Annotated in this window: 41 protein-coding genes and 1 tRNA gene (2 of these 42 only partly in view); 10 read left to right on the top strand and 32 right to left on the bottom strand. The window is 42.9% G+C overall.

Going from position 1 to position 57,671, the window contains the following annotated elements; translation table 11 throughout:
• A protein-coding gene (locus R2Q66_RS04695; RefSeq protein WP_316746839.1) for a dehydrogenase E1 component subunit alpha/beta crosses the window boundary here: on the top strand, nt 1-1,118 show its 3' portion. Its footprint begins 862 nt before the window's first position; 1,118 of the gene's 1,980 nt are visible here — the last part of the coding sequence; the start codon falls outside the window, past its left edge; the stop codon is at nt 1,116-1,118.
• Between the two features lie 30 nt (nt 1,119-1,148).
• Here the strand turns inward: R2Q66_RS04695 and R2Q66_RS04700 are convergent, their stop codons facing one another.
• The gene (locus R2Q66_RS04700) at nt 1,149-1,928 is read right to left on the bottom strand and encodes a type IV toxin-antitoxin system AbiEi family antitoxin (RefSeq protein ID WP_316746840.1); all 780 of its coding nucleotides are present in this window, start codon (nt 1,926-1,928) and stop codon (nt 1,149-1,151) included.
• A 167-nt stretch (nt 1,929-2,095) separates the two neighbouring features.
• Here R2Q66_RS04700 and R2Q66_RS04705 point away from each other — a divergent pair, with 167 nt between their 5' ends.
• Nucleotides 2,096-2,905, top strand: a complete 810-nt coding sequence (locus tag R2Q66_RS04705; RefSeq protein ID WP_316746842.1) for a hypothetical protein — start codon at nt 2,096-2,098, stop codon at nt 2,903-2,905.
• On the opposite strand, the gene R2Q66_RS04710 is transcribed toward R2Q66_RS04705, so the two are convergent.
• The 21 genes from R2Q66_RS04710 to R2Q66_RS04810 all read right to left on the bottom strand — a co-directional run bounded on the left by R2Q66_RS04710 (nt 2,854) and on the right by R2Q66_RS04810 (nt 29,067).
• Nucleotides 2,854-3,468: a sprT domain-containing protein gene (locus tag R2Q66_RS04710; RefSeq protein ID WP_316746843.1), complete on the bottom strand. Its 615-nt coding sequence runs from the start codon at nt 3,466-3,468 to the stop codon at nt 2,854-2,856. The two genes, R2Q66_RS04705 and R2Q66_RS04710, sit on opposite strands and share 52 nt — an antisense overlap.
• An 18-nt stretch (nt 3,469-3,486) precedes the next feature.
• Nucleotides 3,487-5,592, bottom strand: coding sequence for a ferrous iron transport protein B (gene feoB / locus R2Q66_RS04715; protein WP_316746844.1), 2,106 nt, complete (start codon nt 5,590-5,592; stop codon nt 3,487-3,489).
• A 17-nt stretch (nt 5,593-5,609) separates the two neighbouring features.
• On the bottom strand, nt 5,610-5,825 hold the full coding sequence (locus R2Q66_RS04720) for a ferrous iron transport protein A (RefSeq protein ID WP_062546709.1): 216 nt from the start codon (nt 5,823-5,825) through the stop codon (nt 5,610-5,612).
• Between the two features lie 178 nt (nt 5,826-6,003).
• Nucleotides 6,004-6,144: a hypothetical protein gene (locus R2Q66_RS04725; protein WP_316746846.1), complete on the bottom strand. Its 141-nt coding sequence runs from the start codon at nt 6,142-6,144 to the stop codon at nt 6,004-6,006.
• A complete protein-coding gene (locus tag R2Q66_RS04730) occupies nt 6,125-6,601 on the bottom strand; it encodes a VanZ family protein (RefSeq protein WP_316746847.1) in 477 nt (158 codons plus the stop codon). Before R2Q66_RS04730 ends, R2Q66_RS04725 begins: the two co-directional genes overlap by 20 nt.
• Nucleotides 6,602-6,604: 3 nt before the next feature.
• A complete protein-coding gene (gene gcvH, locus R2Q66_RS04735; RefSeq protein ID WP_316746848.1) occupies nt 6,605-6,985 on the bottom strand; it encodes a glycine cleavage system protein GcvH in 381 nt (126 codons plus the stop codon).
• 93 nt (nt 6,986-7,078) lie between these two features.
• Nucleotides 7,079-14,254 (bottom strand): cell surface protein SprA, encoded by a 7,176-nt coding sequence (sprA, locus tag R2Q66_RS04740; protein WP_316746849.1) that lies wholly within the window; start codon nt 14,252-14,254, stop codon nt 7,079-7,081.
• Nucleotides 14,255-14,261: 7 nt separating this feature from the next.
• A complete protein-coding gene (gene ruvA, locus R2Q66_RS04745) occupies nt 14,262-14,846 on the bottom strand; it encodes a Holliday junction branch migration protein RuvA (RefSeq protein ID WP_316746850.1) in 585 nt (194 codons plus the stop codon).
• Between the two features lie 3 nt (nt 14,847-14,849).
• Nucleotides 14,850-17,165: an NADP-dependent malic enzyme gene (locus R2Q66_RS04750; RefSeq protein ID WP_316746851.1), complete on the bottom strand. Its 2,316-nt coding sequence runs from the start codon at nt 17,163-17,165 to the stop codon at nt 14,850-14,852.
• A gap of 84 nt (nt 17,166-17,249) precedes the next feature.
• On the bottom strand, nt 17,250-18,485 hold the full coding sequence (locus tag R2Q66_RS04755; protein ID WP_316746852.1) for a lytic transglycosylase domain-containing protein: 1,236 nt from the start codon (nt 18,483-18,485) through the stop codon (nt 17,250-17,252).
• A gap of 23 nt (nt 18,486-18,508) precedes the next feature.
• Nucleotides 18,509-19,927: an Asp-tRNA(Asn)/Glu-tRNA(Gln) amidotransferase subunit GatA gene (gene gatA / locus R2Q66_RS04760; RefSeq protein ID WP_316746853.1), complete on the bottom strand. Its 1,419-nt coding sequence runs from the start codon at nt 19,925-19,927 to the stop codon at nt 18,509-18,511.
• A gap of 39 nt (nt 19,928-19,966) precedes the next feature.
• A complete protein-coding gene (locus R2Q66_RS04765) occupies nt 19,967-20,173 on the bottom strand; it encodes a twin-arginine translocase TatA/TatE family subunit (RefSeq protein WP_316746854.1) in 207 nt (68 codons plus the stop codon).
• Nucleotides 20,174-20,183: 10 nt separating this feature from the next.
• Nucleotides 20,184-20,606, bottom strand: a complete 423-nt coding sequence (locus R2Q66_RS04770) for a twin-arginine translocase TatA/TatE family subunit (protein WP_316746855.1) — start codon at nt 20,604-20,606, stop codon at nt 20,184-20,186.
• Nucleotides 20,607-20,661: 55 nt separating this feature from the next.
• The gene (locus tag R2Q66_RS04775; RefSeq protein WP_316746856.1) at nt 20,662-22,020 is read right to left on the bottom strand and encodes a murein hydrolase activator EnvC family protein; all 1,359 of its coding nucleotides are present in this window, start codon (nt 22,018-22,020) and stop codon (nt 20,662-20,664) included.
• A gap of 22 nt (nt 22,021-22,042) precedes the next feature.
• Nucleotides 22,043-22,831, bottom strand: coding sequence for a DUF4292 domain-containing protein (locus R2Q66_RS04780; RefSeq protein WP_316746857.1), 789 nt, complete (start codon nt 22,829-22,831; stop codon nt 22,043-22,045).
• A complete protein-coding gene (locus R2Q66_RS04785; protein WP_316746858.1) occupies nt 22,809-24,503 on the bottom strand; it encodes a tetratricopeptide repeat protein in 1,695 nt (564 codons plus the stop codon). The genes R2Q66_RS04780 and R2Q66_RS04785 overlap by 23 nt, the downstream gene beginning before the upstream one ends.
• 93 nt (nt 24,504-24,596) lie before the next feature.
• Nucleotides 24,597-25,028: a dUTP diphosphatase gene (dut, locus tag R2Q66_RS04790; RefSeq protein WP_316746859.1), complete on the bottom strand. Its 432-nt coding sequence runs from the start codon at nt 25,026-25,028 to the stop codon at nt 24,597-24,599.
• A gap of 45 nt (nt 25,029-25,073) precedes the next feature.
• Nucleotides 25,074-26,558, bottom strand: a complete 1,485-nt coding sequence (locus R2Q66_RS04795; protein ID WP_316746860.1) for an oligosaccharide flippase family protein — start codon at nt 26,556-26,558, stop codon at nt 25,074-25,076.
• A gap of 3 nt (nt 26,559-26,561) precedes the next feature.
• Complete coding sequence (locus R2Q66_RS04800; protein WP_316746862.1) at nt 26,562-26,834, bottom strand: acylphosphatase; 273 nt, start codon at nt 26,832-26,834, stop codon at nt 26,562-26,564.
• 103 nt (nt 26,835-26,937) lie between these two features.
• Nucleotides 26,938-27,888: a nitronate monooxygenase gene (locus tag R2Q66_RS04805; RefSeq protein ID WP_316746863.1), complete on the bottom strand. Its 951-nt coding sequence runs from the start codon at nt 27,886-27,888 to the stop codon at nt 26,938-26,940.
• Entirely contained in the window at nt 27,889-29,067 is a 1,179-nt protein-coding gene (locus R2Q66_RS04810) for an amidohydrolase family protein (RefSeq protein ID WP_316746864.1), read from the bottom strand.
• 266 nt (nt 29,068-29,333) lie between these two features.
• Between R2Q66_RS04810 and R2Q66_RS04815 the strand changes: the two genes are divergently transcribed.
• The 5 genes from R2Q66_RS04815 to R2Q66_RS04835 all read left to right on the top strand — a co-directional run bounded on the left by R2Q66_RS04815 (nt 29,334) and on the right by R2Q66_RS04835 (nt 33,883).
• Complete coding sequence (locus R2Q66_RS04815) at nt 29,334-30,173, top strand: DUF6266 family protein (RefSeq protein ID WP_316746865.1); 840 nt, start codon at nt 29,334-29,336, stop codon at nt 30,171-30,173.
• 166 nt (nt 30,174-30,339) lie between these two features.
• The gene (locus tag R2Q66_RS04820) at nt 30,340-30,837 is read left to right on the top strand and encodes a DinB family protein (RefSeq protein WP_316746866.1); all 498 of its coding nucleotides are present in this window, start codon (nt 30,340-30,342) and stop codon (nt 30,835-30,837) included.
• A gap of 85 nt (nt 30,838-30,922) precedes the next feature.
• Nucleotides 30,923-31,987: a 23S rRNA pseudouridine(2604) synthase RluF gene (gene rluF, locus R2Q66_RS04825; RefSeq protein ID WP_316746867.1), complete on the top strand. Its 1,065-nt coding sequence runs from the start codon at nt 30,923-30,925 to the stop codon at nt 31,985-31,987.
• A 101-nt stretch (nt 31,988-32,088) separates the two neighbouring features.
• The gene (gene rlmN / locus R2Q66_RS04830; RefSeq protein ID WP_265843334.1) at nt 32,089-33,138 is read left to right on the top strand and encodes a 23S rRNA (adenine(2503)-C(2))-methyltransferase RlmN; all 1,050 of its coding nucleotides are present in this window, start codon (nt 32,089-32,091) and stop codon (nt 33,136-33,138) included.
• A 46-nt stretch (nt 33,139-33,184) separates the two neighbouring features.
• A complete protein-coding gene (locus R2Q66_RS04835; protein ID WP_316746868.1) occupies nt 33,185-33,883 on the top strand; it encodes a ComF family protein in 699 nt (232 codons plus the stop codon).
• A gap of 377 nt (nt 33,884-34,260) precedes the next feature.
• On the opposite strand, the gene R2Q66_RS04840 is transcribed toward R2Q66_RS04835, so the two are convergent.
• Both R2Q66_RS04840 and glyA read right to left on the bottom strand, forming a co-directional pair.
• Nucleotides 34,261-37,023 (bottom strand): PAS domain S-box protein, encoded by a 2,763-nt coding sequence (locus tag R2Q66_RS04840; RefSeq protein WP_316746869.1) that lies wholly within the window; start codon nt 37,021-37,023, stop codon nt 34,261-34,263.
• An 18-nt stretch (nt 37,024-37,041) separates the two neighbouring features.
• The gene (glyA, locus tag R2Q66_RS04845) at nt 37,042-38,313 is read right to left on the bottom strand and encodes a serine hydroxymethyltransferase (RefSeq protein WP_316746870.1); all 1,272 of its coding nucleotides are present in this window, start codon (nt 38,311-38,313) and stop codon (nt 37,042-37,044) included.
• Between the two features lie 93 nt (nt 38,314-38,406).
• Here glyA and dxs point away from each other — a divergent pair, with 93 nt between their 5' ends.
• A complete protein-coding gene (gene dxs / locus R2Q66_RS04850) occupies nt 38,407-40,335 on the top strand; it encodes a 1-deoxy-D-xylulose-5-phosphate synthase (protein WP_316746871.1) in 1,929 nt (642 codons plus the stop codon).
• Nucleotides 40,336-40,447: 112 nt separating this feature from the next.
• On the opposite strand, the gene rocD is transcribed toward dxs, so the two are convergent.
• The 6 genes from rocD to R2Q66_RS04880 all read right to left on the bottom strand — a co-directional run bounded on the left by rocD (nt 40,448) and on the right by R2Q66_RS04880 (nt 54,670).
• Nucleotides 40,448-41,719 (bottom strand): ornithine--oxo-acid transaminase, encoded by a 1,272-nt coding sequence (gene rocD / locus R2Q66_RS04855; RefSeq protein WP_316746872.1) that lies wholly within the window; start codon nt 41,717-41,719, stop codon nt 40,448-40,450.
• Between the two features lie 126 nt (nt 41,720-41,845).
• Nucleotides 41,846-43,516: a RagB/SusD family nutrient uptake outer membrane protein gene (locus R2Q66_RS04860; RefSeq protein ID WP_316746873.1), complete on the bottom strand. Its 1,671-nt coding sequence runs from the start codon at nt 43,514-43,516 to the stop codon at nt 41,846-41,848.
• Nucleotides 43,517-43,539: 23 nt separating this feature from the next.
• Complete coding sequence (locus R2Q66_RS04865) at nt 43,540-46,713, bottom strand: TonB-dependent receptor (RefSeq protein ID WP_316746874.1); 3,174 nt, start codon at nt 46,711-46,713, stop codon at nt 43,540-43,542.
• Between the two features lie 595 nt (nt 46,714-47,308).
• Nucleotides 47,309-50,500, bottom strand: coding sequence for a PAS domain S-box protein (locus tag R2Q66_RS04870; protein WP_316746875.1), 3,192 nt, complete (start codon nt 50,498-50,500; stop codon nt 47,309-47,311).
• Between the two features lie 210 nt (nt 50,501-50,710).
• Nucleotides 50,711-52,150, bottom strand: coding sequence for a glycoside hydrolase family 125 protein (locus R2Q66_RS04875; RefSeq protein WP_316746876.1), 1,440 nt, complete (start codon nt 52,148-52,150; stop codon nt 50,711-50,713).
• Between the two features lie 159 nt (nt 52,151-52,309).
• Complete coding sequence (locus tag R2Q66_RS04880; RefSeq protein ID WP_316746877.1) at nt 52,310-54,670, bottom strand: patatin-like phospholipase family protein; 2,361 nt, start codon at nt 54,668-54,670, stop codon at nt 52,310-52,312.
• A 224-nt stretch (nt 54,671-54,894) separates the two neighbouring features.
• On the opposite strand from R2Q66_RS04880, the gene R2Q66_RS04885 reads away from it, so the two are divergent.
• On the top strand, nt 54,895-55,704 hold the full coding sequence (locus tag R2Q66_RS04885; protein ID WP_316746878.1) for an endonuclease/exonuclease/phosphatase family protein: 810 nt from the start codon (nt 54,895-54,897) through the stop codon (nt 55,702-55,704).
• A 230-nt stretch (nt 55,705-55,934) separates the two neighbouring features.
• Nucleotides 55,935-56,007, top strand: a tRNA-Thr gene (locus R2Q66_RS04890).
• Nucleotides 56,008-56,085: 78 nt separating this feature from the next.
• Here the strand turns inward: R2Q66_RS04890 and R2Q66_RS04895 are convergent.
• Complete coding sequence (locus tag R2Q66_RS04895; RefSeq protein WP_316746879.1) at nt 56,086-56,988, bottom strand: Abi family protein; 903 nt, start codon at nt 56,986-56,988, stop codon at nt 56,086-56,088.
• 209 nt (nt 56,989-57,197) lie between these two features.
• Nucleotides 57,198-57,671: the 3' portion of a serine acetyltransferase gene (locus tag R2Q66_RS04900; protein ID WP_316746880.1), read on the bottom strand. 108 nt of this gene lie beyond the right edge of the window; only the last 474 of its 582 coding nucleotides appear in the window; its start codon lies beyond the right edge, outside the window; the stop codon is at nt 57,198-57,200.

Consider the following 57,671-nt stretch of genomic DNA (forward strand, 5'->3'; position numbering starts at 1 on the left):
TCGAGGAGATTAAAGCGGATTTTAAAGCGGGGATCGAGCAGGAGATTGAAGCTGCTTTTCAGGAAGAGGAACCGGTAGCGGATGCTGCCCTGGAACTGGAAGATATGTATGCGCCTTTTAACTTTAATCCGCCTTTAGCAAAGGAGTCTGACCTCACAGAAATGCGTTACCTGGATGCCATTACCGATGCCTTAAAAATCGGGATGTACAAACACGATAATCTCGTCTTAATGGGTCAGGATATTGCAGAATATGGTGGCGCTTTTAAGATTACCGAAGGTTTTACCAAACTATTTGGTAAGGCAAGGGTAAGGAATACCCCCATCTGCGAATCTGCCATTGTAGGCGCCGCATTGGGTCTTTCTATTAACGGTTTTAAAGCTGTAGTAGAGATGCAGTTTGCGGATTTCGTGACTTGCGCTTTCAATCAGATCGTGAACAATCTGGCGAAAACGCATTACCGCTGGGGAGAAAAAGCGGATGTCGTGATCAGGATGCCTACAGGTGCCGGAACTGGCGCCGGCCCTTTTCATTCCCAAAGTAATGAGGCCTGGTTTACGAAAACTCCGGGACTAAAAATCGTGTATCCGGCATTCCCTGAGGATGCCAAAGGACTGTTACTCGCGGCCATCGAGGACCCGAATCCCGTCTTGTTTTTTGAACATAAATTCCTGTACCGTAGTTTAACCGGTCTGGTTCCCCAAGGCGATTATCAGCTGGAAATCGGCAAAGCAAATGTTTTAAAAGAAGGTTCTCAATTGAGTATCATTACTTACGGATTAGGCGTGCATTGGGCTCTGGATTATATCAAAGCACATCCGGAATTGAGCATCACCCTGGTAGATTTACGTAGCTTACAACCCTGGGATAAAACCGCAGTAAGCGCTGCCGTAAAACAGACCGGTAGGGTATTAATCCTGCATGAAGATACTTTAAGTAGCGGCTTTGGCGCAGAACTGGCCGCATGGATTGGCGAACATTGCTTTAGCGATCTGGATGCTCCGGTAATGCGTTGCGCAAGTGCAGACACGGCAATTCCGATGAGTAAGATTCTGGAAGAAGACTTTTTGGCGAAAAGCCGGTTAGCAGCAATGATTGATAAGCTGATAGCTTATTAAGCTCAATTCAACAATAAACTGACTTGATTTTTATAGCCCTGCTGCATTAGATATTAGTTCTTTAGGCACTGTGATTCCGTATTTCGGGACATACACCCCATTTGTAACCAAACTTCTCTTCCCAGACCCCAAATCAATCTTGTCTTTCACGATGTGTTTTACCCAGGCATGTCCGGTCTTTTCAGCCATAAATAAAAACGCCCTTTTTACCTTAACGGATCCGCAGGATTCCAATAGCTCTTGCACCGTATTGGGTCGTAAGTTGCTCATCCCTTCCAGTAGTTCATAGCACTCCATCAAACTAACCTCAACTGGAGCAAGGTAAAGGCATTCCAATATTGCCCGGACAGGACCTGAATACTTCAGCGTCATGTTTCCGGTTTTTATTTCAGTCATACCAAGATCCGGGGGTAAAAAACCAGTAGTATGGTAGTTGATCTTAACGCCCCATTGGTAGTCCTTAAACCACTTTGGCAGGCTTTCAGTAAGGGAGCCAAAAAAATATAACTGCTTACTGTCCAATTCAAGGTATTGCGCACGACCTAGCCTGGCAAGCGCAGAAACACCTCCTATATGTACCGATAAATTCAATTGGTTTTGTAAGGCATACAATCCCCCTTCTATCCCAACTTCTTCTCCGGTTCTCTTTACTGCCCCAGTCCCGATTGAAGTTAGCCACTGGCTTCTTTTATACCGTTGCTGCAGGTCCAGGCTGTATCCATTTTTAACCAGCCATGAACTCGTAAAGACAGTTCCAGAAGGCTGAGAATTCAGTAAATAGTTTATTTTAGTTGGATTATTGGTACTCATAGTACTAATATACGAACTAAAATAAACTAATCACCATAAACTGCTGTTGAAAATAAGGAGTAAGCTGATACCTTGAGTCGAATATATATATTAATTCCCGATAACAATAATCTGTTTCATGGCACGATAATCGTATGCTATGCCCTGATTACACTTAAGATCAGGCCATGAAACACGCTCCCTTATTATTCGCGCTACCCTTGTTATTATCGCTGTTTGCTTGTACACAACAACCCAAACACCCACAGGCAGACCTGATCAACCAGCGTACCGCTACGGCAATGACCGATGATGAGATCCTCAAATATGCAGACTCCATCAACGCCAATCTCGCTACATTAGACAAGCAAAGCAGCCTCATCTTCCTCGAAGGCGAGCAATCGATGTACGTAGAAAAGTACAGTTCTAATGCCAAACCCCTGTTGTATCAGCAGAACCTGGACAATAAGCTCATCAGTAACCAGAGCAAAAAATACTACCTCAAAAACGACAGCCTGCTCCTGTTACAGGAAAACATAAAGACCAATACCGGCCTTACAGAAAGCCGTACTTTTTTCAGAAACAACATCGTTTTCAAAAAGGAACAGCGTACAGCAGCTAATGAGGCGGCGCTAAAAAAACAACCTTTCCTATCGGTAAGATCGGCAACTACGGCTTCTCAAACTACAGACAACGAAGAAAAACAATTGAAAACACTGGAAGATGCCCTTGCGCAAAGCGGAGCCTTTGTGATGCATTTTGAGCAATTTATAGACATCCCTGAGGAAAGTATTATACAGCTAAAAGGCGGAAGCAGAAATGGTTATACCGCAAACGTCATCGTAAGAACACCAGATGCCCTGATTGATAGTCTACAGAAAAACCCTGCACTATTCAAGCATGAAAAGTTAAATTTTAAATGGGAAATCGACGATAAAGAGGCTGTTTACGTACCTGTAGGCGCTAATATAACTTCGGCCAAAGGATTAAACAAATAGATATTCCCGTTGTCGAGACACAGGCAGCGGTACCGTTTTCTCAGCTTCTCCCCTTTCTTAAACTGGCGACCGTCTTTGATGGTAAACACAGCGTTTAAAGGCAGTTCTTCCAAACGGGAAGCATCCTTTAACACATCGTGCTTTTTTAACGCACGGGAGAGTTTTAAATCCGTACAACTGGCGGCAGAAGGATTGGCAAGGTAGCTCACAATAGCCAGTTCCACATCCTGCGGGAAAATACTTTGCTCAATAAAAGGCGCCATCATGCGCTTAAAATTGTGCTTCCATTCTCCGCCATGCGGCTTCACCTTGTTCTTATGGTCGTTCCAGGTGAGCAAATGCGCAAATTCATGCACGGTAGTCACCAGAAAAGCATAAGGATTCAGGTCGTTATTAACCGATATCTTGTGCCCCAACCCTTGATAGGGATGGCGGTAATCACCCAGTTTCGTCACTCTGTTTTTAGATATTTTAAACTCACATTGAAAATAATCTATCCACTTCGCAATGATTGGTGCCGCCGCCGGGGGCATGTATTGCGCTAAGATATCCTTCTTTTCCACCTCCCCAAGATAAGTAAATTACTTCAAAAACTGATAGGCGATCAGACTGGCTACATAGGCCATTGCGGTCATGTAAGTCAGCTGAATCATAGGCCATTTCCATGATTTTGTCTCCCTGAAAACCACAGCAACCGTACTCATACATTGCATGGCGAAAGCATAAAAGAGCATCAATGAAAATGCGGTCGCAAAAGTAAAGACTGGTAAACCTGTATTCGGATTCACAGCAGCGCGCATTTTGTCACGAATTGTACCTACTTCTTCATCACCACCATCCACACTATAAATCGTGGCCATAGTACCCACAAAGGCTTCCCTTGCGGCGAATGAAGTGATCAATGCAATCCCGATTTTCCAGTCGAAGCCTAAAGGCTTAATCGCTGGCTCTATGGCCTGACCTAATATCCCGGCATAAGAGCTTTCCAGCTTCTCAGCGGCCTTATCTCTTTCTAACGTAGAAATCTGCACACTATCCTTTTGAGCCTCTATAATGTCGTATTTCTTGTCAATCATTTGAAACCTATCCGAAGGACCATAAGAAGACATCACCCATAAAATAATAGAAATCGCGATAATCACCTTACCCGCTTCGAACACGAAAGTCTTTGATTTCTCATACATCGTGTACAGCACATTGCCCCAACGTGGCATTCTATACACGGGTAATTCCATGATGAAGTAAGATTTCTCTTTCGCTTTGATGATAAATTTCATCACGAAAGCAACCAGAACAGCAGCAACAATACTAATCAGATACATCCCCATTAAGGTTAAACCTTGTAGGTTGATGAAACCCCATAGCATCTTTTCAGGCACTACAAGCCCGATTAATAAGGTATATACCGGCAATCTTGCCGAACAGCTCACCAAAGGAGCCACCATAATGGTAATGATTCTATCTTTCCAGCTTTCGATATTTCTGGCACTCATGATGGAAGGTACAGCACAAGCCAGACTACCAATCATCGGCACCACAGACTTACCACTTAAACCGAATTTCCTCATGATTTTATCCATCATAAAGGTCACCCTGGACATATAACCGGTATCCTCCAGAATGGAGATAAACGCAAACAGAATGGCAATTTGTGGAATAAAGACCACCACACCACCCAGACCTGCCAGCACCCCATCGAGGAACAGATTAGTCAATATACCTTCCGGTAGATACTGGTGACCCAGTTCTGTCAGCTTCATAAAACCTGCCTCAATCATCTCCATCGGGTACGTAGACCAGGAGAAAATAGAGTTAAAAATGAAGAACAGGATACCAATAAAGATCAGTAAACCCCAGAATTTATTGGTCAGTACCGAATCGATTTTATCAGAGAAGGCGAACTTTTTAGCCGCACCCGTATCCTCGATTACCCCGGTAAGCACAGTTCCTAAATGACGGTAACGGGCAATCGTTTCTGCGGCCTGTAATTTTGAAGTTTCAAAATCATGAGCTTTTTTAATGTTTTCAAAAGCCGCATGATCTTCCGGAGCAAAGAAATCTAAATGCTCATGCTGGTGTAAAACCTGCAAGGCATAATAATCATTATCCGTTTTTAAACGCGCTTTAGCTTCTTGAATTGCTTCCGGTGCTAAAGCCAATATATCTGCACCTTTCGCCTGAGTGGCGATTTTGGTGGTATTTTCCAGTGCTTGTTTTAATTCTTTTAATCCGGTGTTGCTTCTTGCCGAAATCGCCACCACCTGAATCCCCAACCTTTCGGCCAGCATATTCACATTGATGTCAATCCCTTCTTTCTGCGCCATATCGGTCATGTTTAGCGCCAATATCATCGGCACTTCCAGATCCGCTACCTGCGAATAAAGCAATAAATTCCTTCTTAGATTGGTCGCATCAGCCACCAAAACGATCACATCCGGATAACTCGCATTCGATTTATCGGCCAAAACCTGGAACACGATACTTTCATCCTTACTCTTAGGATATAAACTATAGGTTCCCGGAAGGTCAATAATCTCCGCAACCTTGCCATCAGCAAGCTTACAAAAACCAACTTTCTTGTCGACCGTGATACCCGGAAAATTACCGATCTTTTGATTTAAACCTGTCAGCAGGTTAAATAGAGTAGACTTGCCTGTATTGGGATTCCCAACCAGCGCTATTTTCAAATCCTTAGCCAATATGATTACTGAATTATGATGACAGATGCTTCGTTCTTACGCAAACAAAGTTGATAGCCGGCCACACGGATCGCAATTGGATCACCAAGTGGAGCAAATCTTTCTACCTCTACAACCTCACCAGGCAAACAGCCCATTTCCATTAGTTTTACGGACATTTCAAGATCTGTAAACTCAACTATAGTACCTCTTTCCCCTGGATTCAATTGTGATAGCTTCATCTTTCTATAGGTTATTTATGTTCGGAACGGACAAGATTTCCTTTCCTGAACCAGGCGCAATTTAGCCTTAATTTATAATAATTCCAAATACTGGAACACGAACCTGGCCCCTTAGCACCCAGTTTAACAGCAGCATACACCCTATTAAATAATCCTAAGGTCATGGTAGGGTAACTATTTAGATACTGGCCAGTTTTACCTCTTTTGGCGTAGGGTGATAACTCACATGCGGACATTGACATCCCGGCCTGAAAATACTGCATCCACTCACCGAAATGACCACAAATAACAGCAATAATTTAAACCCTGTTTTTTTCATTTGAAAGTATATTAGAATCATTTGAAGGAGCTGCCTCCGGAGCAACCGATTTACGGTCATGAGCATGATGATAATCCGATTTATGTAACAAGACAAAACTGAACACCCCCATAAACACACCGATCATATCGCAACCAAAATCCCACCACTCTGCCGACCGGTAGGTAAACACCTTCCATTGCAGAAACTCGATTCCAGCCCCTAAAAACGCCGTAATCAGAATCACTTTAAAGATCGTTAAAGAGCGGAAGCTATAACTATGCTGGTAATTGATCCTTCCATAGAACAGCAAAATGGTCAATACAAAGAAAAACCCAAGGTGTACCAGCTTATCAAATCCTTCAAAAAAAATGCCTGACCCCGTAGTAGAGGCAGGCATTTTCATATTACAAAGGATTAAAATGACCACGGTCCACAGTATGGACCAGATCTGATATTTTAATGCTTTAGAATTCATTGATTAAGCTCCTACAAGAGCTTTATAAGCGTCAGCATCTAATAGACCTGCAACTTCAGCAGCATCAGAAAGCGTTACTTTAACCATCCATCCTGCTCCGTAAGGATCAGAATTTACTAATTCAGGGTTGTCATTCAATTCAGGATTAGTTTCAGTTACCGTACCAGTAACCGGCATAAATAAATCAGAAACAGTCTTTACAGCTTCTACTGAACCGAAAACCTCATCTTTAGCTACTTCTTCACCAACGGTAGTAATGTCGATATATACAATATCACCTAACTCACGTTGTGCAAAATCAGTGATACCGATAACCGCTTCGTTACCTTCAATTTTAACCCATTCGTGGTCTTTAGTGTACTTTAATTCTGATGGAAAATTCATGTGTATAATTTTTTATTGTCGTTGCTTAAACCAGGCTTCAGATTGCTCTTCTGCCGATTCAAAGGTAATTAATATAAGCATTTATCACAATGCCTAATTCAGGGTAACTCGCAAACTAAATCCGAAATTACTAAATGACGTATTAAAGGTTTGAGAAGTATAAGGTTTAGTCACATTGGAATCGTAAAACAAGCGTACATTAAACCTTTGATTCAGGATATAATCGACACTCGGTCTCAGCGTAATGTTCTTCGCACCGGAAGAAACTTCTGCCTCCAGAATGTCTGCACGATAGATTACCGTCTTATTATCCCGAACCGCAACATCCAGTTTAAAGTCCATATTGTTGTCCATTTTTAAACCTTTAAACAAGCCAAACGGGAACCTGAACTTCGTGGTCCGATAGCCTAAACCAAAGACCAGATTGTTCTCCGTTAACTGTGCCAGCTGACTATTCGCCATACTTAAGCCCAGTAAACGCGACCTGCCAATCTCGAAATTAGCCGTCAGGTTGTTTTTCAAACGCGTATCAATACCGATCAATGGTGCAAACTGTTCTGCAATCGTCACCTGCGCATATTGGAAAACCGGAAGGAAGTTGTCATTTAAATCCCTGCTCACTACCGCACCATCATTCTCCTGGTACTTCAACAACGAATTAAAGCTGCTGATGCTGTACACAGAGCGATAAGAATGTCTCAGGTCGATCGAGTTAAAGCGATCTGCCAGGAATGGAATTCCGATCAGACCACGGTAATTTAAGCGCCAGTTAGGCAATGGAATTTTAGGCATAGAACTCAGACTGGAGGACTTCGCATCCTTACCCGAATAGGCAGCAAGGAAAGCAGCAGTCAATACATCCTGCGATTCTCCGCCATAACCATCCGCATAAACCCCATTTCTTACCCCTGCCGAATTCGGATTCATCGCCCCTAAACGTTGCGAAATAATCACCCTGTTCGACATAAATTCATTGAACAATTTTGACACCGTACTTCCCGATTTCTCCGAGAAAGCCGTTCCTAAACTGATGTAAGAAATACTGTAATCACCTGTGGTAAAAGGACTGAAATTTTCAAAACCTCTCAACTCCTCATCATACCTGAAATTGGTAGAATAATTCATCGTTTTATTCCGGTTGGCGGTTAACGTAATTGATAAATCTTTGATCGGTTCTACCAAACTCGTAAAGCTTAAATCTTCGCGCATCGTATTAATATACAACTGCGACTGCAAGGTATCACGCGTGATCCAGCCTCTCATTAAGGCCTCTTCCCGGATGTCGCGCTGACTACCCAATACGAAACCTAAGCCCGGCGCACCAGTCGCCTCATCGATACCAAAGTAATTTGTTCTCGGCAGATAACCCGGTAAAAAGATACCCTTGGTCTGCGTATACGCACCCACCACATTCTTCACACTCGTTAACAGACCGATCCAGACATTCTGTTTCCCGTCCTTATTTCCTTTGCGGATAAAGCCGAACTTATTGTAAAGCGAAGCCAGGTTTAAATTAGGATTCACCTGAACCGTTCTCGAGTTTTGAACCGTATTTCCAAGGTTGATATTCGGATCTCTTAAGGTAGAAAGCGGCTCTGTTTGCCAGTTAAAGTTGGTTCCGTAACGGGTGGCCACATTTACCCAGTCCAGCCCCGGAATCTTATTAATCGGCAGATTATACGTAAAATTCAGGTTGTGACTATAATCCGTAGTACGACCTAAGCGCATCATATTTTGCCATAACGTATCTCTTTTTAAACCTTGAATCCTGCCATAAGGCTCATCAATGATCGAATAATTGGTCGCATCAATGTCCATGGTCAGCGATTTACTCAGGTTCCAGGAAATACCATAAACCCTTGAAACCAGGAAGTTTTTATTGAAAGTCGTATTGATCGGAATGTAATTATTAGGATCATTATTTCTCAAAGTGTTTTCCGCATAGAAACGATCCACATCAATTCTGAAGTTAATCGAAGAAGGCATCAGGCTAAAATTGAAATCCTTTAACAAGGCCAGTGTATTCGCTTTGATGATCTTTTTGAAAGGCTCATAGGTCTTCGGCAATCCGGCATAATTATAGCCAAGCGAAGCGCGGTAAGTCTTCTGGAAATTACTTTCTATAATGAAATCGCGGTGCGAATACTTGGTATACGCATAGCTGACATTAAAGTTTTCAATGTCCCAAACCTTTGGTTTAGCTTCCGGATCTGTTCTTTCTTTTCTCACATTCGTGAAATTGATACTGCTCCTTGTGGTATAATCCTGCGCAAAGTTTAAGATAGAATCTTTTTGCTTTTTCGAAGAGGCATCCAATGCGTTTTTCAATTCAATATCCGGCATGCTCGGGTTGTACTGAGGAGTAGCCACCTGGCTCGAATAACTCACAAATACCGGCACCTTGATCCCTGTTTTCTTAGGGAAAAACTTGCCTAATTCCATGCTCGAAGAGATGTCAAAAAACACATTATCCGCCCGGTTTCTTTCGCTCACTCTAGCTTCTAAAGCACCGAAACCAATGGTCGATTTACTACCCGAGACATTTACATCCGCAAAATCGGCCAGCTTCGCATTCATTCTAGCCGTAGCCGCCCAACCGCCACGCTCATCAAACTCCGTTAAACGAAGCTCATTGAACCAGACAATCCCGCTCTTATCCATCATATCATCGCCGTTGCTATGGTAAGGGTTTTTAACCCCCAGCATATAGACCCGCACCTTACTCATATCCGGTTGTCCTTTGATGGTAATCGTCTTGCCATCTACCGTATAATTGAAGGGGATATTGATTGGCCATGGTGCACCAGTACTTGTTTTGGCGTTATTTCTGGCAAGTTTCGCTTTCTGGAAAAACTCCAGTGTGATGTCCATTTTATTCTGTTCCGGCCAGATCGCATAAGGATCGCTGGTACCCGGGAACGTCACCTTTAAAGGTTGGTTATACTCGTAATAATTGTCCTGATTGTCGGTACCAATTCTAATAAAGGCACTCAGGTCGTTGTCTTTCAGATTGCTTGAACCTAAAGCCTCTGCATGGACATACATTTCCAGGCGTTTATAAGACCTGAAATCGTTGAAACCAGTCTTAAATGCGGCCCTTCCATAACCCTCTTTCAGGTTTTTAAAAGTGATCGATAAAGCCTGCTCATTCTGACGCGTATCTCCACGGTAATTGCTAAAATCACGCTCCCTTTCAATACCTGGAGGAATCACATAAGGAATCGGTGTCCGTTTACCATTCTCTTCAATGTTCACTGTAGCCACCTCAATGGTAGAACCATCCGGTGCATTTGTGCCTAAAGCAGGATCCACAATCGTCTGTGAAGCCTCATCATTGGCATTATATTGTCTCCATTCACTTCTTACCAACTGGATTTTTCCGAACCTCAATACCGTAGTATCGGCAAAATTGGTCATGAACATCCGGATGAAACGGATCGATTTGAAATCCTGAATCCCACCCACACGGTCCTGCCATTGTGCCAAAGGAATACGAATCTGATACCAGGTTACCGGTTGCGTACTACCGTTTGCCAGCTTCACCTGAGAAGTCACCTTATCCGTTACAAAGTTTTGGCCCACCATTAAATCGGCTGGACGCATAGAAACTTTGTACTGGAAGTACTCATCAGATTGTGTCATATTGTTATCTCTGTTGATGTCTTCCCCGTCTGGTAAAGAAGTCGAAGCCGAGTTTTCTACACCCAGTTCCGCACGCGATTGCTCTGCGGTTTTAGAGTTTCCTTCTGTACCATTATAGTGCTGGTAACGTTTTAGAATCCCTGCGTTTTCACGGTCTAACTGCGAACCTCTGAAATACACATAATCATCCGAAGAAGGGTCATTTACGATCGCATTAGCGGCATCTGGATTCAGCTGACCTTTAATCTGATTCACTACAGCAGCAAATTTCGTCTGCTCATCTCTATTCACCAAACCGTCTAATCCCACATCCTGTGCTTTTCTGGCGTTCGGATCATTGTCGAAAGCCTGAACAACCGGTTGCAATTTCGGCACCCGACCCCAGTTCGTTTCATCAAATTTTGAAGGATCACCATCCGCAGGAAGACCGTTCTCCAGCGACTTTCTACCGTCTTTCAAAATGTCTTCAGAAATGTTACCGATGTTGAAATACAAATCACCACCTAAACCATTCGGTTTATAAATATTCGGGTCCATTACCCAAAGCTCGATGAACTCAATATTCAAAGCTTCAAAATCATTGGTTTCAATTCTTCTGAACAAACCACCCCAACGACTACGTGGATTATTTAGCAAACCATCAGGCGTAAATCCTGTAGGCGTATAATTGTAAGGACCACGAACAGTCGGATAAAAAGCAACGTCTAAAGTTGGCAAAGCGAAAGGCTGTCCGGAACCGGTTTCTTTAAATGGAAACACCTCCTGTTCGATAATCTGACGTACAAAATGGTTAGAAAGCTCCTGCTTGTTATTCCTTAAACCAGAAGGTAGCGTGGCATCATTCTTATTGTAGAAAATCGGGTCGATGTTATAAAACGCGATTAAAGCACGGTTGAACCCATAACTCAAATCATCAATCCTGCTGGATTCAGAAAACAGCTGTGGCGTACCCGACAACTGCCAGGCCATGGCACTCTTCAAATCAATCACCGAACGGGAAGCTTCAAAATCATCCAGGTAACTCACGCCACCTTTCTGACCGCCAACATTCAGCGCTTTCGGATGCCCTGGAATCAACTGCGCAAACTCCCCGGAGAAAGTCAGGCTCGAAGGAACTTTGGTAGAGATAAAAGGCAGCTTATCGATCAGTTTCGTTAAGAACCTGGAAGGCGTGCTGTAGTTTAAATCTACGCCCCACATCGTGTTCGAAATCGGCTCCTCGCCCACATTCACCTTTGGGGTCAGCGGCTTCTCCGTCAGGTTCATCAGGGTAGCCCCTAAATTCAATTTATTGTTAACCTTATAATCAAATCTGGTTCCGAACAACGAACGTTGCTGTAAACCAAAAAGCTCATTATTTTCTGTCGATATTCTGATCGGCTGACCGGAAATCAGGATCGCAGTATTCAGGATTCTCACCCTTCCACCCTGGTAATCCACCGTATAATCTACCCCTTCCTGCAAAGGAATCGTACCGGCAAACACCTTTACGGAACCTTCCGGAACATTGATCGAATTTAAACTGAACTCCGAAGCTACCTGACTCTGGTACGCGCCCTTAATGAAATAGCGGTTCTGGTTGCTAAACAACTGTTGCGCCACCACTTTTGTGGAGTCGTATAATGCCGGATAGGTGTACTGATTGATCAAAGGAAGCTCCGAGGGATCAAACTGATCGGCCAAATCCTTACCAAAAGGCTCAATCAAAGGGAAAATGATCTTCCCGTTCAAAGGGTCGATCGTGATATAACCGCTAATGGTATTGGTAGAGAAATTGGTCAGGTTGGTATTCGAGGCATTGGTATTCCCCGGATTGTTATTAGGGTTGATCGGCGTATTGAACGCGATATCCTGGTTGGTACCAAAAGGTTTGTTTTCTGCTTCAAAATCGAAAACCCCATCCGGACGACGTTCCTGCTGCTGATTTAAACGGTCTAAACCCGTCACCTGAATCCACTGTTTATTCTTCAATGGCTTCCGGTCTGCATCCAGCTTTTCGCCCACCTCGATATACGGTTTCTCCACCCCGGTCTTATCATCAATGCGGAAAATGTCCAGCTTAAAGTTCATCGGGCTGATCTGATAACCACCAATAGAATAGATGTTTTTCATCATCAGGTCCCAGATTGGCAGCCTGGTTTTCAAAGTTTCATTTTTCAGCATCTTCGCGAACAACACCTTTGGCGTAGCCGAATCAAAAGAAATATCTGTAGAGAACTCCCCTACCTGATACTCCACCCCGCGGTAAGTATATCGGTAAGAAACCGCTAAAACCTCGTCCGTATTGAGGGCATTGATCAGGGAAATATAACCCAGTTGCGGGTGGAAAGTAAATTCTCTGTCGGCCAGTTTCCTTGCATACGTTAGCTTGGCATAGTTGTCTGTGCCACCGCTACCCGCGAAAAATGGAATGATTGCATTGGAATTGGTAAACCTGGCATCTGCCGGCAATTGCGACAATAAATTATTGGATTGTCTTGGGAACTGCGGACTATCAAATCCGGAAGGAAGGCCCGAAGCACCACCGGTTAAGGTTGGGTTATAAGGCGCATTTTCTGCCAGATCCATAAAAGCCATCACATCTCTGGAACCCTGGGTATTACCTGTTTTATTGGTAATCCAGACTTCTACCCTGGTAATTAACACCCCTGAAGTAATCGTAGGAGGTGTTGCTAAGGTTTTATTGTAGTTCTGTCTAAAATACTGCGCTAAGAAATAGTGTTTGTTGGCTTCATAATTATCTGCACTCAATCTAAATTCATTCTGTTGCGCTCCGTTATTGATGCGGATTTCCCGCGATTGCGATTTCTGCTGAGAAAACACTGTACTCACATTCAGCTTCCCGAATTGCAATTGTGTTTTTATCCCGAAAAGGGCCTGTGTACCATTAATCAGGGAAGTGCTTAAAGGCAGACTCACGTTACCGGCTTCAATTTTCTGGATGATATCATCCTTACCACCCACATAATCCAGTTTCACCTGATTTTCAAAATCAAACTGTGCTTCGGTATTGTAGTTCATATTGACCTTCATCCGGGTACCAATACTACCGATCACATCCATCTGAATGCGCTGGTTAAAATCAAAATTCCCCTGTACGCGCTGGCGCTCGTTAAACAGCGGATTTTCATTCTTATTGATCCTTCCGAGGAAAGTCAGTTCAGCCTCACCACGAGGCTGTATATCTATGGTTGTACCGCCAAAAATCTTTTCAAAAGCTTTGCTATTGATCTTTAAACTGGGGATAACCCCGTTTTTTCTGACGTCATTAATTTCTTCGTTGGAATACATCCGCCAATTGTCGCGTTTCATCTCCGAGTTTACCAGGCGCTGATATTCTTCAATCGTCAGGTATTGTGGGGCAGCGAACAACTGGTTGCCAATGAGCTGGCGGATGATGTATCGTTTATTTTTCGCATCATACTCGACCTCCCGTTTCACATTATCGGGAAGTGGTTTGAAGGAATTGTTAAGATTTCTAAGGCCTAATCGTTGTTTTTCCTTCAAACTGAAGGAATTTCGGGTCGTATCGGAATATCTTACCTGCGGTCTCACAGTTTGTGAAAAACCAACTTGTCCGCCAAGGCAGAACAAACAGGTAAAGAGGAGCGTTAATAGGGTTTTCAAGGTAATTTTATAAGTTCTTCAAAGCGATTTTTATCATTTGTTCTACGGTTAAATCTGTACCTCCATTTTTCACTGCACTATCAATTGATTTCTCGGCTGGTTGTTTTGCAAACCCGAGCATCATCAAGGCTGATAAGGCTTCTTCTCTAGCCGTATTATTTAATGGTGCAGCAATCAATGATCCTGTACCTTCTTTTTTCAACTTGTCTTGCAACTCCAATACCAGGCGTTGCGCGGTTTTTGCACCAATTCCTTTAATCCGTTGAATCAAAGGTAAATCACCATTTACAATAGCCGTTTGGATTTCCACAGGGGTGATCGAAGAGAGCATCATCCTTCCCGTATTCGGGCCGATTCCGGAAACGGAAACCAGATGAAGGAAGAGCCTGCGCTCTCCCTCCTCTGCAAATCCGTATAAAGTATGTGCATCTTCTTTGATATGTGTCCAGAGGTAAACCTTACATCTTTCCACATCTGCCAGACTGCTATAAGTATTTAGTGAAATATTGATATGATAACCAATCCCTCCGGCCTCCACAACAATATAAGCGGGGCACTTAAAGGTCAGTTTACCATCAATATATTCATACATAGCTTATTTCTTAATTAACTTTTTTAATAGACCACCTTTTTTAGCCAGGGCTTCCTGTTCTTTAGATTGTACATCTAACACGGCTAAAGTTACCATGTTCACAATCTCACGAACTGAACTACCCAACTGTACAATGTGAACAGGTTTGTTCAATCCCAATAAAATAGGACCAACAGCTTCTGCGCCACCAAGCTCCTGCAACAGTTTATAAGCGATATTTCCAGACTCTAAATTAGGGAATACCAGCGTGTTAGCAGGTGCATCCACTAAGCTACTAAAAGGAAAGTTATCTTTCAATAAAGCATTGTTAATCGCAAAGTTTCCTTGCATTTCGCCGTCTACAACGATTTCAGGGTGGTTTTGGTGAAGAATCTTCACTGCTTTTCTCACTTTTTCAGGAACAACACCTTCGTTTGACCCAAAATTAGAGTAAGAAAGTAGGGCAATACGTGGCTGAATGTTGAATTTACGTACCGCAGAGTCTAATAGTAGCGTAATATCTACCAGTTCTTCTACCGTAGGATCTACATTTACAGTCGTATCTCCGAAGAAAACAGGACCTTTTTTGGTCATCATCATGTACATTCCGGCCACACGGTTTACACCTGGTTCGGTACCGATTACCTGTAATGCAGGCTTAATGGTAGACACATAATTTTTAGTCAGACCAGAGATCATGGCATCTGCCTCACCGAATTCTACCATAGAAGCACCGAAGTAATTTCTATCGCGTAAGAACTTATTGGCTTCGAACAAGGTTACCCCTCTTCTTTGTCTCTTTTGGTACAAAGATTCCGCATATTTTTTCATGCGTGCCGGCTCCAACAATGGATCAATGATTTCTACACCTTCTAATTCCAGTGCATTTTCTTCAATGATTTGCTCGATAATTTCTCTGTTTCCTAATAAAATCGGAATCGCAATATTTTCATCCTTCACGATCTGAGCCGCTTTCAGGATTTTATAATTATCCGCCTCGGTGAATACCACACGTTTCGGATCAGATTTCGCTTTATTGGTGATGGCGCGCATAATCGCATCATCCATACCCAGACGGGTTTTCAATTCTTCCGTATAAGCATCCCAGTCGGTGATGATTTTACGGGCAACGCCAGAATCAATCGCTGCTTTGGCAACTGCCGAAGAAACATTGGTCATCAATCGCAAATCTACCGGCTTAGGAATGATATAATCCTTACCAAATTTGATGTTTTTCTCGTTGTAGGCCATGTTTACAGCCTCAGGAACAGATTTCTTAGCCAGTTCAGCAATTGCTTTCACGGCTGCAATTTTCATTTCCTCATTGATGCTGGTAGCCCTAACATCCAATGCACCTCTAAAAATGTATGGGAAGCCCAGTACGTTGTTCACCTGATTAGGATAATCAGAACGTCCTGTAGCCATAATAATATCTTTACGGGAATTGATAGCCAGTTCATAAGCAATCTCCGGATTAGGATTCGCCATTGCAAAAACAATAGGATTCTTAGCCATAGATTTCAACATATCTACTGTTACGCAATCTGCAGAAGAAAGACCGATGAACACATCAGAATCTTTCATGGCTTCTTCCAAAGTATTCAAATCTCTGGTGGTTGCAAATTCCGCTTTGATCGCATCAAGAACAGCTCTGTCAGCTCTGATGACGCCAGTACGGTCGCACATCACGATGTTTTCTTTTTTAGCACCTAAAGAAACATAAAGACGGGTACAGGAAATCGCGGCAGCACCGGCACCATTCACCACAATCTTAATCTTATCCATTTTCTTTTTCTGCAACTCACAAGCATTGATTAATGCCGCGGCAGAGATAATGGCAGTACCATGCTGATCGTCGTGCATCACAGGGATATTCATCTCCTCTTTCAAACGACGCTCAATTTCAAAGCACTCCGGTGCTTTAATATCTTCTAAGTTGACCCCACCAAAAGTTGGCTCCAGGGCTTTTACGATTTTCACAAAATCGTCAACATTTGTAGTATCCAGTTCTAAATCGAAAACATCGATATCAGCAAAGATCTTAAAAAGAAGACCCTTACCTTCCATCACCGGTTTACCCGCTTCCGGACCAATATTGCCAAGACCTAAAACTGCTGTACCATTACTGATTACAGCTACAAGGTTACCTTTGGCGGTGTATTTATATACATCTTCAACGTTTTCTGCTATTTTTAAACAAGGTTCAGCTACCCCTGGAGAATACGCCAGCGCCAGATCTCTTTGAGAGTTCGTTGGTTTCGTGGGTATAACTTGTATTTTTCCCGGTCGCCCTTGCGAGTGGTAATCCAAAGCATCTTGCTTCCTGTTAATTTTACTCATAAATCAGTCATTTATAAAGGGCCAAAGTTACAATCTTTTAATTAGCCCTGAAATAAAAAAGGAATCAGTATTGGGAAGCGGAGATTAGCCTTTAACAGCGGATAGTTTACGTTTTTCTGAATCCGGATTGTGGATTTTCAACTTTTGCCCCGGTACAATGGAAGAGCTTTTAAGACTATTCCACACTTTTATGTCCTGAACTTCTACATGATACTTATTGGCAATCGCGCCAAGTGTTTGTCCGGGCGTTACCTTATGGTAGCTGATTGCAGTCGCAGGTTTCGCGACAACTTTCTTCTTCGCACGTCTACGGTCGTCATTAGAAGCCAGATATACGTTCTGGTTCACTTCCAGTTCGGCATTGTTCAACACTTCATAGATCTCCGCAAACTGCGCCATGTTCACTTTAGGAATCACGATGCGCTTGGGCTCCGCTTCGGTGCCATTCACAATGCGCTTTTTATAACCCGGATTGAGGCCACATAAGGCATCTTCTTCGATGTTTAACGCCCCTGCCAATTGAGACAGTGACACAAAACGGTTCACATGGATCGTATCAGTAAATTTAACGAATGGGGATTGTTGTGCAACGATGTGGTGTTGACCGGAGCATTTCATCACGTAAAGGGCTGCAATAAATGCAGGCACATAATTACGGGTTTCTAAAGGCAGGAAAGGTCTGATCTCCCAGAAATCGTGGGAATCTGCTTTAATGATGGCTCTTTTCACATTACCCATTCCGCAGTTGTAAGCGGCAATGGCAAGGAGCCAGTCGCCAAGTTCCAGGTAAGCATCTCTAAAATAAGCTGCCGCAGCGTAACTGGCCTGAACCGGGTCTTTTCTTTCGTCCACAAAGTTATCCATGTTCAGTCCGTAATCTTTTGCCGTAGCAAACATGAACTGCCATAAACCGGTGGCACCTACCCTGGAAACCGCATGGGCGTTCATCGAAGACTCGATGATGGGCAGGTATTTAATTTCTTCGGGAATGTTATAGTTTTTCAGTGCTTTTTCAAAAACAGGGAAATAATACTCGGACAGTCCGAGCATTTTTCCCATCATATCTTTGCGGCCGCTATAAATGTCGATGTACTTTTGTACATGTTCATTATAACTGAGTGGAACCATTTTCTGAATAGAATCCAATCGGGCCTTAAACACGTAATTATGGTTGTAAAAGGTGGGTGTTTCCGGTAAAACCGGAACAGCTATCGTATCAATAGTTTGTAAGGCTATTGGGATTTGCCGTAGTTGCTGAGCTGCTGCTGAAAAGCTGGTTAATGCTACAAAACAGGATGCAAAAAGTACATTTATTTTCATAGGCAATGTTTGGTGACATGGGTCTAGGTTAAAAATGTATGGGACAGGGATAATAGCTCCTGTTCCTTAAAGTGCTTTGCCATAAGCTGTAAGCTTAACGGTAATCCATCTTTATTATTGCCCAAAGGTATTGCAATTGCCGGAATTCCTGTCAAAGATGCCAATACTGTAAAAATATCTGCCATGTACATCACCAATGGATCGTCCATGTTTTCTCCGATTTTGAACGCAGGAGTTGGTGCAACCGGACTCAGGATCACATCAAAATCTACCAGCATTTCTTCCATTTTCTCGCGGATCAGTCTTCTCACCTGTTGTGCTTTCTGATAGTACGCGTCGTAGTATCCGGCACTCAAAACAAAGGTACCAATCAGGATGCGTTTCTTCACTTCTTCTCCAAAACCTTCCGCTCTGGAAGTCTTGTATAAGTCGTTCAAAGTAACCGCGTCCATATTGCGATGCCCATAATGAACCCCGTCATAACGGGATAAATTAGAAGAAGCTTCGGCAGTTGTTAAGACATAATAAGCAGGAACCAGGTAATCCAGCAAGTCAAATGATACATACTCTACGGTATGTCCCTGACTTTTAAAACGCTCGATTGCGCTGAGAATACCCGCTTTAATTTCAGGGTCTAAGGCTTCACTTTCCAGTGTTTCTTTTAATACGGCAATCTTTTTCGGGCCTCCTGCTGATAAACCAGCGGTATAATCCGGGACTTCCTGTTTAGAAACGGTACTATCGTAATCGTCTGCACCGGCCAGAATTTCCAGCAATAGCGCAGCATCAGAGATAGAAGAAGTGATGGTACCCACCTGATCAAAAGAAGAAGCGTAAGCGATTACGCCATATCTGGAAATGCGGCCATAAGTAGGCTTCATCCCGATACAACCGCAAAAAGCCGCAGGCTGTCTTACTGAACCACCGGTATCGGTTCCCAATGCTGATAAGCATAGGTCTGCCTGTACCGCTACTGCCGAGCCTCCTGAAGAGCCTCCGGCAACACGTTCCGTATCTGCCGCGTTTTTTACCACGCCATAATAAGAAGTTTCATTGGAACCACCCATGGCAAACTCGTCACAATTGAGTCTTCCGATGATGATGGCATCTTCGGCCAATAGACGCTCTACTACGGTAGCAGAATAAGGGGAAACAAAACCTTCCAGCATTTTGGAAGATGCGGTAACGATGTGGTCTTTATAACAAATATTGTCTTTAATACCGATCACCATACCTGCCAGTTTGCCGGCAGTTCCGTTGTCAATTTTCTCTTGTACTACTTTAGCCTGAGCGGCCGCAGAATAAAAAAACACCTCATTAAAAGCATTGAGGTGTTTCTGAGTTTCTATTTGCTTAAAATAGTGATCCAATAGCTCAGTTAAACTAAGTTTTTTTTGAGCAATAAGGGTTTGTATCTCTGATAAGGAGTTATACTTCTTCAAATTTCAAGAATAGGTTAAATTTAAAAATCGGATTAAAACCTATAGTGGTTTGTTCGTACGGTTTTGTTCTACTTTGTCGGTAGCATCATCCATCCCGTCTTTTCCGTCTTTAAATTCTTTAATGCCTTTACCTAAGCCGCGCATCAGTTCCGGAATTTTTTTACCACCAAAAAGTAATAAAACAATTACCAAGATAATGGCGATTTCTGAGGCACCTAAGCCAGCTATTAAGAATGTGTTTAACATGATATTTTAGTTAAAGTTGTGTTTTATCTGTTTCAATTTTTGGATTTTCATGGCTTGTTGCAGCTACTACATCCTTTTTTTCTAAGTCAATTCCTTCGGTAGAAGTAGTGGCAGGAGTTTCAGTAGCAGTGGTTGTATTGTTGGTACTACCAGGGTACATTTGCTCTTCCAGACTAGTTTCTTTTGGATGGTGGCGACTATTGTCGTTGATCACATCGTTAAGATCGTCTACGATACCTACGGAATTAATATTGCGATGGATTTCTCTTTTCACACCGTCTGAAGCATCTTTAAAATCGCGGATTCCTTTTCCTAATCCTCTTGCCAGTTCCGGAAGTTTTTTACCTCCAAATAACAAAAGAACAACGGCCAGGATCAGCATAATCTCACCTCCGCCCATATTTAAGAATTCCAATACTGTTCCTGAATACATTTAAGCTCTATTTTTTAAGTCAATATACAAATATAAACATTTCTCCCGCAATCCTCTATTTTGCAGACAACCAACCCGTAGGATTTTGCGCTACGTTACCTCTATAGATCTGGAATTGAAGCTCCGGCATATCGCCTGAGGAAGCGACAGTTCCGATGGTTTGCTTGGTACTTACCTCGTCTCCCTTCCCTACACTAACGGATTTCAGGTTCTGATACACGGTAAAGAACTGTCCGTGTTTGATCAGCACATAATACTTGCCGAGTGCGTTTCCTATGGTGGTAACTTTTCCGTTAAACACGGCCCTTACCGCAGCGCCTTCATTGGTTTGTATGGTAATACCGGCATTATTATAGCTGGCTTGTCCTTCTTTGTGCTTACCGAAAGTCTCCGTGGTGGTTCCGGTAGCTACCGGCCATGGTAAAGAACCCCTGTTTCTTTCAAAATCAGCAGATAGTTTTGCCGCTTCCGGAGTTGCCGTCAGGTAGTTGTTACTACTGTTTGCCGTAGCCACTTTAGCCTTCGCTACAGGAGCCTCTGCCGGGGCAACAGGAACCGGTTTGTTTTCCGCTTTTGCTTTAGCAACCGCAGCCGCTCTCAGGCGATCTGCTTCCGCTTTGGCACGTGCGGCCGCAATTCGGGCACGTTCTGCTGCAGCTCTCGCCTCAGCTTCCGCTTTCTTTTTCGCAATCTCAATCTCCCGGGCAATTGCCGTGCGGATACTCTTGTCGATCTGTGCCTGTTGTTTTTTACGGCTTACAATATCCTGCTTGTATTTCGTTTCCTGCTTATTGAATTTATTCAACACCTGGGCCTGTTCATTTTTGTTCTTGCCCAGTTTATCTTTTTCACTTTCCTGCTCATGCAGCAAACTGCTTTTCTGTTTCAGGTTTTTATCCAGCACCACAATCTTATAGTTCAGGTCTTTTTGCGTCCCCTGGATATATCCTGCCTGCTTTTTCCGGTACTGACCGAACTGTTGCAGGTATTTTATCCTTTTATAAGCCTGGTTGAAATCGCTGGCAGCAAAGACAAACATCATCTTGTCGTAAGCATTCTGGTTGCGTTGTGCAAAACGAATCATCCCCGCATACTCTTTTTTAAGCTGCGACAATTGTCCTTTCAGGTTAACCACCGTATTGGTATTTTCATGAATCTGGTTGTCCAGATTCTTAATCTCAGAATTGATCACCGAAATCTTGTCCTGCATTAAACTGATTTTCGTGTTTAAGGCATCGATCTGGCTCTGCGTAAGTTTCTTGTTTTTTGCCGTCTTCGTGAGGTTTCTCTGAAGCAGTTCTATCTCCCGTTGTATGGCGTCTTTTTTTCTTTTAAGCTCTGAACTGCTCTGCGCAACGGCAAAGTTGGCGGACAATAAAAATAAGAAGAGGAATAATATTTTATTTAGCTTCATTGCGTCAAAAGTATAAAAAAAATCAGTTTATTACTTCATACTTCCCCGGAACATTAAAGGGGAAGTCTACCGGAAGATTGCTTTCTACCTTTGAAAAATCAATATTCAGCGCTATTTTTTGCGTTCCTGCCATAGAATTGATCTGGATTGTAGTAGGGAATAAAGTCCCGTTCATATTTTGGTAATCTCCATAAACTACCTTCAGCGCTTTCGCAGATTTCAGGTCGTTTAACTGGTACTCCGACACCTTAAACAAGGTATTGAACAAAGCCAGGTAAGCCAGATTTTCCTGCTCCCCGCTAATTTCCCAAACGCCGTTTTTAATCAATATATCCGCCTCCGTATTCATGAACTCCGGAATGGTATTTCCAGACAAAATGGCCTGCAATAATTTATAGTTCACCTGCGGATTTGTAAAGCGATGCACATAGCTGAAAGGCTTGCCCAGATACACATTCTGCCATTTATTGAGCACCTTGATGCTATCCGGAGTAATCAGTACCCTGCCAAGTTCAATCCCCATCGGACCACCGATAGACATCCAGATCCCTTCATCCTTGCGAATTCGGATGTTCATGCTCACATTATTCACAGCCCCGTTGATGTCCATACGGGCTTTTCCTCTTAATGATAAGGTGGTATAGGAAATATCCTTCCCCTGCAACATCGTTAAGGTTTCCGTTTTTTTGGCATCTGCCGGAGCCACACCTGTTACGGGAGGCACTACCACTACTTTTTTCTTTGTTTTACAAGCCATGGTTAAAGAAACCAGTGCCACAAAAAGCAGGCTATTTAATATATTTCTTCTCATTGATCTTTCGTTTTAAATTGGCCGCATCATTTCCTGCATCCCTTGCCTTCTGCCAATGGATCAATGCGGCGTCCTGTTCCCCGTTTAAAAACAGGATATCGCCATAATGTTCCAGATAAAGACCATTTCCTGCACCATCATGCTGGATCGCCAGCTCTGCCCAGGTTTTCGCTTTATCGTACTTTCCACGTTTAAGCAATACCAGTGCATAGGTATCCGCAACCGAAGTATTTCCAGGCAAGGCTGCTGCAGCTTTAGCCGCCAGGGCTTCCGCTTTCTCCAGGTCCTGATTACTCAACGCGAGATAAAAGGCATAATTGTTTAAGAGCAGGTAATTATTCGGTGACAGCGTCACCGCCTTATCAAAAGCCGCATTTGCTTCCTTGAATTTTTGCGCGTCCAGCAGGATTTCTCCCTGCAAGGCAAAAACAAGGGCTTGAAGTTCCGGATTGTCACCATCCAGCTGCAAGGCCGACTTAATATTGGTCATTGCCGCAGCATTCTGCTGATCACGGTGCAAGGCGAAAGCCAGGTAATAATAAAGAATCCCCTGATTCGGAAAAATGGCCAGGGCCTCTTCTCCGGTTTTCGCCGCATCTTTATATTTCCCTAAGTTATTTTGAATCGTTAATACGCGTTCCCAGACCGGGTACAGCTGGTCGCTTAATTTCAATACCTCCTGATATTGCTGCAATGCGGCTAATATATCGCCTTTTTGGTACAGCAGATCGGCATACAAAGCCAGCACATTGGCATCCTTTGCATTGGCTTCCAAAGTCAGCTTTGTTAAAGCAATAGCTTCGTCTAAGCGCGAAGCGTTTTTAGCGCTTCCGGCAATCATGAGGATGATTTTACCTTTTCTTTGCGTCGGCATTTCCGGATTGGCGAAAGCCTCCCTTAAGGCCTGTCCGGCTTCCATATTTTTCTTGACTTGCTGATAGTAATCGGCTAAAGCCAGATCAATTTCATAGTCTTCGGGCGTAATGCTTTTCGCCTTTTTAAGCAGGGCGAGTGCATTTTCCGTTTGTCCTTTTTCTAACATGGACTGACTAAGATCGAGCATCCCGGGTACATCATCTGCTCCCGCAGTCAGCATGTTTTCCATTACCGCCTTACCAGCCTCTTTTTTATTACCCAGGTCTATCCGGTGCCTGGCCTGAATCAGCGCTTTTGACACCCCGAATTTCCTTTCCAGATCATCGTAAGCTTTTAGCGCTTCCGTCGTTTTACCCAATAACAACAAGGCATTTCCCTTGTCAAAATAAAACGCATCATTGTCCGGCGACAATCGGATTAGTTCGTTAAAAACACCAACCAGGCCTTCCATTTCTCCTTTGCGTTTATACAGTTCGGCCATCATCTTCCAATACCACACGTTGTTCTTATCGAGTGCTACGGCTTGTTTAATGGCTGTTTCTGCTTCAGGAAGTTTATTCTGGCGATAGTTGAGACTGGCGAGTTCATAATAAACCGCTGCATTTTTGGGATCGAGGGTCAGGATTTTCTGGAAACTCTCCCCTGCCTTGCTGTAATTTTCATTCAGCTTTTCCCGTAATCCGGCGAAGAAAAGGGCCTTTACTTCCGTACTATCCAATCCTGGTTTTACAGGTTGTTGTGCCGCAGCCGACAAGCCTGCAAAAAGTAATGACAGTAAAAGAGTCCTTTGCTTCATCCTTGTTTTATTTATTTTCAGAAGGTTATTCTGAAGGTTAATTCCGAAGGGATCTTCCCGGAGTGATTGCTCCGATAAGCTCCCTTCAAATAATTACTTACCAGTATGACCGTAACCACCAGCACCACGTGCGGTATCCGACAATTCGGCTACTGCTTCCCATGAAATGGTTTCATGTTTTGCAATCACCATTTGTGCGATACGATCACCATTGTTCACTACAAAGTCAGTATCAGATAAGTTCACCAACAATACTTTGATCTCTCCGCGGTAATCTGCGTCGATTGTTCCCGGTGAATTTACAATACTGATGCCATGTTTATAAGCCAATCCGCTACGAGGACGAATTTGTGCTTCAAAACCTACAGGCAACTCAATGTGTAATCCAGTTGGGATCAGGATGCGTTGCAAAGGTTTAATGGTGATTTCAGTTTCCACAAAAGCACGCATGTCCATTCCTGCCGCATGAGCAGTTTCATATTGAGGTAAAGCGTGTCCGGAGTTGTTAATGATATTGATTTTCATTGCAATAATTGTTTTTATGTATTATTAATCTTAAAAATGCCCTTGTTACTTCTTAAACAAGATGCTTTTCAACTGGTCTTTTTCGAAATATGCGATGCCACCAACAAAAGCAAAAAGCAACATATTTCCAATATAAATATTCCTGTTGAATACCCAGAAAGATAAAATGACCAGTACCACCGAAATGATGAGGTAGATCAGAATTCTTTTCAGGTTATAGGGTATCGGGTAATATTTCTGGCCTAATATATAAGAGATCACCATCATCACAAAATACGCGAGCATAGAAACCCATGCAGAGCCCATATAGCTATATTTTGGAATCAGCACGAAGTTAAACACAATCGTGATTGCTGCGCCAATGATCGAAATGTATAAACCGAAACGGGTTTGATCTGATAAACGATACCAGATAGAGAGGTTAGAATATACCCCAAGGCAAACGTAACCAAACAGCAAATAAGGCACTGCCGGTAATCCCACCCAATACTCGGGCTTGCGGATAAAATGCTTCAGGAGTTCTATGTTGGCAATTAAACCAACAAACAAAATCACCAAAGCGATCACAAAATATTGAAGGATAATGGCGTAAGTCTGCCTGGCATTTTCTTTTTTAGCATGACTAAAAAAGAAAGGCTCTGCACCTAAGCGGAAGGCGGTTACGAAAATACTGATGAAGATGGCAATCTTACAAACAGCACCATAAACCCCTACTTCATAATCAGCAATGGCATCTGGCAACAACCTGCTCAAGACAATCTTATCCAGATTTTCGTTCACGATAAAGGAAAGGTTGGCGATCAATACCGGCCAGGAGTAAGAAAACATTTTACTGAACAGCTCTTTATCAAATTTCAGCTGAAGCTTTAGAAACTCCGGCAGCAACATCATAAAGGTGACTATACTGGCAATTAAATTGGCTACAAATACATAACCTACCCAAACCCCACGGTACCAGGACGACAACCATTCGGCCATTGGCCAATCGTGTTTAATGATCCATGGAATCACATAGATGAACAGCAGGTTGAATCCTACAAAACAGCCAATGTTCAAAAACCGGATTACACTATATTTTATGGGCCTTTCATCTGCCCTTAGTTTGGCAAATGGAATCACACAAATCGCATCGATAAACAAGATTCCAATGAAGAACTGCACATAGTGTTTATAATCTGTGAGTTGTTTCGGATCATCCGTTAAATAAGCGGCAATCGGATTTGCCAACACCAGCCCTGTAATTAAAAACAGGGTAGAAATGAAAGCGATCACCAGGAAGGAGTTGTTGTACACCTCCTGTTTTCTATCCTCGTGCTTATTGAGATACCTAAAATAGGTACTCTCCATCCCAAATGCCAATATTGCATTGATCATCGAGGCATAGGCATACATCGTAGTGAAAATACCATACGTCCCCGCAGCAAACTTGCTGGTATAAATCGGGGTCAGGATAAAATTAAACAGTCTGGAAAATACCGTACTTAAACCATAGATTGCAGTCTGACCGAGGAATTTCTTGATGACAGACACGCGTTATTTCTTGATGATTTCGAAATTTTGGTAGCCCTTCAATTCTCCGGGAGTTACTTCTACAGTTTCAATCTTTGCCCTGTCAGGCCCTTCATTACACCATTCTTCAAAAACTTCTAAAGAAGCGTCGTCTCCTTCTGCTTCCAGATATAAGGTTCCGTCTTTTTCATTCTTCACTATTCCGCGGACACCCATTTGATCTGCTATTGCTTTTGTGGTCTCTCTAAAGGATACTCCCTGCACCTTTCCGGTAACTCTTATGTTGATGTGTTTCATTCTTTTTGTTTTGTATATTTTCAATGCTGGTTAACCAGCTATTAAAGTGTAGACATTTATGGATGGGATCAAATTTATGATTCTTTTCGAAGGTGGTGTTAATTTACCCGAACTTTAGCTGAGAAATTCTATTCTTTTCCAGGAGAAATTCCTGCCAGATGACATCCAGAATCTCTGCAGCAGATTTAATTTCCCCCAGCATTGCAGATACCTGTCCGATTTCCAATTCTCCGGCTTCCATATCTCCTTCGAACATCCCCAATTTGGCTCTTGCCCTACCTAAAAGCTGTTTTAGCTCCTCCGCATCAGCACCTTCCGCTTCGGCTTGCGCCACTGCCTCGGCAAAACTGTTTTTCAGCAACCGCACAGGAACTAGTTTTTTTAAGCTCAGACGTGTGTCCCCTTCTTTGGCGGCAAGGATCTGAGATTTAAAATTCGGGTGTGCAGAAGACTCCTCTGCAACCGCGAAAGCTGATCCAACCTGAACTGCCTCCGCACCCAATGCAAACGCGGCCAGCATTGCAGCACCACTTCCGATACCACCAGCAGCAATGACCGGAATTTTAACCGCCTCCGTCACCATCGGAATTAAACACATGGTAGTGGTCTCTTCCCTTCCGTTATGTCCGCCAGCCTCAAAGCCTTCTGCTACGATCGCATCCACACCACAGGCTTCTGCTTTTAAAGCGAATTTGGTATTGGCGATCACATGAACCACTGTAATTCCATTTTCTTTCAGGAAGCTGGTCCAGGTGGCCGGATTTCCGGCAGAGGTAAACACAATCTTTACACCTTCTGCTACAATGATCTTCATGACCTCTTCCACATTGGGATAAAGTAAGGGCACATTGACAGCGAAAGGAAAATCCGTTGCCTGTTTACATTTTCTCAGGTGTTCTTTTAAGACTTCGGGATACATCGATCCGGCACCGATGATGCCGAGTCCGCCAGCATTGGAAACAGCCGAAGCCAGTCGCCAGCCACTGCACCAAACCATCCCGGCCTGAATCACCGGGTATTTAATTTGAAATAAGGTGGTAATCCTGTTTTTCATTTATGCTAATCTTTTGATATTACCTGTAATCCACATTTCCCCATCTTTATCCACAAATTCGAGCAGATTGATGCCCGGAGTTTTTCCGGCAGCTAAACTTCCGAAACGATCTTCAATTCCTAAAAATTCAGCGCCATTTAAGGTTGCCCAGTTCAGCAGCTCCGTTAAAGAGATTTTGAAGTGTTGCTGCAAAGTTTTCATTTCTGCAACAATACTAAGTTCGTCGTTGCTGGCCAGACTATCTGTTCCCAGGGTGATTTTTACACCTGCTGCTAAAAATAGCGGAAGCTCCGGCAATTTATCCTCTATATATAAATTTGCATTCGGACATAAACACCAATATAGATCCGGGTGGTTTTCTTTTGAAAAACTCAGGTCGGACTGACTCGTAAATGTATTGTGTACTAACAATGTTTTCAGGGAAGGAGAAAGTTTTGGTAAATAAGAGCGCAGCGAGGTTTTCCCTGTGGCTTTGAAAAAGTCGATATTTAAACCGAGGAATTCATACAGTTTCAAAAAGCTGCCGGATTTATGTTCAAAAAATTCGTTCTCTTCCGGGGTCTCCTGGTTGTGAATACTCAAAAGATCCTGATGTGTTTCGGCTTCCTTGTTAATTTCGTTGAATAAATTATCGGATACCGAGTAAGGTGCATGCGGAACGATGGAAGCTTTTAAAGGTTGAAAAGCTTTTTTCATGATTTTTGCTGCTTCGATAATATCGGAAGCTTTCTCCGGGTTGAAACCCATGGCTTCAATAAAAGTATGGTAATAGATTCCGCTGATTTCTTTGACTTCTTTTGAAATCAGTTTATTGGAAATATCACCGACTGCTACAATTCCCTGCGCATACATCTCCCGGTCTGCGATTTCCATCGCGTCGATGACTTCTGTATCCGTTGCCTGTCTTTGTCGGATCACTTGTTCCACAAATCCCGGTAATCCGGTATGCTTTGCAATTTTACCTTTCAGGTGAGAGAGTTCCAGGTGGCAATGGGTATTTACAAATCCAGGAACCAGGATCCCCTCATAAAATTTAACCTCAGTAATCCCTTTCGACCGCGCTTCGGCAGCCGACAGGATTTCCAGAATCAGCCCATTGGAATCTAAAGCAATTACCCCTTCTTTCAGGGGGCCGGAACTCACCGGATAAACATAAGACGCAGAGATATAAGAAATCATAAATACAAAGGAAAGATATTTTAGCGATTCGGGCTGCTTTCGATTTGTTTTCGTATTGCCCCTTAATTTACAAGAACCTCTCTCAATGGTTACAAGATGGTTGGATGATCCTTCCATGATCAAAATGACCTTTCAAGGACTATATAAGGACTATCCGGGCACTATGTAACGATCATGTTAATATGAACACAGTTGAACCCCTTATCAACCAGATACCGAAGCCATTACCTATATTAGTAAAACACTGATTGCTAATTCAACATGCTATGGGAAATCTAAACAATGGTCTATTTGGTGCTTTTAATGGTCGCGTAGGTAATCTGGTAGGCTATACGCTGCACGGAAAAAACGTGATCAGAATGATCGGCCATACCACTAAATCGCCAACCCTACCTAAACTGGCCAATTATCAAAAGATGACGGTGGTTAATGAGTTCCTGGTGAGGATGCAGGATTTCATCAAATTAGGTTTCCAGCATGAAGTGATCGGAACCGATCGGAACACCTATAATGAGGCCCTATCTTATAACAAAAAACACGCTTTAACGGGCGAATACCCTAACATCAGTATTGATTATCCTAAAGCCATGCTGAGTAAAGGTAGCCTGCGTCCGGCAGATCAACCTGGGATTTCAAAGCCAGATTCCCGCCTCGGTATTGAATTTAAATGGGAAATGCCTGAAAAAATGCTGACCGGGCACCGTAACGACAGGGCCATGTTGCTCATTTATTTCCCAGAATCAAAAACATCATATTCCAGCTTAAGTGGTGCAAGAAGGCACGAAGGAACAGACACGCTTTATATCGATGGCAATCTGTATGGCGCACAAATGGAAGCCTATATTACGTTCATTTCGCCCGGTGGCGAGGAGATTTCAGACAGTGTTTATGCCGGTTCAATAGCTAAAGAGATTGAAAAACCTGAGCCGGAAAAGGAAATACTAAAGAAAACAGAAAACACGGAAAATGATCGAAATCAGGCTGTAAAACCCCATCAAGCAAGGCATAAAGCCCCTGCCAGCCCTGGCTATTGCGCGCAAATCACCCAACCCTTAAACCTGTTTCAACATTCCATCCCTAAAAACCTTTCCGGTCCTCCTTCCTGAATCTCATAAATCTTCGGGAATGTGGTTAAAAATAAAACCAGCTGACATAGGGTTGTCAGTCGGCCATCTTTTCTTTGTGTTACAATTTAAAACACGCGTTCTAAAACACAAGTTTTACAGCTGAAGTGTTTTAGAAACAACTTGCTACAACTTAAAACACAAAGAAATGGAAATGATTAAAATGTTCTTAGAAGAACTGGCACAGGAGTCAGAAACTACACGAAAAATGCTGGCTATTGTACCTGCGGAAAAATTCGACTGGCAGCCACACCCAAAAAGCATGAAATTAAGAGCGCTTGCTACTCATGTTGCAGAACTACCAACCTGGATTACCTATGGCGTAACTACAGATGGCCTCGACTTTGCCATCGTGCCTTATGAGCCCAAAATCATCAACACCCATGCCGAACTGATGGCACATTTTGAAGAATCCTTAAAAGATAGTACCTCACACTTATCCGCAGCAAAAGAAGAAATCCTCTCTGAACCCTGGATTTTACGAAATGGGGAGCAAATTTATTCTACCTTCACAAAAGGCAGTCTGATCAGACACACTTTATCCCAGATTATCCACCACAGGGCACAGTTAGGGGTCTTTCTACGCTTATTAGACATCCCAATTCCGGGCAGTTACGGCCCTAGTGCTGACGACCCTAAATTTTAGAATATCATAGCTTTACAATATTTTGATAGTTTATGTGGGTATATTTTGATTTCTTTGTAAACTGAAACAATTTATACCCATACCCATGTCTGATTCTACCACCCGATTAAATAAATACATTAGTGAGAGCGGTCTGTGCTCTCGAAGAGCTGCAGACAGATACATAGAACAAGGAAATGTATTTATCAATGGCCGGAAAGCCAAGGTAGGCGACCAGGTATTATTCGGGGATATCGTTACGGTGAATGGCCAGACCATTGAGCCAAAAGAAGTTGAAAACTCTATCTTAATTGCCTATAATAAACCAGTTGGCATTACCAGTACTACTGAAGCTGGCGTAAAAAGCAATATGGTGGATCATGTAAACCATAGCGAACGGGTTTTCCCGATTGGCCGTCTGGACAAAGATTCACAAGGATTAATTTTCCTGACCAATAACGGAGATATTGTAAACAAGATCCTTCGTGCTGGTAATAACCATGAAAAAGAATACATCGTAACGGTTAACAAACCAATTACGGAGTTATTTATCACTGGAATGGGCAAAGGTGTTCCTGTATTGGGCATGATGACCAAAAAGTGTAAAGTAGTTAAAGAAAGTACTTTTACTTTCAAGATTGTGCTTGTTCAAGGTTTAAACCGTCAGATCAGAAGAATGTGTGAGCATTTCGGATTTGAGGTAACCAAACTGGAACGTACCAGAATCATGAATGTTACTTTAAAAGGTATTCCTGTTGGCGAATGGAGAGAACTTACTCCAGCAGAGCAAACAGAGATTTTCAACCTTGTTGCCAAATCAAGTTCTTTAGAAGCCGCATCAGCAGCGAAAAAAGCAAAGAAAGCTGTAACAGAAGACTTTGAAGCAGCACCTGCTCCGAGAAAATTCTCTTCAGGCAGACCTGGTGGCCCACCAAGACCGGGTTCACCTAGAGCTGGCGGCGCAAGATCGGCCGGACCAAGATCAGAATCTGAAGACAGACCAAGATCGGCTTCGGGCAAACGTGGAGCGGATAAAAAAGCCAGCACGCCATACCGTAGTGCTTCTGCAACTACCGATTGGAACAAGAGTAACGGACCAAGCAAAAGACCAGTAAGACCTTCAAGAGGAAACTCGGGTGCACCTGGAAAAAGCAGAGGACCAAAGCGTTAAACATAATTTGACTGTCATATTAAGGCAGTAATTCCATACATTTTAAGCCAGCAAAATCAATTTTTGCTGGCTTATTCTTTTTTTAGGTAACTTTGCATCAAATGCTTACTACAAAAAAAACAGACATACGTTCACTGGACCTTCCTCAGCTGCAACAACACTTTATTAACATGCAGGAACCTTCTTACCGTGCCAAACAGGTTTACCAATGGCTATGGGAGAAATCTGCGCGCTCATTTGAGGAAATGAGTAACCTCTCTAAAGACCTTAGAAAGAAACTCGATGAAAACTATGCGATCAATGTAGTTGAAGTAAATAACTCCCAGTTTAGTAATGACCAGACCATCAAAAGTTCGTTCAGACTCTATGACGGGAATATTGTGGAAGGCGTACTGATTCCGATGGAAGAACGTATGACCGCTTGTGTGAGTTCTCAGGTAGGTTGCAGTTTAACCTGTAAATTCTGTGCTACAGGATATATGGACCGTAAACGTAACCTGAATGCGGATGAAATCTATGACCAGGTGGTTTTGATTGATCAGCAGGCAAAGAAAAACTACAATGCCCCTTTAACGAATATCGTATATATGGGTATGGGTGAGCCCTTACTAAACTACGCCAATGTATTGAAGTCTATTGACCGTATTACGGCACCAGACGGATTGAACATGTCGTACAAACGTATTACAGTTTCTACTGCTGGTATTGCCAAAATGATCAAGAAACTAGGCGATGACGGGGTTAAATTTAACCTGGCCATTTCGCTGCATGCGGCAAATGACAAGAAAAGAAATGAAATCATGCCGATCAATGAGCAAAACTCGTTGAAAGCACTGGAAGAAGCTTTAAAATACTATTTCTCTAAAACAAAGAACCCGGTTACTTACGAATACATTGTATTCAACAATTTCAATGATGAAATTGAAGATGCAATGGAACTGGCCAAATTCTGTAAACACGTACCTTGTAAAGTAAACTTAATCGAGTACAACCCGATTCAGTTTGCAGACTTCCTGAATGCCGAAGGCGATAAGATTGATGCTTTCTCTACGTACCTGAAAAATCAGGGCGTAAATACCAACATCAGAAGAAGCAGAGGTAAAGATATTGATGCCGCCTGCGGACAGCTTGCCGTAAAAGAGCAAAACTAAATTCCGTATTCCAACCAGACATGGGCTAATCCGCATAGATTAGCCCATGTCTTTTTCCCTTCCTAAACTTCATGACCTCCTGCAACTGCTATTTCCGATGGCCTGTTATGGTTGTGCCCTACCCTTAATTTCCGGCGAAGCTGATATTTGTACCAGCTGTCTGGAAAGTTTACCCTTTACCGATCACCATCTGGATCCGGAAAACCTCGTCGCCAAACAATTCTGGGGACGCATCCCCCTGGAAGCGGCCATGGCCATGCTTTTTTTTAAACGCGGAAATGCCACCAGACTACTCATCCACCACTTAAAATACGGGAACCATCCGGAGCTTGGACTAAAGCTGGGTATGCTACTCGGAGAACGTCTATTGCAGGCTCCGCAGTACAAGGGGCTGGATTTCCTGATTCCGGTACCCCTGCACCTTAAACGAGCCGCAGCACGCGGCTATAACCAAAGCGATTATATTGCCACTGGCATTGCGCAGGTATTGGGCGTCCCGGTGAGCAACCGCCATCTTTTCCGCAGCGCCGCAACCGATACCCAGACCCGCAAAGGCCGGTTGCTGCGTTTCGAAAATATGGCAACTGCTTTTGAACTACAACATGCCGAAGAACTCGAAAACACGCATATCCTGTTGATTGATGATGTGCTCACTACAGGCGCAACCCTGGAGGCTTGTGCACTAACCCTGCTAAAATCAAGGCCGCAGAAGATCAGTATTGCCACTTTGGCCTTTGTAAAATAAAATCTTTCTCCGGTAAAACAATACGTGCCGTCAGTCGTTTATATAGGTGAGAGCGTTAATTTAAGATGGTAAAGGCCGGCACACCTCATACAGGATGCCGGCCTCTTACTGTCTAATCAAAAAGAAGGTTTCCAAAGCCCTCCAATTGCTCCTTAAAGCCTGTACCTAAGGCCTTTTCAAGATAATTCAACAATATTTACAAATAAATCTAAAAACATTTTGATTATTCAAATATATTCCTTTACTTTGACCTTGAGAGCGTTAATTTAAGGGTCGATACCTTCACTTCTGTGGAATATCGGCCCTTTATCATTTCTAATAATTCCGCTTTTATCCCTTGATTATTTCCAGAAAGTCGTTGATTTTGCCCCTGTTTTTTAGCTCAGGTACTCGGAGAGAATATTTCTCATATCTTCCGGTTTAAAGGGCTTTAAGATGTGTCCGTTCATACCAGACTCCGCAAACTTATTGTGTTCATCGTGTAAGGTAGAAGCGGTTAAAGCAAGGATAGGCACATTTCTATAATAATCGCCATCCATTGCCCTGATGAGGGTAGTGGCTTCGAAGCCATCTATTCCCGGCATTTTAATATCCATAAAGATCAGGTCGTACACATTATCGCGTACTTTCTCCAGGGCTTCTTCACCGGTAACGGCAAAGTCCAGACTTAATCCCCATTTACCGAAGATACGTTTGGCAATTAAGGCATTGATCTCATTATCGTCCACTAAAAGAATACGTTTATCACTAAACATATCCGGTTCTGTGAATGCCTTCACCTGAGGGACGTAATCGCTGGCCTTTTCAAAAGATATACTGAAACTAAAAACTGTTCCTTTCCCTTCTTCACTTTCCACCTGAATGTCTGCACCATACAGTTCCAGCATCTTTTTGGTAATTGTGAGTCCAAGTCCGGTGCCTCCGTATTTTCTGGAGATATCTGTTCTGGCCTGAATAAAAGGTTGGAAAATATAGGCTAGTTTTTCCTGTGCGATTCCAATTCCGGTATCTCTTACCTCAAAATAAAGCAAGACACGGTCTTCTTCTTCGGAAAGCAGTTTGATTTCCAGAATAATTTGACCGTCCTCCGTAAACTTAATCGCATTTCCTAAAAGGTTCATCATCACCTGATACAGGCGTGTTTTATCTCCTTTAATGTAGGTCGGAATCTTTTCATCGCAGTGCAGTTCCAGCTTATTGTTTCTGGCTACCACATTCATCTGCAAAGATTTGATGACATCAGAAGCCAGAGCTTTGATGCTGAAAGGGATGGTTTCGAGCTGCACATTCCCGGTTTCCATCTTGGTCAGGTCCAGGATGTCATTGATGATGTTCAACAGGTTTTCGGCAGAGAAACGCAGGAGATTTAAATCTGGTAACTGCGATTCTTTAGGGTCATTATCGAGTAAGAGGTGTGCCATTCCGATCACCGCATTGAGTGGTGTTCTGATTTCATGGCTCATCACGGAAAGGAACATTTCTTTAGCCGCACTGAGTTGTAAGGCCTGTTCTTTGGCTTCCACCATTTCCTTTTCTACCTGTTTCCGTTGGGAAATATCAGTGATCAGGTCAATCTGGCGTTCTACTTTTCCTTTCTCGTTTACGATGGGCGTATTGGAAACGGATAGCCAGATCGGTTCTCCGGATTTCTTTTTCGCCTGTACTTCTATGGTATAAGACTCCCTGTTGTTGGCTTTCTGTCTGGAAGCCACAATCAGTTCTCTCTGAGCTTCATCTTTGGACAGGATATCACCTAACCTGAGGCCTTGCAATTCGCTCAATGTATAACCGGTTAGTTTCTCCATAGAATGGTTAATCCAGGTGGTATACCCATCTCCATCGGCTATATTAACTCCGGTATCGGTTTTACTGGCCACTAAGGACAGCAATTGTAATTCTTCTTCTGCTTTTTTCTTTTCGGTAATGTCGAGGATGATCTCTACCTCTATTTCCACCTTTCCATCGTCGTTAAAGACGACGGTGTTGTAAATGGACAACCAGATTGGTTGCTTGTCTTTACGGTAAGCTAAAAGGTCTACCGTGAAAGACTGGTGTCTGTTGGTGAGCTCTCTGGCCTGTTCTATCAGTTCCAGATCCGTTCCCGGGCCCTGGATCAGGTCGCCGAGGCGTTTTCCTTTGATATCATCCAGTGTAAATCCGGTAATCTTTTCAAAAGCGGCATTTACCCAGGTCACATGGTTATCCGCATCATTGATCACCACGGCATTGTTCACTTTACTCGCCACGAAGGAGAGTTTCATCAGTTCATTTTCTACTCTTTTATTCTCCGTAATGTCTCTTCCATACGCGTACCAGCGTCTGTTTTTGCAGACCATGGTCCAACTCAGCCAACGGATTAACCCGTCTTTGGTGACAATCCTACAGTCAATATTAAACTGCCTGGTCCCCGCAGTTAGTCCGGCTTCTATGGCATTGAGTACCCTGTTGATGTCTTCTCTGTAGCAGAGCATCCAGGCGGTTAAGCCAATGGCTTCTTCCACTTCATAACCCAATACAGCCGTAACGGCATTGTTTACAAAGAGCAATTCACCTTTATCATCCAGGATACAATGAATTTCGGGGGATACGGTAGAAATATTAAGCAGTTCTTCGAAGCGCTGGTTTTTAAGGGTCAGCTCTCTTGCTTTTTTACGGAGGGAAATGTGGGTAATGACTTCTTTGGCGAGGATCAGCAATCCTTCTTTCTGCGCTTCCGTCATTTGCTGAGGCACACGATCGAAGACACAGAGGGTCCCTAAGCGGTAACCATTTTCATCGATTAAGGGGGCACCGGCATAATACCGCAGATGCGTCTGGCTGATCACGAAGGGGTGACTATTGAAACGTTCATCGGCCGTTGCATCACATACTTCAAACACCTCATCCGATTGAATCACCTGTTCGGCAAAGGATACATTTCTGGGTAGTTCTTTAAAATCGAAGCCCAACACAGATTTAAACCATAACCGGTCTTCATCAACTAAGGCAATGACGGCTACCGGGGTGTTGCAGATCAAGCTGGCCAGCTTGGTGATATTATCGAATTCCTGTTCTGGCGGAGTATCCAATATATCGTAATCCTGCAACGCCCGCAAGCGTTCCATTTCATGAGTTGATGAAGTCTGGTTATTCGTTAGCATGGAGTAAGTTATTCCCGTTTATTTGTACAAAGGGAACTGACTTACCAGGCTGATTACTTTTTCTTTTACCGCGCTTAAATTATTCTCATCCTCAGAATTCGTAATTACCTGATCAATCAGATCAACAATGATTTCCATTTCTGCCTCTTTAAAACCTCTGCTCGTGATGGCAGCTGTACCTACACGAATTCCAGAAGTTACAAAAGGTGATTTATCGTCAAAAGGAACCATATTTTTGTTCACGGTAATATCTGCTTTTTCAAGCGCATTTTCCGCTGCTTTTCCAGTTATATTTTTGTTGCGTAAGTCAATCAGCATTAAATGGTTGTCTGTACCACCAGAAATAATACCGTAACCTCTTGCTACAAAAGCTTTAGCCATTGCCTGTGCATTAGCTTTTACTTGTGTGATATAAGTTAAATACTCGTCGCTTAGTGCTTCACCGAAAGCGATTGCTTTGGCAGCGATGATGTGTTCTAATGGACCACCTTGAGTTCCAGGGAATACAGCCATGTCTAAAACTGAAGACATCATTCTGATTTCACCTTTAGGCGTTTTAATTCCGAATGGGTTTTCGAAATCTTTTCCCATCATGATCAGACCACCACGAGGACCACGAAGGGTTTTGTGCGTAGTTGTCGTTACAATATGGCAATGTGGAAGTGGATTGGCTAATAAACCACGTGCAATCATACCAGCAGGGTGAGAGATATCGGCTAAAACTAAAGCACCGATTTTATCAGCAACACTACGGATAAAAGCATAATCCCACTCTCTTGAGTAAGCAGAAGCACCACAAATGATCAACTTAGGACGTTCCGCTAAGGCGATTTCTTCCAGTTTAGCATAGTCGATTAAACCATCTTCTTTCTTTACTCCATAAAACAAAGGCTGATACAATTTTCCTGAAAAGTTAACCGGAGAACCGTGTGTTAAGTGTCCACCATGAGAAAGGTCAAATCCTAAGATTTTATCTCCCGGCTGGATCACTGCAAGCATTACTGCTGCGTTAGCCTGTGCTCCTGAGTGTGGTTGTACATTCACCCATTCTGCTCCAAAAAGCTTCTTTGCGCGCTCAATAGCGATGGTTTCAACCTCATCTACTACCTGGCAACCGCCATAATATCTCTTTCCCGGAAGGCCTTCAGCATATTTATTTGTTAAACATGATCCTGCGGCTTCCATTACTTGTTTGCTCACAAAATTTTCAGAAGCAATCAGCTCGAGGCCATTTTCCTGACGGTCCAATTCCCTGTCAATCAAATCAAAAATTAAAGTATCTCTAGTCATTTATTGAAGTATTAATTTGTAAAATTAACGATTTTCCTTCTTAGTTTGGTAACAAAATACCTTACTTTGTAGTTCTATTCTATAAATCACTGCATGGAAGATATCACCCGTCCATTATTACCAAACATAAATTATCCTGCTGATTTAAAGCAGTATAAAGAAGAAGATCTCGAACAAATTTGTCAGGAATTGCGTCAGTACATCATTGACGTAGTGAGTGTAAACGGGGGGCATTTTGGCGCAAGTCTGGGTGTAGTGGAACTCACTGTAGCCTTACATTACGTTTTAAATACACCTTACGACAAGCTGGTCTGGGACGTTGGCCATCAGGCTTACGGACATAAAATCCTGACCGGAAGAAAATCAAAATTTCATACCAACCGCCTCCTTAACGGGATCAGCGGATTCCCTAAAATCAGTGAAAGTGAGTACGATACCTTTGGTGTTGGCCACTCTTCCACTTCTATTTCCGCAGCATTAGGGATGGCTGTTGCTTCTCAGATTAAAGGAGAAAAAGACCGTCAGCACGTTGCCGTTATCGGCGATGGCGCGATGACCGCCGGTCTGGCTTTTGAAGGCTTAAACCATGCGGGCATTGAGAACTCCAACCTGTTGGTGATCCTAAACGACAACTGTATGTCGATTGATCCTAACGTGGGTGCTTTAAAGGAATATTTAACGAGTATTACCACTTCAAAATCATACAATCGCTTCCGCGATGACATTTCAAATGTTTTAATTAAGCTTTCTGAACTGGGGCCAAATGCCCATAAGTTTGTGAAGAAAATTGAGAAAAGCATTAAAGGCACCTTATTGAACCAGAGCAATCTATTTGAATCGCTAAACTTCAGGTATTTTGGTCCGGTAGACGGCCATGATGTGGTGCGTTTGGCCCAGGTAATCCGCGATTTAAAAGACATTCCCGGCCCTAAACTGTTGCATTGTGTCACAGTAAAAGGAAAAGGTTTCGCTTTAGCGGAAAAAGACCAGACCAAATGGCATGCACCCGGTTTATTCGATAAGATTACCGGTGAAATCAAGAAATCGGTCGTAGATAAGCCTCAGCCGCCAAAATATCAGGATGTTTTCGGACATACCCTGGTAGAACTTGCGGAAGAGAACTTAAAAATTGTGGGTATTACGCCTGCAATGCCATCAGGTTCTTCGATGAACATCATGATGAAAGCCATGCCTACCCGCGCTTTTGATGTGGGTATTGCTGAACAACATGCAGTTACTTTCTCTGCCGGATTGGCTACACAAGGACTTGTTCCTTTCTGTAACATCTATTCGAGCTTTATGCAAAGGGCCTATGATCAGGTGATCCACGATGTGGCCATTCAAAACCTGAATGTGGTGTTCTGCTTAGACCGTGCAGGTTTTGCGGGTTCTGACGGGGCTACGCACCATGGTGCTTACGATTTAGCGTACATGCGTTGTATTCCAAATATGACGGTTGCTGCGCCAATGAATGAAGAAGAGCTGAGAAATCTGATGTATACGGCTCAACTGGAAAATCAAGGCCCGTTTTCGATCCGTTATCCGAGAGGAAACGGGGTGTTAACCGACTGGAAACGTCCTTTTAAAGCTTTAGAAATCGGTAAAGGCCGCAAAATATGTGATGGGGAAGATGTAGCGATACTGACCATCGGTCATGTCGGTAATTTTGCCGTTGCAGCTTGTAAAGAACTCAACAGCGAAGGGATTCATCCGGCACACTACGACATGCGTTTTGTAAAACCTATAGATGAAGCTTTATTGCATGATGTATTTAAACGCTATAAAAACGTGATCACTGTGGAAGATGGTTGCCTTCAGGGCGGTCTTGGAAGCGCTGTGCTTGAGTTTATGGCCGATCACCAGTACAATGCTAATGTAACGCGTTTGGGTATCCCTGACGAGTTTATTGACCATGGTGAGCAACAGGAATTATGGGCACTGTGCGGTTATGATACTGCGGGGATTATTACCGTGGTAAAAAAAAACGCTGTGCGGAGAACAACCGCAACAATAGCTTCTTAACGGAATAACTTTCCTGGATCAGGATCAATAATATACCAAAAAGGCCTGCCCATTTAAAATGAGCAGGCCTTTTTCTTTATCGCTTTATTAATGATCTTCTATTTAGAGATCATTAATTAGGTTTCTGAACAAATTCCAGTAATGATTTCTCAATGATCGCCAGACATTCTTTAATCTGATCTTCGGTAATCACCAATGGCGGTGCCAGACGGATCTTATTTCCCTGAGTCGGTTTAGCTAATAAGCCGTTCTCCTGAAATTTAACACAGATGTCCCAGGCCATATTGGATTCTTCCGGACAATAGATCACGATCGCGTTCAGGAGTCCTTTTCCCCTAACCAGTTCGATGATGCCGATTCTTTTGGCCATATCCTCTAGTCCGGCTCTTAATACCTCGCCTAATCTAGCGGCATTTTCAGCCAGTTTCTCATCCAGCACAACCTGCATCGCTTCGCGCGCTACGGCACAAGCCAGTGGATTACCACCGTAAGTTGAACCGTGTTCCCCTGGTTTGATGGTCAGCATAATTTCATCATTGGCTAAAACCGCAGAAACCGGTAATACACCTCCGGAAATTGCTTTCCCCAGGATGATCATATCCGGCTGGTTGGTTTTATCTGCTGAATCTACTTCATAAGAGGCCAGCATACTTCCCGTACGGGCAATCCCGCTCTGGATTTCATCCACAATAAACAAAACGTTATACTGCTTACAAAGTGCTTTAATACGAGGCAGGTAATCTGCATCCGGAACCACTACCCCGGCTTCACCCTGGATCGGTTCTACGATGAATCCCGCAATGTTTTTATTCGCTTTCAATAATGCTTCAAAAGCATCCACATTGTTGTAAGGTACACGGGCGATTCCATCCACAAATGGACCGAAGTTATTTCTTGCACTTTCATCATCAGAGGCCGAAATCACAGAAATCGTTCTGCCGTGGAAGTTCCCATTGGCAAAAACTATCGTTGCCTGACCAGCAGGAACGCCTTTTACCTCATAAGCCCATTTCCTACACAGCTTCATCGCCGTTTCTACTGCTTCTACGCCAGAATTCATGATCAATGCTTTATCGAAACCGAACAGCTTGCAGAGGAATTCTTCGAAATCACCTAATTTATCGTTGTAAAAAGCACGGGAAGTTAAGGTTAGCTTTTCGGCCTGAGTTTTTAAAGCGGCTATAATTCTTGGGTGACAATGACCTTGATTCACAGCAGAATATGCCGAAAGGAAGTCGTAATATTTTTTACCTGCTACGTCCCAAAGGAAAACCCCTTCTCCTCTTTCCAATACCACCGGTAAAGGATGGTAATTGTGCGCACCATATTTGTTTTCTTTCTCTATCAGCGTTTCCGCTTTACTTAATTCTCCTGTAATACCCATGGTTTAGTATGTCTTTTTGGTAGGATGCTAAGGTAATAATAATTTTTCGCCCTTAATTTAGAAGGCCGTTTACCCCTTGCGGGGAAACGGCCTTCAGCTGATTTATTTTGCGGAACAATGTTTGGATTAGTTATATCCAGGGGTTTGAACCAGTACCCCTTTTGACTTATCGATTTCGATCTGTGGGATCGGCATCAGGTATAATTTATCAGTCCAGGTACGGTCCTGGATTTTACCATTTCTTACATCATATAAAGTTTTCATCACATCAGGTGCAATTTTCCATCTTCTGATGTCCATATAACGCTGACCTTCTACAGCCAGTTCTACTCTACGCTCTGCTCTGATAAACTCCCTTAACGCTTCTTTTGAAGCATATTTAGTTCTGTTTACCACTGGCATACCTGAACGGGTTCTGATCTTATCCAGGGCATCATAAATGGTTGGTTCCGGTCCTGAAACTTCATTTTTAGCTTCTGCATAAGTTAACAGAATCTCTGCAAAACGGAAAAGAATCATGTTTGAGTGGTTGTCGATCTGCTCTTCAATCACTGTAGGATCTACCAGTTTACGGAAGTTATAACCTGATTTGGAAGAGTTATTTCCATTTAATCTCGAGTTGTAGAAATATGGCGGTTTCTTCACTGCTGCATTCCATACGGCACCATGAAACTGAATGGTCGCGTAGAAACGAGGATCACGATTTCTATATTCTTTCACGTAAGCTGTTGAATCTTTCACATTTGCATACCATACGGCACGTTGCGCCGCGTCTACAGGAACGATTGCTTCACCAGTTTGGTAATTTTCATAAGCATCCACCATCGATTGTGTTGGCACAAGAGAACTCCAGCCTCCTAAATCATTAGGAAGTAAATAAGTATTCATGAAATTACCGTCTTTTTGTTTGATGTGCTGACGATCCAGGATCACTTCTTTATTACCTTCATTCTTTTGATAGAAAAGACGCTCATAGCTACGTAAACCTTTACGGAAGTTTTCTTTATCATCCGCATCTTTAAAGTCTACATATTTCGAATAATCATCCAGTTTGTCTTTTTCTTCTTCAGCCGTAGTGGTAAATAACTCATAGTTCATACCCATGACAGTACTGGCTACGTTAGCTGCCTGTTGAAACTGACTATCATACAGGTAAACACGTGCCATTAAAGCCAATGCTGCCCCTTGCGTAATTCTTCCTTTTTCATTCGGTTTTCCACCACTGTATATTTTAGGTAAAACCTTTGCTACAGCTTCCAGCTCCGATAAGATAAATTCCTGAACAAGTTTTCTTGGTGTTCTTGGGATATTTTCTTCGCCCAAAGCCAATACCTTAGTAAATAAAGGCACATCTCCAAAGGAGTTCATCAGGTTGAAATAAGCGTAGGCGCGGATAAAACGTACTTCTGCTTTATATCTTTCCAAAAGTGCCGGTGCGATAACAGTTACTCTGTCCGCATTTTCCATGAAATAATTGGCACGACGGATATCTTTAAATCCCCAACCTGCATCGTTGTTGGCATTGATTGTACCCGCAGAGATTGGATTAGAAGGACTATCCCAGGCATTTTGAACCTGAGCATTGTCTGTTGCACCATCCATAAAAGGAGGTGATTCGCTCGACAACTGGGAGTAAACGCCATTTACAACTTTGTAAACATCTTCTTCAGACTTCCAGAACGTGTCTTCCGACAATTGATTCAATGGAGGTCTTTCCAGGAAATCTTTTTGACAGGCGGTGATTGACGTAAGGGTCAACAAGCCTGTAAGTATATATATTGATGATCTTTTATTCATAATTTTAAATTTTAACATAGCGATTAAAATGCTGCACTTAAACCAATCGACCAGGTTTTCATACCAGGGTATCCTGCGCGGCCAGAAGCCATTTCCGGATCAAAATCTTTCAGGCGTTTATCAGCCATAAAAGTGAAAGGATTGTTTGCACTTGCATACACTCTAAGATTGCTCATGCCTAATTTTTTAATCGCTTCCGGTTTGAAGGTATAACCTAAAGTAATGGCTCTGATTCTGAAATAAGAAGCATCAAATAACCAGAAAGAAGAAGTTACCGTGTAATTCTGAGCACCATCATTTGAAGTCAGGATACGTGGAAAATCTGCCTTTGCATTTGGATTTTCAGCTGTCCATCTGTTCTCCCATGCGGTTTTCACACCAGCACCATTGAAGAAAGGATAAGCTGCTTCTTCAGAGAAATAGGTTTCTACATTACCTACACCATAGGTTAGGATGCCTAAATCAAAACCTTTGTAAGCGGCATTAAAGTTGAAACCGTAGTTTAACCAGGGTACATCGTTACCAATAATGGTACGATCCGCTGCAGTTACATAACCATCACCATTGGTATCTCTGTATTTGATATCACCTGGTTTAGGCGCAATTTCCTGCGTTGCATGGTTGTCAATATCAGCCTGATCTACGAACAAACCATCTGCGGTATAGCCGTAATAAGAACCGATCGACTGACCTACACGCTGAATCCATCTGCCATCAAAAGCATCGTCACCAGTACCTAATGAAGTGATTGTATTTTTGATGATGGAGAAGTTACCACCGATGCTGAATTTGAAATCTTCACCGATCTGGTCGTTATAAGTTAAGCCAATCTCGAAACCTTTGTTTCTGGTAGAAGCACCGTTAGACAATGGCAATTTATCGAAAGCCACACCAATGGTTGCCAGGCGGGGAATACGAACCAGTAAATCTTTGGTATCCTTGATATAGTAATCTGTTACCAGGTCTAATTTACCGTTAAAGAAGGTTGCATCAATACCAAAATCGGTCATATAAACCTTTTCCCAGGTCGCTAAAGGATCTGAAAGCACATTCTGAGCAACACCTGTTTGTGCGTTACCTTCGAAACTATATTCATAACCAATATCTAACAGGTTATAGTAGTTACCTACTTTTACCACATCCTGATTTCCTAATGAACCATAAGATCCACGAAGCTTCAGACTGCTGATCCATTTGATATCCTGCATAAATGCTTCTTTACTCACCAACCATCCGGCCGAGAAAGAAGGGAAAACTGCACGACGAACATCTTCGCGGAAACGGGAAGAATAATCGATCCTTGCATTGGCTTCAAACAGGTATTTGTCTTTGTAAGCATAGTTGAAACGACCAAAGAAAGAGCGTAAAGCCCATTCCGTTTGTAAAGTACGGTTGGCATCACCATCGTCATCTTTACTCATGTCTTCCGGGTTACTGGAACCACTACCAACAGTCGTCATGTCATTATTAGGGAAGTTTTTTCTACCCAAAAATGCGTTTCTGCTGACGTTGCTTTCCTGACTCGCACCTACAATAATTTTACCGAAGTGATCGCCAAAAGTTTTTTGGTAATCTACCGTTCCCTGAATCAGGACTTCCTGACGCTTGCGCCAGTATTCTTTCATCTCATTGATCACTACATCGGTTTTAGCCAATGGCGTCTTCGACTCAAAACCCAGAATAGGTTTCATGGTGTTCACAAAACTCAGGGAGTTACTATTGAAGTATTTTAAGGAAGCCAAACCATTGATGGAAAGACCAGGTAGCGGCGTTAAGCTTGCATTTACCGCGGTTTGCAGGTAATTGTCTTTATCCCAGGATTTTCCACCCTCTTCCAGCATACGCACCTGGTTACGACCTGCATCACCAGCAGATTCTGCACCACCACTCATGGATCCCCATGCACCGTTAGACTGACGTAGCACGGTAATTGGCAGGGAACGACTCAATTCTGTGAAGGATAAATTACCTCCTGTACGGTCATAGTTTTGGTTGATGAAAGAGATGTTAGTTCCGATGGTCAATAAATCCGGAACAATTTTACTGTCCGTGTTTAATTTAGCGACCATACGGTCCTGGCTTTTACCTGGAACCAGAGATTCCTGATCCATGTAAGTTACACCCAGATAAGTGCTGGTAATTTTACCAGGTGAGTTGATATTTAAACTCACATCACGTTGTGGTGCACTTTTTCTTAAAGCTTCTTTATACCAGTCTGTATTTGGATAAAGATCTGGCTGTGTTCCATTTCTGAACAATTCTACTTGTTCTGAAGTATATTTTGCTTTTCCACCACCGTTAACCATTGCTTCATTGTATAACAAAGCGTAATCTGCAGAATTTACAAATTCCGGAAGGTAAGCAGCGGTTTGCCAGCCGTAGTTTGCATTGAACTGAACGGTTGTTTTATCACCGGTTCCTCTCTTTGTAGTCACTACAATTACACCATTGGCTGCTCTTGATCCGTAAAGTGAAGCCGAAGCCGCATCTTTTAAAACAGACATATTAGAGATATCCAGTGGGTTTAGGGTTGCAAATTCCTGAGCAGTTGCCGGAATCCCGTCGATGATATACATTGGGCCTGAACCAGCTGAAAGACTGCTTCTACCACGAATAGAGACTGAACCAGTACCTGCTGATGTTCCATCAGAAGCACGTTGTACATCGCCAGGGCGTTGTAAAACTGTTAATCCCGGTGTTACACCTTGTAAGGCATTCTGAACCGAAGTAACCGGTCTGTTTGCTAATGTTTTTGGACTGATCGTGGCTACAGCACCAGTTAAGCTGGATTTTTTCTGTTTGCCATAGGCAACTACGACTACTTCATCCAGATCACTGGCTTCTGTAGCTAAAGTTACATTAACTTGAGTTTGGTTGTTTACCGCAACTTCCTGCGGTGCATAACTTAACATTTTGAATACCAGGATACCATTTGCTGGTACGCTGATGGAGTAGTTTCCGTTCGCATCAGTACTGGTACCACGTCCAGGTGCTGATTTTAGAGTTACGGTTACGCCTGGTAATGGGCCTTGACTGTCTTTAACAGTTCCTTTAACAACGATATCGGCAAGGTTAGTCCGCAAGTTGCTTCGTTGAGCCCGGGGCTTAACCGCAGCCATCGCATCCTGCACAAACAGAAGCATAACTGCCATTAAAACCCAGATCCCTGTGGTTTTAATTAGTAGAGGTTTTTTCATTATAAAATTTGGTTGTTTAGAAGTAATTTGAATCAATGTTACGTATAGTAATCACTATTTAAAGTACTTTAAAGGCGTTTGGTTTACGCAAACGGTTGTGCAGATTATTTTCCGTATCAGGAAATCCCCGCGGAATGTTTGTTTTTTTCTGAAAAGCCTGTTTTCAGTATTACAGGCTAACTATTTAGTTATAAGGACTTAGCGGGAACTAAGAATTTAAAGCGCGTAAGAATCCCCTTAAAGTGATTTACACGAAACGATAATCAGGTATCAGGGGCATTGCCCTTCCGCGCAAACGGTTGTATAATCCCTCATCGTGTCTTAGAACAACTTTTAAGACTCCGATCTACTCTTTTTGTTTTCTTAAAAAAATAACAGGGCAAACGACACAAAGTTGAAACTATTGTACGCCCTCCGGAATCAAAAACCCTGTTTAAAGCTATGATTTACAACAAATAAAATACTCAGGCAAGATTCTTATGCCTGAGCAGCGACTGAGGATTTAAGTTCTTTATTCAGGCATTTAATATCTTTTTATGATACTTAGTGTAAGAATAGGTGTTGCCGGACAGGTGTCCTTTGCCTGCTCAGGGTGTTATTTAAGCCATTTCCTGAATACCTGGGCAATCTCTTCTTCGAGCACCGGTTTAGACAGGAAGTCGTTCATTCCGGAAAGAATACACTTTTCCTTCTCTCCTTTCACATTTCCGGCGGTTAGGGCGATGATGGGCACATTAGACAGCGCTAATTCGTTCCTGATGTATTGTGTGGCCTCATAACCATTCATTTCGGGCATCTGAACATCCATCAGGATGAGGTCTGGTATTTGTTTTTTACAATACGCTAAACATTCCAGTCCATTGGCTGCTTCATGAATCTGCGCCATTGGGGCGATCCTTTTTACGATGGTCCTGGCGAGCAGCATATTGATCAGGTTATCTTCTGCAATCAGGACATGAATCTGTTGCTGACTCCTTTCCATATTTGACCGCAGCTGATCCTTTCCTGCGGTAGCCGCCGGTCTTTTGCTTGCCGGATCAGCATCCCATGGTGTCTCTTCTTCATCTTCGGCAGCCACTTTAAGCAGGATATCAAAGAAAAAGGTACTGCCCTTTCCAGGGATGCTGGTGAGCTCCAGTTTGCTGCCCATTAAACCTAAAAGCTGGTTGGAAATACTGAGGCCCAGCCCTGTACCCCCATATCTTTTGGTGGTAGAGCCATCTTCCTGAGAAAAGGCTTCGAACACTTTATCATGTTTATCAGACTTGATTCCGATTCCCGTATCGATCACCTGGAAGCGAATCGCCATCATACCTCCTGCTATTGGCGATAATGGGGCGATTTTAAGCGCGATCTCTCCGGTATCGGTGAACTTAACCGCATTGCTGAGTAAGTTGATGAAAACTTGTCTGAGCCGCACATAGTCGGTCCATATAAACCTTGGCAGGTTTTCATCGATGATCAATTTCATTTCCAATGCTTTCCGCTGCGCCTGATATCTATTGATGTCTATGGCCTGGTTTCCCATTTCATAGAGGTCGCATTTCTCGATTTCGAGTTCCAGTTTCCCGGATTCAATCTTGGAGAAATCCAGGATATCGCTGATAATCCCCAACAGGGCATTGGCCGATTCATTGACAATCGTGAGGTATTGTTCCTGAGTTGGACTCAGTTTGGTTTTCAAGACCAGGTCTGTAAATCCGATCACACCATTTAGGGGCGTGCGTATTTCATGGCTCATATTGGCCAGGAACTCCGATTTTGCCATACTGGCATGTTCGGCCTGTTCTTTGGCTTTATTGAGTTCTAAGCCCTGCCTGCTGCTCTCTGTAATGTCCTGACTAAAGATCATGATGCCACCGATTTTTCCGTCAAACTGATACCATGGCCGAAGTTCCCAACGCAGGTACTGGTCATGGTCCCAGCCTTTGGGTCTCCAGATGTCAATTTCATTTTTAATCACTTCACCTTCAAGACAGCGGTGGTGGATGTCTTTCCAATGCTGACTCAGATCGGGCAAAACGTCGAAATGTGCTTTCCCGTAGAGGTCTGTTCCTTGTAACTGATGTTCTTCGAGCCAGCGGTTACTGACGGCAATGTAATGGAGTTTACTATCGAGCATCGCTACTGCGGCAGGCGCATGACTGACAAAAGCAGAAAGTCTGCCTTTTTCTTCAGATAAGGCGATTTCCGCACGTTTTTTCTCATCGATGTTCTGGAATGTGCCATAAACACGCTTACAAACACCTCCTTCAAATTCGGTATGACCAAGCACGCGTATCCAGATTTCCTTTCCTTTATGGGTATGCAGGAGGAGTTCCAGATCCCAGGTCTCCCCGATTTCGATGGCGCTCTTTACGGTCGCGGCCATTTTATCGCGGTGTTCCCCTTCTTTGTAAAACATCAGGGCCGTTTCCAGCTCAGGTGTATAACTGAGGGGCACTTCATGGATTTGTCTGGTGATTTCTGTCCAGCTTAACGTTCCATGGATCAGGTCCAGATCCCAACCGCCAATCTGCGCCACTTCATTGGTTTGTTCGAGCATTTTGGTGGCCCTTTCCAGTTCTCTTTCCAGGCGATGCTTCTCCGTTACGTCTATCGCATTCACAATCACATACTTTTTCCCGGAAAGGTCATATTCTACGGCATTGTTATAGAACAATACCCTGGAAGTTCCGTCCTGATGCACAATGGTCATCAAGCCAGATGCTTTCCCTTTCTGCCTGATCTCTTTGAGGTAATCGGCTACATAAGGAAGCTGTTTAGGGTGGGTAAGATCGAACAAAGTCATGTTAGCAAGTGCGCTGGATGTGTAGCCCAGCAATAATGCCCCAGCGATATTGACGGAGATAAAGCCGCCCTTCATATCGTGTGTACACATCAATCCCTGAGAATTCTCAAAGAAAGAGCGCATGTTATTTTCACTTAGTCTGATCTTTTCATCGCGTTCGGTTTCGACACTAATGTCTCTGGCAATGGCAAATACATGATCCGTACCCGGTTCCGGAGTTGCGGTCCATTGCAATACTTTATAGTCGCCACCAACAGTTAAAAAACGCGTTACAAAATTGGTAGTATTTTTTCCGGTACTGAGGCTTTCCAATTGTTCAAAGCCCCCAACAAGATCGTCCGGGTGGATGAGGCTTAAGAAGCTATGGGCCATGATTTCTGCTGATTTCCAGCCCAGCACCTTTTCAAATGCGGGGTTAATTTTCTTGAAATAGCCATCCAGTCCGGCAATACAGATCAGGTCGTTCGACAATTCGTAAAGCTGGTCAAAATACTGGTGTTCTGCTTTTTCCCTGCGGTTGATAATCAGCGTCATGGCTTGTTTAGACAACAAGGCAAGTGCTTTTCGCTGTACTTCGGTAAGGACTTTTGGTTCGGGCCCCAATACACATAGGGAGCCGATGGCATAACCGGAAGGGTCTACTAATGGGTGCCCGGCATAGAACCTCACATGGGGGTAACCGGTTACTAATATACTGTCTTTGAAGCGCTCGTCTTTTCTGGCATCTTCAATTTCAAAGATGGCTTCACTGAGAATGGTGTATTGACAAAAAGCGATTTCTTTGGGGGTTTCGGTCACTTCTATTCCCTTTGTAGATTTGAACCATTGTCGGTCTTCATCCAGCAAGGCGATTAATGAAACAGGGGCTTCACAGATCAATGAGGCCATTTCTGTGATTCTGTCAAACTCATTTTCAGCAGGAGAATCCAGAATTTGATAGCGTTTTAAGGCTTGCAAACGTTCATTTTCCTCAATTGGTAGACTAGGTATTTTCATAGAGACGAGAGAACTATAAGAACCAGAACTGAGGTCCTATAACAAATATAACATTTACCTTTTAAAAAAAAGATACGAGAAATTTGCTCAAAAAGATGCTGGTTTAATCAATATATTTTCATTTCCAAAGCACAGAAACGCAGATTAACTGACGCAGGAACGCCCCCGGAATAGATTTTCCAGAGGCGTTCTTGTATCAGTTTTATAAATTTAAGCTAATAAATGCGGTCTTTCTTTGTAGGTTTTCCAAAGAAATTCTCCGAAGATGGTGTTTGTCCAGGCAAACCAGGCTCTTGTAAATTTCTTAGGGTCGTTTTTATGGAAAGATTCGTGCATGAATCCGGTATCGCCATGGCATTTCTGCAACATGTCCAGACATTGCTTGATTTCTTTGTCGTCGGAGCTGGTAAGACCTCTGGCAATGATACTCATTGGCCAGATCATGTCTTTACCAATATGCGGTCCACCGATTCCTTCCGCAGCTGTTCCTTTAAAGAAGAATGGGTTATCATCCAGCGAATGGATCATTTTACGGGTATTCTGGTAGATCGGATCGTCAGCAGAAACAGCGCCCAGGTATGGTAAAGCCAGTAAACTCGGGATATTGGCATCGTCCATCATGTTGTAACTGCCCATTCCATTGACTTCGAAAGCATATACTTTACCATACTTTTCGTGGTTAAATACCGCGTATTTCTGCAAGGCATCCTGTACTTCTTTGGCCAGTGCATCCAGGTCTCTAGCGGTTTGTTCGTCTGCTTTTATTGCTCTAAAGATCTCCGCAGCTTGTTTTAAACTCACTACAGCGAAGAAGTTAGAAGGGACAAGGAAAGAGTACACTGTGGCATCGTCACTTGGACGGAAGGTTGAACAGATTAGTCCTACCGGTTTTACCGGGTAACCGTATCCCATCATCGGAACACCGTCTGTTGCCCATGAAGTGTGGCGCTGGAAACTATATGGTCCGTCGTTTTCTTTACGTTGTTGTTCTTTAAAGGTCTGTAAAGTTAGTTTTACAGAAGTCTGCCAATCGGCATCAAAAGGGGTCGTATCCTTGGTTTCGGTCCAGTAACGGTAGGCTAAACGAATTGGGTAACACAGGGAATCGATCTCCCATTTACGCTCATGTAAGCCTGGTTTCATATCTGTTACGTCGTTTTTCCACTCTCCCTGTTTATTTGGGTCGTTGTAAAACGCGTTGGCATAAGGGTCTTTCAGGATACATTTCACCTGATGGTTGATGACACCGTTTACCAGGTTTTTCAAAGGTTTATCTTTTTTAAGGAATGGCAGGTACGGCCATACTTGTGCAGTACTATCACGAAGCCACATGGCATCAATATCACCGGTAATCACATAGGTATCCGGCTTGCCTGCTTTTTCTGTATAAGTTACGGTGGTATCTAAAGTATTTGGGAAACAGTTATTGAATAACCAGGCCATTTCTTTGTTTTTCACGTTTGCAGAAAACTCAGTAATCGCGCTTTCTACGGCTTTACTGCTGAAATGACGGGAAGCAAGGGGAACCCTTACTGTCGGGAAATCCGATACCGGACCTGAGAACGCAGGTGTCGCAAAAGACACCAGGTCGCTGGCCATTAACCCTGCTCCAAGGAGCCCTGCTTTTTGAATAAATGATCTTCTTCTCATTTCGAAAATATTTGGTTGTAATGATGCGGTTTTAAAAAGGCAAGATACTACAAAGATTCTAAATCACAAGCGGCATTAACAGCCCTTAAAACTAGTTATAAATAGTTTTAGCAAAATAAAAAGATATTTATTGAGGCCATATAGAAATGACTGTTGTTATTAAAATTTGAAACCAATAGAAAGGTACATCCGCCATGGATTACGGTCGAAACCATTGGTTTTGGCGATAGAAAAGTTAATTGGACCAATAAAAGACATATAGCCTAGCTTTGCGCCATAGCCAAAGAGGTAATCGTTGTTAAAGGCGACTTTAAAAGGGTTTAAACCTTGGTTTTCCCAGGCCAGGTTCACTTGAGGTGTCAGATAAAGATTGCCTCGCAGGTTGTATTGCAGGGCGAGTCCGAAGCTGGTGACATTGGCAACACCGAACTCCCCTCTTTTTAAGCCGATAAAATTACTTTGCCCGATGTCCTGACGCGGATCGATACCGCCCATAGAGAAATTCGCGTTTTCGTACATATAAGCAGAGTTAAAGCCGTATTTATCTGCATAATTGAAGCCCCAGGTAGCGCTTGCATTGATGGAAATCCGCCTGCTTAGTTTAGCCACATAATTCTCATTCAGAAAAAAACGGAACACATTGCCCGGTAAACCGCCTTCCGGAGGATTTAGAAAATCATAGATCAATTGTCCTTTGGCATCTGCGGAATCTGGCGGTTTGGTACTGATTCGGTTGTTGATCAGGTATTTTGCCTGAACCACCAGCGCGTTTCCCCGCTTTGGAAAGTATAGATTGTCTAAGGTGTTTTGTCGGAACAACAGCGCAATAGCCTCATTGCTATGGCGGTAGAGGGTACGAATATCATTTCCTTCTCCAAAGAAACGTTTGAAAAGATTAGGGCCTCTTTTGATCGCTTCATTCTCATTTCCGAGGCTCAATGAGATGGCACTGGAACGCCCGAGGCTATAACCCAATGCGACTTCTGAGTTTAGGGTGTTGTTGAAGTAGTTTTCGTCAGAAATCAAGCGGTAGAGGATAGAATTGTTCTGCAGGGCCTGGTAGTTGAAGGAAGCTTTAAACCACAACCGGTTGCCACTGTTGATGAATTTATAGTAGTCAAAACGTGCTTTGAAGCGTTCAGAAAGGTCTACGGTGGCCAACAATCTGGATTTCCTTAAGAAAATGTTCCGGTAAGTATAATTGATAATCAGACCGGCGCTTTGTTCGGTATCATAATGTACGGCGGCTTTAAATACGCCTGGTTTACCCTGCTTGAGCCTTATATTGAGCGTGAGACCAGTATCGGCATTGTTGTCAAAAGTATAATATACCTTATCAAAAAACTGGGTTCCGAAAATATCTGCCACACCTTCATTCAGGTCTTTTACTTTGATGGGTCTTCCGGTTTTTAATCCGAGGCGGGAATGGGCGAATTGCTCCATCACGGGCAAGTCCAAAGGAAGGCCTTTATCATTCTGATAGACGATTTTTGTAACAGGCAAATGAGGATCTTTTACCACTCTGGAAATCGAGTCTAGCTTGTATTTCTTCTGATCTTCGGCTATTTTGATGAGCTGAGGCAGGTATTTCCGGGCTTCCTGCTCCCCGATTTCTATGATACGCTTGTTCCTATAGAAATCTGCCGCAGAAAAATCGCTGAGTGCCTGGGTAAAATCTACGACCACATCCGCCAATGCCTGTTGTTTTTTGGCGTCTTCTACCGATTTGAAGGCATGGGTCTGGTAGATAAGTTTCATCGGGTTCTCAATTTCTTTTTCCGTAAAGAGCCGGAAGCCGGTATAGCCGCCAATCACAATATCAGCCCCCATATCTTTGACTTCCTGCACCGGGAAATTTCGGTCTAAACCACCGTCTACCAACAGGTGTCCGTCGATATATACGGGTGCAAAAGCCGCTGGAATGGCCAGTGTAGCCCTTATCGCCAATGGCAAAGAACCTTTATGCTGCAAAACCAGTCCGCCGTTTACAATGTCGGAAGAGGTAATCGTAATGGGAATCGGGAGTTTATTAAAATCGTTGATGTGTTTGGCAGCATAGGTTAAAGTATTGAGGACTTCCGACATGTATTGTCCTTCCACCATAGCGCTGGGCAGTCTGGGTCTGCCACCCAATACCGGAAATTCGATCATATAGCTATCGTACTCATCTTTTTCCTCGATATTGATCTGTCGTAAAGGGACTTTATTGCTCAATACCCTGCGCCAGTTGATCCTTAGCGCGATATTTTTCAGGGTATCGGGGTGATAGCCCATGGCGTATAAACCGCCAAATATACCTCCGGCACTGGTTCCGGAAATGTAGTCTATTTTGATTCCCAGTGAGTCTATCAGCCTGAGCAAGCCGATATGCGCCATCCCTTTGGCCCCGCCGCCACTTAATGCGAGTCCTATTTTCGGTCGGCCGCCATCCTTACTTTTCGTTTGGGCAGATACGGGATTGCAATTGGCGCAATACAGGTAAAGTAGCAACGATAAGCAACAGACAACTCTCTTGAACATAAGCTTTTCCTTTGGGAATTCTAAATATCAGAATTTTAATATTGAAAAGCGTTTTTGTTTAATATTGAAAATGATTTTAACCATTCATCCTTCCTGTGAAGGATACCGCAGCTATGAAATTTCCTGCTTTTCATATGTTTTAATTAAATATCTTAGTTCAATTATAGCAGAGATTTTTGTTAATTACAACCTTACAAACAACCACAAATCAAAACCCGATTCTAATGCAAAAAAGACCTTTTCATTTATCATTCGCTTTTGGCGCCATCTTACTCTTTTTTAATTTCCTAAACGGAACAGCAATGGCGCAAACCAAGCCGAAAACTATTCGGGTGATGACTTATAATATTCATCATGGAAATCCTCCGGAACGTCCCGGAGTAATCGACCTTCCTGCAATTGCAGCGGTAATTAAGCAACACACTCCTGATTTGGTGGCCCTACAGGAAATTGATAAGGTTACTAAAAGAACCGGTCAGGTAGATCAATTGAAACAATTAGCAGAACTTACCGGGATGTTTTATTTCTTCTCCAAAGGGATAGATTTTGATGGTGGAGAATACGGGGTAGGCATTCTTTCCAGATTTCCGATTAACAGAGGCACCCGCTATCCTTTGCCTTCTAAAGCAGGTTTAGAAGCGGAAGCCCGCAGCCTGGCCGTAGTCCATGTCACCATGCCGAATGGTGAAGGCCTGAACTTTGCCAGCACGCACCTGGATTTGAATAATGAACACAGGATGTTGCAAATCAAAGAAATCAACCGCGTGATAGGTAGCAAAAAGGCCGATGTGATCCTTGCAGGAGATTTAAACCTGACTTCAACCACTCCTGCCATGAAGTTGTTAGAACAATATTTTACCCGCAGCTGTACCGAAAATTGTGCGCCAACCATCCCTCAGGATAATCCTACGGAAGAGATCGATTTCATCTTATTGAAAAAAGGAAGTAAGATGAAGGTGATTTCACACCAGGTATTTCCAAATATTGACGCTTCGGACCACCTCCCTGTGATGGCAGTCTACCAGCTTCCTTAATTTAAATCTTCCTGCCCTTCCTGATTTTTGAAATTTAAACCAGTTTTATATCAGAAAGGGCAGGAATTAAAATTACTGATTTTTAGCGAGTTAAATAAGAACCGGTAAAAATTGTCTTATTTAGCCTGAAATTATCTCAGAAATAATTTGACAGAACGAAAGAAAATCCTACTTTTGTGGCCTCACCAGAGAAATCAAGGGCATTTATTTGCTTTTGATCCATAATAAAAGCCTCCTTAGCTCAGCTGGTAGAGCAACTGACTTGTAATCAGTAGGTCATTGGTTCGATCCCGATAGGAGGCTCTTTATTTTCCATTAAAATCAATCAATTCAAGGTTAATTAATAAACATTACAACAAACTAATGTTTATTATTGATTCATTAAGAATCCCATAGTGGTTCTTTCGTCCAATTTATTTTCAGCCCGAGTGCATTAGGATCTACATTTGGATACTTTCCGAGTAAAGCAGTAAGTTGAGTTGTTAAATCATTTTTTGGTTGTACAATATTAAGTAAATACTTTATACAGCAAAGATGAATATAAAGCATATGCAGTTCTCTTTCTACTGGCACATCATTTATCCAGGCATTTGGTGGATTTGGAAGAAGTCTCGGTCTACCTGGTAAATTTTTATTCCACAATCTACTATGGTGAGCACAGTAATTCCTGATTTGAGCAATTGATTGGAGCCAGCTTGGAAGAAACGTATGATTCACTACTCCGAGCTCTTTAGCTATCCTCGCTTTTGATACTATGTTGTTTTTTAGATTACCATAGATTTTCGAGAGCGTACCAAAACTTGTTAATTCTAATGTTTTCCAGGAAGGAGGTAGCCGGGGATCATCACTATGCTTTTTGATATGCTCCTTAATAAACACGTCTTTAGATCTTTTTAGCTCTGTTTCTATTACCAATAAAGTTTTTTCTGCCTCCGTAACATTCTGATAAATATCCAGATTCTGAAACCACCATGGGCCTAGCTCATGAGACAAATGATAAATCAGTTTTGTTCTCAAGCTAATTTCGATCTTTTCAATTGCATCAAAAATAACAATGCGCAATTCACGGTCAAAATTATAGAGTGCAATAACATCTGAAAATTTGCTGTTCTCTTTAAAAGAATGGTCTTCTTTTGGCTCCTTTTGCATTGGCCACCAGTAACCAGCAAGCCTATAATAACTAATATGGGATAGAAAATGATTGGCATCTTCTCCGGTAATTAAGCCCCTCTTATTTAATTGATGAATTTGCTCATCTATTGTTAATGCATGTTTTTTATACATAAATAGATTTTAATTAGGATTACGAAACCCTATAAAAGCAAAAGACACGCCCTGGTACGCTGTTCTTAAGGGTAGCGTGGCGTGTACTGTTAATACAAATATAAACTAAATATTACACAAAACCTGAGCGGCTATACTAAATGACCCGAATGCAGTCTAAATGATATGCAGACCGCTCCAATTGTCGCGACAACGTAGCGACAATCTCATTACCCAGAAACAGCAGTCTCCCCCATCACATTATTAATATAACCGGCGGTGGGATTCTCATAACTTTTACATTCACATTTACTGCTAATCACCAAAGAATTCGTGGGCACATCGAAATTCACAAAAGAATTAGGCGCAATCAGCACCTCATTTCCGATGCGAATAGCGCCTACAATCACTGCATTGGCACCTATCCATACGTTATCCCCAATTACGGGACAGCCCATTAATTTCCCTCTGTTTACCTGACCAATGGTTACGCCCTGTGCAATGTTGCAATTTCGACCGATTACTGCGTTTTTATTGATCACAATATTGCCGAAATGGCCGATGTAAAAACCATCCCCTATGATCGTGCTGATTGGAATCTGAATCCCATATTTATAAGTATATCTGCGGAGCATAAACCGGTAAAAGATGCCGGAAACCGAGCGATTGGAAGTACTACCCGCTTTTCTGAGGAAATAAGTATA

It is taken from the genome of Pedobacter gandavensis (assembly GCF_032677645.1).
GTDB lineage: Bacteria > Bacteroidota > Bacteroidia > Sphingobacteriales > Sphingobacteriaceae > Pedobacter > Pedobacter gandavensis_A.

Coding starts and splice junctions, on each gene's coding strand:
- R2Q66_RS04780 (WP_316746857.1), bottom strand. CDS start 22,831: ATGAGAAGAAATATATTAAATAGCCTGCTTTTTGTGGCACTGGTTTCT.
- R2Q66_RS04840 (WP_316746869.1), bottom strand. CDS start 37,023: ATGCTAACGAATAACCAGACTTCATCAACTCATGAAATGGAACGCTTG.
- R2Q66_RS04835 (WP_316746868.1), top strand. CDS start 33,185: ATGTCTTTTTCCCTTCCTAAACTTCATGACCTCCTGCAACTGCTATTT.
- R2Q66_RS04755 (WP_316746852.1), bottom strand. CDS start 18,485: ATGAAAATAAATGTACTTTTTGCATCCTGTTTTGTAGCATTAACCAGC.
- R2Q66_RS04730 (WP_316746847.1), bottom strand. CDS start 6,601: ATGAATTCTAAAGCATTAAAATATCAGATCTGGTCCATACTGTGGACC.
- R2Q66_RS04870 (WP_316746875.1), bottom strand. CDS start 50,500: ATGAAAATACCTAGTCTACCAATTGAGGAAAATGAACGTTTGCAAGCC.
- ruvA (WP_316746850.1), bottom strand. CDS start 14,846: ATGTATGAATATATTGATGGTAAACTGACCTTTAAGTGCCCCGCTTAT.
- R2Q66_RS04815 (WP_316746865.1), top strand. CDS start 29,334: ATGGGAAATCTAAACAATGGTCTATTTGGTGCTTTTAATGGTCGCGTA.
- R2Q66_RS04720 (WP_062546709.1), bottom strand. CDS start 5,825: ATGAAGCTATCACAATTGAATCCAGGGGAAAGAGGTACTATAGTTGAG.
- rluF (WP_316746867.1), top strand. CDS start 30,923: ATGTCTGATTCTACCACCCGATTAAATAAATACATTAGTGAGAGCGGT.
- dxs (WP_316746871.1), top strand. CDS start 38,407: ATGGAAGATATCACCCGTCCATTATTACCAAACATAAATTATCCTGCT.
- R2Q66_RS04750 (WP_316746851.1), bottom strand. CDS start 17,165: ATGAGTAAAATTAACAGGAAGCAAGATGCTTTGGATTACCACTCGCAA.
- R2Q66_RS04860 (WP_316746873.1), bottom strand. CDS start 43,516: ATGAATAAAAGATCATCAATATATATACTTACAGGCTTGTTGACCCTT.
- glyA (WP_316746870.1), bottom strand. CDS start 38,313: ATGACTAGAGATACTTTAATTTTTGATTTGATTGACAGGGAATTGGAC.
- R2Q66_RS04820 (WP_316746866.1), top strand. CDS start 30,340: ATGGAAATGATTAAAATGTTCTTAGAAGAACTGGCACAGGAGTCAGAA.
- R2Q66_RS04810 (WP_316746864.1), bottom strand. CDS start 29,067: ATGATTTCTTATATCTCTGCGTCTTATGTTTATCCGGTGAGTTCCGGC.
- R2Q66_RS04785 (WP_316746858.1), bottom strand. CDS start 24,503: ATGAAGCAAAGGACTCTTTTACTGTCATTACTTTTTGCAGGCTTGTCG.
- R2Q66_RS04770 (WP_316746855.1), bottom strand. CDS start 20,606: ATGTATTCAGGAACAGTATTGGAATTCTTAAATATGGGCGGAGGTGAG.
- R2Q66_RS04700 (WP_316746840.1), bottom strand. CDS start 1,928: ATGAGTACCAATAATCCAACTAAAATAAACTATTTACTGAATTCTCAG.
- rocD (WP_316746872.1), bottom strand. CDS start 41,719: ATGGGTATTACAGGAGAATTAAGTAAAGCGGAAACGCTGATAGAGAAA.
- R2Q66_RS04885 (WP_316746878.1), top strand. CDS start 54,895: ATGCAAAAAAGACCTTTTCATTTATCATTCGCTTTTGGCGCCATCTTA.
- R2Q66_RS04705 (WP_316746842.1), top strand. CDS start 2,096: ATGAAACACGCTCCCTTATTATTCGCGCTACCCTTGTTATTATCGCTG.
- R2Q66_RS04875 (WP_316746876.1), bottom strand. CDS start 52,150: ATGAGAAGAAGATCATTTATTCAAAAAGCAGGGCTCCTTGGAGCAGGG.
- R2Q66_RS04725 (WP_316746846.1), bottom strand. CDS start 6,144: ATGAAAAAAACAGGGTTTAAATTATTGCTGTTATTTGTGGTCATTTCG.
- R2Q66_RS04805 (WP_316746863.1), bottom strand. CDS start 27,888: ATGAAAAACAGGATTACCACCTTATTTCAAATTAAATACCCGGTGATT.
- dut (WP_316746859.1), bottom strand. CDS start 25,028: ATGAAAATCAATATCATTAACAACTCCGGACACGCTTTACCTCAATAT.
- gcvH (WP_316746848.1), bottom strand. CDS start 6,985: ATGAATTTTCCATCAGAATTAAAGTACACTAAAGACCACGAATGGGTT.
- R2Q66_RS04865 (WP_316746874.1), bottom strand. CDS start 46,713: ATGAAAAAACCTCTACTAATTAAAACCACAGGGATCTGGGTTTTAATG.
- R2Q66_RS04800 (WP_316746862.1), bottom strand. CDS start 26,834: ATGAAACACATCAACATAAGAGTTACCGGAAAGGTGCAGGGAGTATCC.
- rlmN (WP_265843334.1), top strand. CDS start 32,089: ATGCTTACTACAAAAAAAACAGACATACGTTCACTGGACCTTCCTCAG.
- R2Q66_RS04895 (WP_316746879.1), bottom strand. CDS start 56,988: ATGTATAAAAAACATGCATTAACAATAGATGAGCAAATTCATCAATTA.
- R2Q66_RS04880 (WP_316746877.1), bottom strand. CDS start 54,670: ATGTTCAAGAGAGTTGTCTGTTGCTTATCGTTGCTACTTTACCTGTAT.
- R2Q66_RS04765 (WP_316746854.1), bottom strand. CDS start 20,173: ATGTTAAACACATTCTTAATAGCTGGCTTAGGTGCCTCAGAAATCGCC.
- R2Q66_RS04775 (WP_316746856.1), bottom strand. CDS start 22,020: ATGAAGCTAAATAAAATATTATTCCTCTTCTTATTTTTATTGTCCGCC.